Source organism: Serratia oryzae (genome assembly GCF_001976145.1).
Lineage (GTDB): Bacteria > Pseudomonadota > Gammaproteobacteria > Enterobacterales > Enterobacteriaceae > Chania > Chania oryzae.
The window spans coordinates 54987-111043 of record NZ_MOXD01000006.1 but is presented as its reverse complement, the minus strand read 5'-3'; the positions used below and the strand labels follow the sequence as shown (position 1 = coordinate 111043).

At 52.1% G+C, this 56057-nt stretch carries 61 protein-coding genes (2 of these 61 cut by a window edge); 50 read left to right on the top strand and 11 right to left on the bottom strand.

From position 1 onward, the window contains the following. Together cysI and cysH are read left to right on the top strand one after the other, a co-directional pair. Positions 1–830, top strand: the 3' portion of a protein-coding gene (gene cysI / locus BMI79_RS12600; protein WP_076942485.1) for an assimilatory sulfite reductase (NADPH) hemoprotein subunit. 886 nt of this gene lie to the left of the window's left edge; only the last 830 of its 1716 coding nucleotides appear in the window; the start codon falls outside the window, past its left edge; its stop codon occupies positions 828–830. A 179-nt stretch (positions 831–1009) separates the two neighbouring features. After that, entirely contained in the window at positions 1010–1744 is a 735-nt protein-coding gene (gene cysH, locus BMI79_RS12595) for a phosphoadenosine phosphosulfate reductase (RefSeq protein ID WP_076942484.1), read from the top strand. A gap of 37 nt (positions 1745–1781) precedes the next feature. On the opposite strand, the gene BMI79_RS12590 is transcribed toward cysH, so the two are convergent. After that, positions 1782–2492 (bottom strand): XRE family transcriptional regulator, encoded by a 711-nt coding sequence (locus tag BMI79_RS12590; protein ID WP_076942483.1) that lies wholly within the window; start codon positions 2490–2492, stop codon positions 1782–1784. A gap of 141 nt (positions 2493–2633) precedes the next feature. Between BMI79_RS12590 and BMI79_RS12585 the strand changes: the two genes are divergently transcribed. The 28 genes from BMI79_RS12585 (at position 2634) to BMI79_RS24400 (ending at position 24859) form a co-directional block, all read left to right on the top strand. Further along, a complete protein-coding gene (locus BMI79_RS12585) occupies positions 2634–2993 on the top strand; it encodes an antiterminator Q family protein (protein ID WP_076942482.1) in 360 nt (119 codons plus the stop codon). A 359-nt stretch (positions 2994–3352) separates the two neighbouring features. Then, entirely contained in the window at positions 3353–4639 is a 1287-nt protein-coding gene (locus tag BMI79_RS12580; RefSeq protein ID WP_076942481.1) for a DUF1073 domain-containing protein, read from the top strand. A gap of 201 nt (positions 4640–4840) precedes the next feature. Then, entirely contained in the window at positions 4841–5254 is a 414-nt protein-coding gene (locus BMI79_RS12575) for a DUF4054 domain-containing protein (protein WP_076942480.1), read from the top strand. 72 nt (positions 5255–5326) lie between these two features. Beyond that, complete coding sequence (locus tag BMI79_RS12570) at positions 5327–5722, top strand: head-tail adaptor (RefSeq protein WP_076942479.1); 396 nt, start codon at positions 5327–5329, stop codon at positions 5720–5722. Then, positions 5706–6296, top strand: a complete 591-nt coding sequence (locus BMI79_RS12565; protein WP_076942478.1) for a phage neck terminator protein — start codon at positions 5706–5708, stop codon at positions 6294–6296. The genes BMI79_RS12570 and BMI79_RS12565 overlap by 17 nt, the downstream gene beginning before the upstream one ends. Positions 6297–6299: 3 nt before the next feature. Next, positions 6300–7772, top strand: a complete 1473-nt coding sequence (locus tag BMI79_RS12560) for a DUF3383 domain-containing protein (RefSeq protein ID WP_076942477.1) — start codon at positions 6300–6302, stop codon at positions 7770–7772. 15 nt (positions 7773–7787) lie between these two features. Further along, the gene (locus tag BMI79_RS12555; protein WP_076942476.1) at positions 7788–8228 is read left to right on the top strand and encodes a DUF3277 family protein; all 441 of its coding nucleotides are present in this window, start codon (positions 7788–7790) and stop codon (positions 8226–8228) included. A gap of 2 nt (positions 8229–8230) precedes the next feature. Continuing rightward, positions 8231–8629: a phage tail assembly chaperone gene (locus BMI79_RS12550; protein WP_076942475.1), complete on the top strand. Its 399-nt coding sequence runs from the start codon at positions 8231–8233 to the stop codon at positions 8627–8629. 35 nt (positions 8630–8664) lie between these two features. Continuing rightward, positions 8665–8811, top strand: coding sequence for a DUF6889 family protein (locus BMI79_RS24255; RefSeq protein ID WP_076942678.1), 147 nt, complete (start codon positions 8665–8667; stop codon positions 8809–8811). Positions 8812–8860: 49 nt separating this feature from the next. After that, a complete protein-coding gene (locus BMI79_RS12540) occupies positions 8861–10510 on the top strand; it encodes an NlpC/P60 family protein (protein ID WP_076942474.1) in 1650 nt (549 codons plus the stop codon). After that, positions 10510–11145, top strand: a complete 636-nt coding sequence (locus BMI79_RS12535) for a phage baseplate protein (protein WP_083704436.1) — start codon at positions 10510–10512, stop codon at positions 11143–11145. Before BMI79_RS12540 ends, BMI79_RS12535 begins: the two co-directional genes overlap by 1 nt. Next, positions 11142–11441 carry a phage baseplate plug family protein gene (locus BMI79_RS12530; RefSeq protein WP_095996130.1) on the top strand — a complete coding sequence of 100 codons (300 nt, stop codon included), beginning with the start codon at positions 11142–11144 and terminating at the stop codon, positions 11439–11441. The genes BMI79_RS12535 and BMI79_RS12530 overlap by 4 nt, the downstream gene beginning before the upstream one ends. A gap of 33 nt (positions 11442–11474) precedes the next feature. Further along, positions 11475–12431: a phage protein gene (locus BMI79_RS12525; RefSeq protein ID WP_076942471.1), complete on the top strand. Its 957-nt coding sequence runs from the start codon at positions 11475–11477 to the stop codon at positions 12429–12431. Beyond that, the gene (locus BMI79_RS12520; RefSeq protein ID WP_076942470.1) at positions 12421–13176 is read left to right on the top strand and encodes a Gp138 family membrane-puncturing spike protein; all 756 of its coding nucleotides are present in this window, start codon (positions 12421–12423) and stop codon (positions 13174–13176) included. Before BMI79_RS12525 ends, BMI79_RS12520 begins: the two co-directional genes overlap by 11 nt. Further along, entirely contained in the window at positions 13176–13529 is a 354-nt protein-coding gene (locus BMI79_RS12515; protein ID WP_076942469.1) for a contractile injection system sheath initiator, read from the top strand. Before BMI79_RS12520 ends, BMI79_RS12515 begins: the two co-directional genes overlap by 1 nt. Next, the gene (locus tag BMI79_RS12510; RefSeq protein WP_076942468.1) at positions 13526–14710 is read left to right on the top strand and encodes a baseplate J/gp47 family protein; all 1185 of its coding nucleotides are present in this window, start codon (positions 13526–13528) and stop codon (positions 14708–14710) included. Before BMI79_RS12515 ends, BMI79_RS12510 begins: the two co-directional genes overlap by 4 nt. Further along, on the top strand, positions 14707–15375 hold the full coding sequence (locus BMI79_RS12505) for a DUF2612 domain-containing protein (RefSeq protein ID WP_076942467.1): 669 nt from the start codon (positions 14707–14709) through the stop codon (positions 15373–15375). The genes BMI79_RS12510 and BMI79_RS12505 overlap by 4 nt, the downstream gene beginning before the upstream one ends. After that, complete coding sequence (locus BMI79_RS12500) at positions 15368–16045, top strand: tail fiber protein (protein ID WP_076942466.1); 678 nt, start codon at positions 15368–15370, stop codon at positions 16043–16045. Before BMI79_RS12505 ends, BMI79_RS12500 begins: the two co-directional genes overlap by 8 nt. Beyond that, positions 16045–16635 carry a tail fiber assembly protein gene (locus BMI79_RS12495; protein WP_076942465.1) on the top strand — a complete coding sequence of 197 codons (591 nt, stop codon included), beginning with the start codon at positions 16045–16047 and terminating at the stop codon, positions 16633–16635. Before BMI79_RS12500 ends, BMI79_RS12495 begins: the two co-directional genes overlap by 1 nt. Positions 16636–16650: 15 nt before the next feature. After that, positions 16651–17703 (top strand): gp53-like domain-containing protein, encoded by a 1053-nt coding sequence (locus tag BMI79_RS12490; RefSeq protein WP_076942464.1) that lies wholly within the window; start codon positions 16651–16653, stop codon positions 17701–17703. 2 nt (positions 17704–17705) lie between these two features. Further along, positions 17706–18116, top strand: coding sequence for a tail fiber assembly protein (locus tag BMI79_RS12485; protein ID WP_076942463.1), 411 nt, complete (start codon positions 17706–17708; stop codon positions 18114–18116). A 9-nt stretch (positions 18117–18125) separates the two neighbouring features. Then, a complete protein-coding gene (locus BMI79_RS12480; protein WP_076942462.1) occupies positions 18126–19475 on the top strand; it encodes a prophage tail fiber N-terminal domain-containing protein in 1350 nt (449 codons plus the stop codon). Between the two features lie 18 nt (positions 19476–19493). After that, positions 19494–21515, top strand: coding sequence for a pyocin knob domain-containing protein (locus tag BMI79_RS12475; protein ID WP_076942461.1), 2022 nt, complete (start codon positions 19494–19496; stop codon positions 21513–21515). 135 nt (positions 21516–21650) lie between these two features. Beyond that, a complete protein-coding gene (locus BMI79_RS24115) occupies positions 21651–23429 on the top strand; it encodes a pyocin knob domain-containing protein (protein ID WP_208611204.1) in 1779 nt (592 codons plus the stop codon). A 61-nt stretch (positions 23430–23490) separates the two neighbouring features. Continuing rightward, positions 23491–23871: a phage holin family protein gene (locus BMI79_RS12465; protein WP_076942459.1), complete on the top strand. Its 381-nt coding sequence runs from the start codon at positions 23491–23493 to the stop codon at positions 23869–23871. Next, complete coding sequence (locus BMI79_RS12460; protein ID WP_076942458.1) at positions 23861–24166, top strand: phage holin family protein; 306 nt, start codon at positions 23861–23863, stop codon at positions 24164–24166. Before BMI79_RS12465 ends, BMI79_RS12460 begins: the two co-directional genes overlap by 11 nt. After that, positions 24159–24731, top strand: a complete 573-nt coding sequence (locus BMI79_RS12455) for an N-acetylmuramidase family protein (RefSeq protein ID WP_076942457.1) — start codon at positions 24159–24161, stop codon at positions 24729–24731. Before BMI79_RS12460 ends, BMI79_RS12455 begins: the two co-directional genes overlap by 8 nt. After that, the gene (locus BMI79_RS24400) at positions 24728–24859 is read left to right on the top strand and encodes a hypothetical protein (protein ID WP_279626670.1); all 132 of its coding nucleotides are present in this window, start codon (positions 24728–24730) and stop codon (positions 24857–24859) included. The genes BMI79_RS12455 and BMI79_RS24400 overlap by 4 nt, the downstream gene beginning before the upstream one ends. A gap of 47 nt (positions 24860–24906) precedes the next feature. Here the strand turns inward: BMI79_RS24400 and BMI79_RS12450 are convergent, their stop codons facing one another. Beyond that, the gene (locus tag BMI79_RS12450; protein ID WP_244157341.1) at positions 24907–26193 is read right to left on the bottom strand and encodes an aminopeptidase; all 1287 of its coding nucleotides are present in this window, start codon (positions 26191–26193) and stop codon (positions 24907–24909) included. 383 nt (positions 26194–26576) lie between these two features. Here BMI79_RS12450 and cysG point away from each other — a divergent pair, with 383 nt between their 5' ends. From cysG to BMI79_RS12420, 5 genes are all read left to right on the top strand, one after another. Further along, a complete protein-coding gene (gene cysG / locus BMI79_RS12440) occupies positions 26577–28007 on the top strand; it encodes a siroheme synthase CysG (protein WP_076942455.1) in 1431 nt (476 codons plus the stop codon). A gap of 9 nt (positions 28008–28016) precedes the next feature. After that, positions 28017–28925: a sulfate adenylyltransferase subunit CysD gene (gene cysD, locus BMI79_RS12435; protein WP_076942454.1), complete on the top strand. Its 909-nt coding sequence runs from the start codon at positions 28017–28019 to the stop codon at positions 28923–28925. Positions 28926–28936: 11 nt separating this feature from the next. Continuing rightward, the gene (gene cysN, locus BMI79_RS12430) at positions 28937–30376 is read left to right on the top strand and encodes a sulfate adenylyltransferase subunit CysN (RefSeq protein WP_076942453.1); all 1440 of its coding nucleotides are present in this window, start codon (positions 28937–28939) and stop codon (positions 30374–30376) included. Beyond that, the gene (gene cysC / locus BMI79_RS12425) at positions 30306–30992 is read left to right on the top strand and encodes an adenylyl-sulfate kinase (protein WP_083704435.1); all 687 of its coding nucleotides are present in this window, start codon (positions 30306–30308) and stop codon (positions 30990–30992) included. The genes cysN and cysC overlap by 71 nt, the downstream gene beginning before the upstream one ends. A gap of 94 nt (positions 30993–31086) precedes the next feature. Beyond that, positions 31087–31404: a DUF3561 family protein gene (locus BMI79_RS12420; protein ID WP_076942452.1), complete on the top strand. Its 318-nt coding sequence runs from the start codon at positions 31087–31089 to the stop codon at positions 31402–31404. Between the two features lie 53 nt (positions 31405–31457). On the opposite strand, the gene BMI79_RS12415 is transcribed toward BMI79_RS12420, so the two are convergent. From BMI79_RS12415 to BMI79_RS12405, 3 genes are all read right to left on the bottom strand, one after another. Further along, on the bottom strand, positions 31458–32180 hold the full coding sequence (locus tag BMI79_RS12415) for an amino acid ABC transporter ATP-binding protein (protein WP_076942451.1): 723 nt from the start codon (positions 32178–32180) through the stop codon (positions 31458–31460). Beyond that, positions 32164–32883, bottom strand: a complete 720-nt coding sequence (locus BMI79_RS12410; protein ID WP_076942676.1) for an amino acid ABC transporter permease — start codon at positions 32881–32883, stop codon at positions 32164–32166. The genes BMI79_RS12415 and BMI79_RS12410 overlap by 17 nt, the downstream gene beginning before the upstream one ends. 110 nt (positions 32884–32993) lie before the next feature. Beyond that, positions 32994–33764, bottom strand: a complete 771-nt coding sequence (locus BMI79_RS12405; protein WP_076942450.1) for a basic amino acid ABC transporter substrate-binding protein — start codon at positions 33762–33764, stop codon at positions 32994–32996. A gap of 405 nt (positions 33765–34169) precedes the next feature. Between BMI79_RS12405 and ftsB the strand changes: the two genes are divergently transcribed. The 8 genes from ftsB (at position 34170) to rpoS (ending at position 40464) form a co-directional block, all read left to right on the top strand. Further along, positions 34170–34490 (top strand): cell division protein FtsB, encoded by a 321-nt coding sequence (gene ftsB / locus BMI79_RS12400; protein ID WP_076942449.1) that lies wholly within the window; start codon positions 34170–34172, stop codon positions 34488–34490. Positions 34491–34493: 3 nt separating this feature from the next. Next, positions 34494–35201, top strand: a complete 708-nt coding sequence (gene ispD / locus BMI79_RS12395) for a 2-C-methyl-D-erythritol 4-phosphate cytidylyltransferase (protein ID WP_076942448.1) — start codon at positions 34494–34496, stop codon at positions 35199–35201. Positions 35202–35211: 10 nt separating this feature from the next. After that, a complete protein-coding gene (gene ispF / locus BMI79_RS12390; RefSeq protein ID WP_076942447.1) occupies positions 35212–35685 on the top strand; it encodes a 2-C-methyl-D-erythritol 2,4-cyclodiphosphate synthase in 474 nt (157 codons plus the stop codon). Between the two features lie 4 nt (positions 35686–35689). After that, the gene (truD, locus tag BMI79_RS12385) at positions 35690–36736 is read left to right on the top strand and encodes a tRNA pseudouridine(13) synthase TruD (protein WP_076942446.1); all 1047 of its coding nucleotides are present in this window, start codon (positions 35690–35692) and stop codon (positions 36734–36736) included. After that, a complete protein-coding gene (gene surE, locus BMI79_RS12380; protein WP_076942445.1) occupies positions 36717–37478 on the top strand; it encodes a 5'/3'-nucleotidase SurE in 762 nt (253 codons plus the stop codon). The genes truD and surE overlap by 20 nt, the downstream gene beginning before the upstream one ends. Further along, complete coding sequence (locus BMI79_RS12375) at positions 37472–38098, top strand: protein-L-isoaspartate(D-aspartate) O-methyltransferase (RefSeq protein ID WP_076942444.1); 627 nt, start codon at positions 37472–37474, stop codon at positions 38096–38098. The genes surE and BMI79_RS12375 overlap by 7 nt, the downstream gene beginning before the upstream one ends. A gap of 327 nt (positions 38099–38425) precedes the next feature. Then, positions 38426–39412 (top strand): murein hydrolase activator NlpD, encoded by a 987-nt coding sequence (nlpD, locus tag BMI79_RS12370; RefSeq protein WP_083704434.1) that lies wholly within the window; start codon positions 38426–38428, stop codon positions 39410–39412. A gap of 53 nt (positions 39413–39465) precedes the next feature. Then, positions 39466–40464, top strand: coding sequence for an RNA polymerase sigma factor RpoS (gene rpoS, locus BMI79_RS12365; RefSeq protein WP_076942442.1), 999 nt, complete (start codon positions 39466–39468; stop codon positions 40462–40464). A gap of 73 nt (positions 40465–40537) precedes the next feature. Here rpoS and mutS read toward each other — a convergent pair whose 3' ends face one another. From mutS to BMI79_RS12345, 4 genes are all read right to left on the bottom strand, one after another. After that, positions 40538–43093: a DNA mismatch repair protein MutS gene (gene mutS, locus BMI79_RS12360; protein ID WP_076942441.1), complete on the bottom strand. Its 2556-nt coding sequence runs from the start codon at positions 43091–43093 to the stop codon at positions 40538–40540. Positions 43094–43655: 562 nt separating this feature from the next. Continuing rightward, entirely contained in the window at positions 43656–45107 is a 1452-nt protein-coding gene (locus tag BMI79_RS12355) for an alpha/beta hydrolase (RefSeq protein ID WP_076942440.1), read from the bottom strand. Between the two features lie 152 nt (positions 45108–45259). Continuing rightward, positions 45260–45727 carry an outer membrane lipoprotein gene (locus BMI79_RS12350; RefSeq protein ID WP_076942439.1) on the bottom strand — a complete coding sequence of 156 codons (468 nt, stop codon included), beginning with the start codon at positions 45725–45727 and terminating at the stop codon, positions 45260–45262. A gap of 324 nt (positions 45728–46051) precedes the next feature. Next, positions 46052–46495: a periplasmic heavy metal sensor gene (locus BMI79_RS12345; RefSeq protein WP_076942438.1), complete on the bottom strand. Its 444-nt coding sequence runs from the start codon at positions 46493–46495 to the stop codon at positions 46052–46054. Between the two features lie 335 nt (positions 46496–46830). On the opposite strand from BMI79_RS12345, the gene zraS reads away from it, so the two are divergent. Both zraS and BMI79_RS12335 read left to right on the top strand, forming a co-directional pair. Continuing rightward, positions 46831–48270: a two-component system sensor histidine kinase ZraS gene (gene zraS, locus BMI79_RS12340; protein WP_076942437.1), complete on the top strand. Its 1440-nt coding sequence runs from the start codon at positions 46831–46833 to the stop codon at positions 48268–48270. Further along, a complete protein-coding gene (locus BMI79_RS12335) occupies positions 48257–49600 on the top strand; it encodes a sigma 54-interacting transcriptional regulator (protein WP_076942436.1) in 1344 nt (447 codons plus the stop codon). Before zraS ends, BMI79_RS12335 begins: the two co-directional genes overlap by 14 nt. A gap of 79 nt (positions 49601–49679) precedes the next feature. Here the strand turns inward: BMI79_RS12335 and BMI79_RS12330 are convergent, their stop codons facing one another. Next, complete coding sequence (locus BMI79_RS12330; protein ID WP_076942435.1) at positions 49680–50417, bottom strand: carbonic anhydrase; 738 nt, start codon at positions 50415–50417, stop codon at positions 49680–49682. 273 nt (positions 50418–50690) lie between these two features. Here BMI79_RS12330 and mltB point away from each other — a divergent pair, with 273 nt between their 5' ends. Continuing rightward, complete coding sequence (gene mltB, locus BMI79_RS12325) at positions 50691–51770, top strand: lytic murein transglycosylase B (RefSeq protein WP_076942434.1); 1080 nt, start codon at positions 50691–50693, stop codon at positions 51768–51770. A 74-nt stretch (positions 51771–51844) separates the two neighbouring features. Here the strand turns inward: mltB and BMI79_RS12320 are convergent, their stop codons facing one another. Further along, on the bottom strand, positions 51845–53221 hold the full coding sequence (locus tag BMI79_RS12320; protein WP_076942433.1) for an MFS transporter: 1377 nt from the start codon (positions 53219–53221) through the stop codon (positions 51845–51847). Between the two features lie 235 nt (positions 53222–53456). Between BMI79_RS12320 and pncC the strand changes: the two genes are divergently transcribed. The 4 genes from pncC to alaS form a co-directional block, all read left to right on the top strand. After that, positions 53457–53945, top strand: a complete 489-nt coding sequence (pncC, locus tag BMI79_RS12315) for a nicotinamide-nucleotide amidase (protein ID WP_076942432.1) — start codon at positions 53457–53459, stop codon at positions 53943–53945. 112 nt (positions 53946–54057) lie between these two features. Further along, on the top strand, positions 54058–55122 hold the full coding sequence (recA, locus tag BMI79_RS12310) for a recombinase RecA (RefSeq protein ID WP_076942431.1): 1065 nt from the start codon (positions 54058–54060) through the stop codon (positions 55120–55122). Positions 55123–55184: 62 nt separating this feature from the next. After that, the gene (recX, locus tag BMI79_RS12305) at positions 55185–55718 is read left to right on the top strand and encodes a recombination regulator RecX (protein ID WP_076942430.1); all 534 of its coding nucleotides are present in this window, start codon (positions 55185–55187) and stop codon (positions 55716–55718) included. A gap of 133 nt (positions 55719–55851) precedes the next feature. Then, positions 55852–56057: the start of an alanine--tRNA ligase gene (alaS, locus tag BMI79_RS12300; RefSeq protein WP_076942429.1), read on the top strand. The gene runs 2422 nt beyond the window's last position; the window shows 206 of its 2628 coding nt (coding positions 1–206); the start codon lies at positions 55852–55854; its stop codon lies beyond the right edge, outside the window.

The window sequence follows — 56057 nt, the reverse complement described above, 5'->3', positions numbered from 1 at the left end:
GGGGCAACCGTACCGATCGCAAGAATGCCAAAACCAAATACACGCTGGAGCGTGTCGGTGTTGACACCTTCCGCGCCGAAGTGGAAAAACGCGCCGGTATCACCTTTGAACCGGTACGCCCGTATGAATTTACCGGCCGCGGCGATCGTATCGGTTGGGTAAAAGGCATTGATAACCAGTGGCACTTAACGCTGTTTATTGAGAACGGCCGCCTGCTGGATTACCCAGGGCGCCCGCTGAAAACCGGCATGGCCGAGATCGCCAAGATCCACAAAGGGGATTTCCGCCTGACGGCCAACCAGAACCTGATCGTGGCTGGCGTGCCAGAGAGTGAGAAGGCGAAGATCGAAGCGTTGGCGCGCAAGCATGGCTTGATCGACGATGCGGTCAGTGAGCAACGCAAAAACTCAATGGCCTGCGTCTCTTATCCCACCTGCCCGCTGGCGATGGCCGAAGCCGAACGTTTCCTGCCGGAGTTTGTTACCAAAGTCGAAGGCATTATGCAGCAGCATGGCGTTGGCGATGAGCATATTGTGTTGCGTATCACCGGTTGCCCGAACGGCTGTGGCCGTGCGTTGCTGGCAGAGATTGGCCTGGTGGGCAAAGCGATTGGCCGTTACAACCTGCACCTTGGCGGTAACCGTGAGGGGACGCGCATTCCACGTATGTACCGTGAGAACATTAACGAAGCCGACATCCTGCAGGAGATCGACCAGTTGGTCGGCCGTTGGGCGCAAGAACGCAATGCGGGCGAGGGGTTTGGTGATTTCACGATCCGCGCCGGGATTGTCCGGCCGGTGGTGGACTCAGCTCGGGACTTCTGGGATTAAAAAACGCGACATTCGAGTCGGGTGTCTATATTCCTCCTCACCGAAAGTAAGAGGGAACGGTTTGAGCTCGCTGGTTCAATAGGAATCAGGAACTCATCAAGTGCATAGCCTTACTCCCTCTCCTTTGGGGAGAGGGATGGGGTGAGGGGATTAATGAGCAGTATCAGGAGGCAAGCAACATGGCTGAACTCGATCTGGTAGCGCTAAATGCTTTGCCAAAATCAGGGCAGGCGCTGGCACTGGCGGTAGTCAATGGTCAGTTGGAACACCTTTCGGCGCAGGAACGAGTCGCCTGGGCGCTGGAGCATTTGCCGGGTGAATTTGTGCTTTCTTCCAGCTTTGGTATTCAGGCGGCTGTCTGCTTGCATCTGGTCACCCGCATCAAGCCGGATATCCCAGTGATCCTGACCGATACCGGTTACCTGTTCCCAGAGACCTATCAGTTTATCGATCAACTGGCCGACAAACTGCAGCTCAATCTGCACGTGTTCCGTGCCGAGCAGTCACCGGCCTGGCAGGAAGCACGTTACGGTAAACTGTGGGAGCAGGGCGTTGAGGGGATTGAGAAATACAATCAGATCAACAAGGTTGAACCAATGAATCGCGCGCTGGAAACGCTGGGCGCGCAGACCTGGTTCGCCGGTTTACGCCGCGAACAGTCCGGCAGCCGTGCCAACCTGCCGGTGCTGGCGGTGCAACGCGGGGTGTTCAAGATTTTGCCGATCATCGACTGGGATAATCGCCAGATTTACCAGTATCTGACCGAGCACGGGCTGAGTTATCACCCGCTGTGGGAAAAAGGGTATCTATCGGTGGGGGATACGCACACCACCCGTAAATGGGAAGAGGGCATGAAGGAGGAGGAAACCCGCTTCTTCGGCCTGAAGCGCGAGTGTGGCTTGCACGAGGGGTAAGATGGCTGACAATGAGGGGGAGAACCCCTCATTGTGTTTACCAGAGAGTCGAAGACCAGAAAACCCGGCCAATAATATGGATGCGCTGTTCAAACTCCTGACGATTCAGAGACTCATCGGGATATTCAGCACTATTAAAGCTCTTGATGATCACCCCACCGTCAGGCTTGGCCACCAACTGCTTGACGCGGATTAAATCCCCATCCCGGATCGCATAATAATCACCATCATTGATTGGAAACTGATTCGCGGTATCAATCCCGACCACATCGCCGCTGCGCAACAGCGGTGCCATGCTATTGCCAATGACTCTGACAACCCGGGCATCACGGGCATTCACCCCCAAGCGGCGTAGGGTATAGCGCCGAAACGGCAGGCGATAGATTTCCCTTTCTTCTTCGGGCATGGCACCGCTGCCCGCTGACGCCTCAACGTCTAGCACCGGGATATCGATGAACTCTTTGTGATCCTGCTCCATCGACTCCCACTCTTCGACGCGTAAGCGGCTCTCTTTGATTTCATCGAGCTCGGGTAAGGCCGTTGCGGCGTTTGCCTCGCCAAACAACAGCCACTGCGAGGTGACCGAAAGTGCTTCAGCCAGCTTCTCCAGATTGCGTGGCGATCGGGTTTGCCCAGTCTCGATTTTATTGATGGACTGCTGACTGACCCCCACCTTTTCTGCCAGGGCTTTTTGGCTCAAGCCGAGCTGCTCGCGCCGTTTCGCTAGGCGTTCACCTAAAGTTTGCATAATTCGTCTCCTGTTCCCCAGATTATAAATGAAAAAAGTACAATAACAACCTGTGGGGGTTGGCACAACTTGGTTATATTGATTCAACAACTATAAGTATGTAACATACAACAACGATAGTTAGCCTGTATTGGAGAATAAATGAACAATGTAAAGGACAGCCTCGAGACGTGGGGCAACTGGGCTCGTTGTCATCTGGGAACCGAATATTCAACGGTAAATATCACTTTTCAGGAAGCGTTGCCGATGAGCAATTCCAACCGAACTCGCATTGATGACAAAGAGGGTATGCTGATCGATGCAGCCGTTGCGGGGCTGAAACGCTTTGATTTATTGGCTTATAAATTGATTATCGCTCACTATGTTTATCGTGTCAGCCAGAACCGTTTGGCAAAAGAGATCGGTAAAGCTCAGAGCTATGTTGCCAACCTGCTGCGTATCGCCGAGGCCTTCATTGCCGGGCAGATCTTCTCTTATACCGAGACTGCAGTTAGCGCTTGAAGAGGCTTTCCCCATGCTTTCCCGAGATACCGCCGCAAGGCGGTATTTTTTTACCCACAACAAATATAACAACAAAAAAGTGTTGAATTAATCAGATTAGCTGGTATAGTAACAACTATAAGGTCAAAGAGTTGTATCTTGAACTCAGCCACCTGAAGCCCTTCTCCTCTGCGTGAAGGGCTTTTTTGTTTGTACTTCAGAAAAGATCTTCACGATTTTACCGTGACGGTTACTGGTTCTCGTTGATTTTCAACCGGGAAGGGCAACCTCGAATAAACATATTTTATTAAATACTATCAATCACATAGGGCGAGAGAATGGTAACAGATACCTCACTCAATAGTCAGCCTACGAATACCATGGCAACTCAGCTGGGTAACGGTGGTGTAACGTTGCTACCAGGCATTCGTGTGCCAGCATTTTCCGGCAGTGAAAGTCCCTTTCCTGACAAGATCAGCGCTGAGCGGTCATTAATTGACTCAGCTTACCGTTCATCATGGCTGGTCGGTGCGGCAGTGGACACCGTAGCAGAAGATATGACCCGTAACGGGATCACGATAACCTCTACTCTAGAACCGGATGCAAAGCAGCGTCTGCAAGGTGTCTGGGAGTGTTTAGCTCTGTGGAATAGCCTGAATAACGTCATCAAGCAAAGCCGATTGTACGGCGGTGCGCTTGGCGTCATCTTGCTTGATGGCGACGATATGTCAACGCCTCTGCGGGTAGAGACCGTGAAAACGGGCGCATTCCGTGGCATTGCCCCCTTGAATCGCTGGCAAGTTTCGCCATCGCTGAGTGACAGGGAAAGTGCGCTGGGGCCTGATTTAGGGCAACCGCGTTTTTACCAGGTGACGGATACCTCAACGGGCATTCCTCCGTGGAAAATCCATTACAGCCGGGCTATCCGTTTTGATGCTAGCCCGCTGACCCAGGATGAGAACGGCTGGGGAGTTAGTGTAATAGAGCGCATTTATGACCGGATACTGGCGTTTGATAGCGCCTCCACTGCTACCGTACAACTGATGAGTAAGGCGCATCTGCGTACCTATAGCGTGGCCGACCTGCGTAAGATTCTGGCGATGGGGGGGCCAGCGAGAGAAGCATTGTTGGCCCAGATGGTGGCTATTCAACAAGGGCAGTCGATTGATGGCCTGACGCTGATGGATGCCAGCGACAAGTTCGAAACCCATGCCTATCACCTTAATGGTTTACCTGAGGTTCTGGCGCAGTTTGCGCAACAGCTTTCAGGGGCGCTTAACATCCCCTTGGTTCGGTTGTTTGGCCAATCTCCGGCTGGTTTTACGACGGGTGATGTTGATTTGGCAAATTACTACGATGGCATCATGGCTCAGCAGGCCCGGCAACTGCGCCGCCCGGTTTATACCCTGATGTCGATCCTGCATCGCTCCGTATTGGGCAAAGCCTTGCCGGAAGATTTTGCATTCAGCTTCAATCCGTTATGGCAGATGTCAGAACTTGATCGCAGCAAGGTCGCTATGCAGACCGTTGAAGCGATCGGCAACGCCGTGAGCAGCGGCGTGATGACACCTTATGCTGGTGCGGAGCAGTTGCGTGACTCATCACGGGTAACGGGTATTGGTTCTACCATTCGCTCAGAGGATTTAGCCCGCTTGCGCCAGGGCTGAAACAGCCCTTTCCCAAGGATTTATCACCATGAAATATTTTTTTAATGTACGGCGCGATAACACCCGTTATCGCCTAGCCGAGGGGTTCCTATTGTGTTTTGGCAAGCCACTGGTATGCCGAACGGTGGCTCCGGCAACACCACAAACGGGATGGGGCCGAAAGCCGCCGGTGTCGGAAGCCATTAAAGGGGGACATTAATTATGCCACCACAACCGAGAAATCGGACGCTGCCCTCTGAAGCGCAGTTCCGTAGTGATTTTCCACAATTTAGCGATGTGACTCGTTATCCCTCGGCGCAGATTGCCCTCCATCTGGCATTGGCCGATCAACTACTGGATGAAGCACGTTATGACCCGCTCTACCCCTACGTGGTCGAGTTGTTCGTTGCCCACTATCTCACCCTGTTTGCGGCCGATATGCGAACCAGTGCCTTGGGGGGCGGCAGCGGTGATAACAGTGGCGTATTAGCGGCAAAGTCGGTGGATAAAGTCAGTATTCGTTACGACAACGGCGCGACGCTCAATCCTCAGGCGAGCTGGTGGAATCATAGCCGCTATGGCGCCGAGTTTTACGACCTGCTGTTGCTGTTTGGCGCAGGAGGGCAGCAGTTATGAGCGCTAATACGATGAAAAATAGCGTGAACTTTGCCGCGCTTCAACCCAGGAAAAGGTCATCAGGGGGTTGTCATGCCGCTGCTTGATGTGACCGAAATTCTGCTGGATGCCGATTTTGCCGATTCGACGCTGGTGGTCACAAGCAATCTGTTGCTGACAGACGATGATGGTGTCACCAGCGTTGTCCGGCAATCCAGGCCGTTTATCGGGGTGGTCACGGTGAACCATTCGCTGATGACCCAGCGTACGCCGCCGAGCCAGACGATTAGCGGCTCGATACAGATCATCACGTTGGAGAGATTAACCCAGGGGCAAAGTGGACGTGACGCCGATATTGTCACTTATCAAGGACGTGATTACCGAGTGACCTTTGTCGATCCCTACCTTACTTATGGTGCCGGATTCGTACTGGCCCATTGTGAACTGATGCCGTTTGACGGCGGGGTACCGGATGAACAACAACTCTGACAGTAATAGCCTTAGCCACCTTGAAAACGGCAACCTTAACAACGCTGAAGTCACTTACCTAAGACCTATTTCGTCATCGCAACAGGATGACATCGAACTGGAACGCATCCTTTCCCGCTGGGTACGGGGTGTCTCTGGGCTACCGCCGAAGTACGTTTTATTGGAGTGGACTGCCGAACAACCCCACCAGCCGTTGGCCTCGGAAGATTGGTGTTCCTTAGGAATACTGAAATTTCAGGCTAACGATAATCCGGCATTCACTCATCAGACGGACGACAGCGTGCAGCTCTGGCGCAATGAACTGATTGAAATCGTGGTCAGTTTTTACGGCCCTCATGGACAGCTGCTCGCTACCCAGTTCCGAGATGGTGTCGCCATAGCGCAAAACCGGGAAGCACTGAATCAGGCTGGCCTCGCATTCTCTGCGTCGGGAGCCATAGTTTCAGCCCATGAACTTAAAAATAATCAGTGGGTTAGACGTTACGATCAACGCTTGACGCTCCAGCGGAAAGTGGTCAGAGAGTACGCGATCCACTCTATCCTCGAAGCACCAACACACTTTTTTGGAGAGTAACTTATGTCACAGGGATTACCTGTTTCTAATATTATCAACGTGTCTGTGAATATGGCAGTCCGCGCGGCACAGGCTCGTAACTTTGGTTCTTTGCTGATTGTTGGCAATTCGCCAGTCATTGATGTTAACGAACGCTTACGGGCCTACAGTGACATCAGCGGTGTCGTGGCAGATTTCGGCCTCAACTCACCGGAATATCAAGCCGCAAACCTTTACTATCAGCAATCTCCGCGCCCGGTGGATCTGCTGATCGGGCGCTGGGCGAAAACCGATGCTTCCGCACTCTTGCGTGGTGGCGTTCTGACGCCAGCGCAACAGCAACTGAGCCGGTTTACTGTGGTGAAAGATGCCTCAATGAAAATCACCGTTGATGGCACCGTGAAAACCGTGGGCCCACTGGACTTCTCCGCCGACACCAGCTTGAACGGTATTGCTGCCAAAGTGGCTACTGCTATTGGTACGGCCACTGTGGTGTGGGATGGCAGCCGTTTTATCATCAGCTCAAAAACCACAGGTACGACGTCTGCCGTCACTTATGGTTCGGTGAATACCGGTACCGATCTCTCTGTTTTGATGGGGTTGGTACAAAGCGTCGGTGCGTTAATGGTGCCGCGCAGAGCGGCAGAGAAGATTGATGAGTGTGTCGCTGCACTGGCCAGCCAATCTACCGCCTGGTACGGCCTGATGATTGCGGATACTTCACTGAGTGATGCAGATGTCACCAAGGTTGCTGCGCTGATTGAATCTGATGCTGTTGCACGTGTTTTTGGCCACACCACGCAAAATACCAGCATCCTCAATGCAGGCAGCAGCACGGATATTGCCAGCACCCTGAAAGCCGCAAACTATTCACGCACTTTGGTGCAGTATTCGAGCGCCAATCCCTATGCAGTGGCTTCGCTGTTTGGTCGCGCCTTTACGGTCAATTTCAGTGGTAACAACACCACTATCACCCTGAAGTTCAAACAGCAACCGGGCATTACCGCTGAAACGCTGTCGCAAAACGATGCCAATACGCTGCAAGGAAAAAATGCCAACGTCTTTGTCAATTACAACAACGACACGGCGATCATCCAGGAAGGGGTGATGTGTAATGGCGACTTTATCGATGAGCGTCATGGTCTGGACTGGTTGCAAAACTATGTGCAGAACAATCTCTACAACCTGCTGTTCACCTCTACCAGCAAAATTCCACAAACCGATGGCGGTGTGACACGGCTGTTGACCAACGTCGAGCAGTCACTGGCGAAAGGTGTCGATAACGGGCTAATTGCTCCAGGGGTATGGAATGGCGGGCCGCTGGGTATTCTGCAATCGGGTGAGACGCTGACCAAAGGCTATTACACCTATGCCTCACCGATTGCCGAACAATCTCAGGCAGAACGTGAAAAACGCCGTGCACCGATCATTCAGTGTGCCATCAAACTGGCGGGCGCAGTTCATTACGCCGATGTCATCATCAACGTAAATCGTTAATTTAAGGAAAAAACTATGGCTACTTATTCATTTGCAGACGTTAGCGCCACCTTGGCAGGCCCGACTGGGGTGATTGATTTGGGTTATGGCGCCTCTAACGCCGACGAGGGGATCGTGGTCTCCATGAGCGGGCCGCAAAACACCATGACTCTGGGGGCAGATGGGGAAGTGATGCACAGCCTGCACGCCGCCAAGTCCGGCACCGTTACCGTTACGCTGCTGAAAACCTCACCGGTGAACAAAAAGCTCTCTTCTGTCTATGGTGCACAGGGCATGTCTTCAACTCTGTGGGGGAATAACATCATCACCATTCGTAATACCGCCTCTGGGGATACCATTGTGGCGCGTAACTGTGCGTTCCAAAAACGCCCTGACCATGTGAATGCCAAAGAAGGCGGCAATGTGAGCTGGGTGTTTGACTGCGGCAAGATCGACCAGATGCTTGGAGAGTTCTAACTATGGAATTTGAGTTAAAAGGGCAGGAATATCGGGCAGTAAAGCTCGATGTTTTCGACCAGTTTCGTGTTTCTCGTAAATTACTCCCCGCGGTGGCGGGGGTTTTTGAGGAACTGAAAAGTGGTGAAATTACGCTTGTGGCGTTGTTGCCGCAGGTGGCGGAAGCCGTTGCCGCCATGAGCGACGCCGACTGTGATGCGATCCTGCATCCTTGCCTCTCAGTGGTCTCGCGCAAGAACGGCAAAATCTGGACCGCAGTTTTCCAGGATGGCGTGATGATGTTTGACGATATCGACATGCTGGGCATGCTGGAACTGGTCGGTAACGTTCTCCGAGATTCCCTTGGCGATTTTTTTCCCGTACCCCTCGCCAGCGAGATAGCCGACCTGCCAGCGGTTTAACGCTGGATACCCTGCCGGGGGGGGAAGAGTACCTGCTGCGCCCGGTCGACGCAGGTCTTATCCCGTATACTGCACTGCGCGATCGTTCTATTGGCCTGGCTGATGTGGCATTGATGAATGATTTTCTCGACCTGCAGTTTGATAACGCTGAAAGGGTAGAGAAATGGCGCCGACAGAGTTAATTAAGTCATTAGGGGATCGCCAAACCCTCTTAATTTTATGGAGGTAATAATGAGCAAGGAAATAAACATCCCAAAAGATAGGGCTGATTTAATTAAAGCCGGTAATGCACTTTTTGGGAGTATTGAAAAAAAACAAGAAATTAATGGATTAAATGCCGAGCAATCACGTGCTCTAGCGATAGCTGTTAGCGCACGCGAAAGCTCTAATGACAAAAAAATTATCAATCCATATGGGTATTTAGGGCTATTCCAATTTGGTGCGGAGGCTCTTGCTAATGTTGGTTTGATAAAAAAAGCTAACATTAAGCATTTGCTCGAAAAATATCCTAAAGGAAAAGGCTTATACTCCAGAAGAAATGGAGAGCCGTCACCTCACGAAAAATTCCTTAGGGATGATAATAATTGGATATTGCCTGGAGGGTTAAAATCTTATTTGTCGGATGTAGATATTCAATACAAAGCTTTTATTGATAATACAAACTCTAATATTAAGATGGGGATGAGGGTTAACAAAACCTATAAAAAAAATAGTAATGGTAAAAAAGTTGTAGATAAAATATTCTCTCCAGCTTTAAACGAGAGTAGCTCTGCAGCTAAAATAGCTGGGTTTGCTATGTCTGCACATATGAAACCATTGGGGGCGATAAAGTATTATGCTTTGGGTGTTGATGATAGAGATGGTAATAAAACCCTAATAAGTTCTTATGCTAAGTTAGGTGAGGAGGCTGTAACTATGCTAGCTCCTAATCTTGAAGGGTACCAATATAAAAATGTCTTGTCATCTGATGGTAATGATGAAAGTAATGCAACATACTCTCTGTCATCAAAGTTAGAAAATGAGGGTAAAGAACATAGCAGTATTAGCCAACCTTTGCCACTAACACAGGAGATTAAAGATAAATATAAAAATACGCTCTATAAATATGGGGCTAATGGCAATCAGGCTAATGGTAACACCCTTTATGATTGCTCACATTTAACTCATGCAATAGGGAAAGAGCTTGGGCACAATGTTCCCTATCAAAGTACCGCAGAGTTAGCAAAGTCGAAATACTATGACATCATAGATCCTAAAGATGTCAAACCTGGCGATCTGGCTCTGTGGCGCGGTAAGGATAATCATGTTGGGGTTGTTGAAACGCCAATAGGTAGTGATGGAACAGGCACTTACTTCAGTACCCGTGGTAATGATAAGAAGCCGGGTCGGTCGGGTACGGTAAAATTTGGTCCTAAATCTGGTTACTGGAAAAAACCTACTTCATATTTACGTATTAAGCCTGAATATGTAAATCAAGCCCCTATAAAAAATACAGTCGTCGCTCAAAAAAAATCATCTCCCCCTAAAGTGGCTCCTGCACCCGTGGTGGAAAAAAATAGCGCAGACATAGCGAAAGAAAAGAAATTGCCACGCGGCTACGATTTACTGGGCGGCATGGTGTCGGCATTAAGGCAGTTAACTGTTCCTAACTTGCAACACGCCACTCAGGCACTGCTCGGGCGTCAGCCTGAAGATTATCGCTCGGCAAAAGGGGGTTGTTGTTGTGCATCGGGGCCAACTTCACCAGTGATTAACCAGAACACCTCAATTACATTAAATTCCGCGTGTAAGGATCCTCAAGAGCTAGGAAAAATAGTGACCAGCGCTCAGGATAGGGTGAATAGAGATATGGTGCGCAAAATAACACCGAGGACATCATAATGGATCTGCTATCAGTGCTGTTTAATCAGCAAAAACGGCGTATTGGAATCATTGTGCCCAACATTGTGATCAGCGAGAAGCACAACGATAGCACGGTAATCACCGAACATCCGGTGGGGGTTGGGGCGGCGATTAACGATCACGCCTATAATCGCCCTGCCGATCTGGTGATGGAACTGGGGTTTGCCGGTGCAGGTTCATTGGTGGATTTTTTTGATACCTCGCAGTATGAAATTGCAGGATATGAACTTTCCATTGGTACCAGTCCGAGAGAGATCTATCAGCAGTTACTGAAGTTACAAAACACATTTGAACATTTTACTGTTATTACCGGTAAGCGAGAGTATGAAAATATGCTGATCCGCTCATTGGATGTGACAACGGATGCAGCCACTGAAAATGTGTTGATGATCACCATCACTATGCAGCAAATCAATATCACTAATACTCAAACTATTACCGCGACCCCGGTTGAAGATATGGCTCAAGGGCAGAATACCGCCGGTATTTCCAATACTGGGTTAAAAAACCCGCTGACGGTAAATCCGAATAATATGTTGAAATCCTTTGTCGATACCGTCACTGGCTCGATAAGAACGGGAGTGTCTGAACTTAAAGGAGTATTGGGGTTATGATAGAGATTGCACTGACTGCAGATAATCAGCGCTTCAGAATCACATTGAGGGGTATTGAATATCAAATGACCTTACTCTGGCGTGATATGGCTGGCTGGATTCTCGATGTTGCAAGCAGTACTGGAGCCGATATTGTCAATGGTATACCTCTGGTGACCGGTACTAACCTTTTACAACCCTATCGACACCTGGGTTTGAATGGCGCGCTGGTGGTAGCCTCCGACGTTGATATTTATGCGGTTCCTACCAAAGAGAATCTGGGTAGCGGTGGGCATCTTTATTTTATTGCCAACTGACTTAAACGGAGTAACTTTATCTGTAGGTGAAAAATGAGCAAAAACTGGATAAGGAAATGCTCTCTGGTGATAGTTGATGAAAAGGGGAATGGGCTGGATTTATCTCCCTTTAAATTCACTTTTTCAATCAATTGGCAAGACACAAAATATCCTAAAGTCGCGGTGTTTAAAATTTATAACCTCTCATCGGATGTGGCGAATAAAATAACGCGCGGAGAGTTTGCACAAATACAATTATCGGCAGGCTATCAGGATAATGTCAGTTTAATATTCAGTGGGGAGATAAGTTTTTCCATCGATGGTAGGGATAATGCGACGGATACCTTTGTCACTATCCAGGCATCGGAGAACGACAAAGCCTTTTGCTATGCCACAGTAAATACCACGTTGGCAGCGGGGTACAGTAAAACAGATGTTTTTCAAGCCTTGTTGAACTCTGTAAGGGCGTTTGGCGTGACCGTAGGCCTTATTCCTGAACTGGATGATATAAAAATGCCCCGTGGCAAACCGATTTATGGTATGCACCGGGATGAGATGGACCGCTTGGCGTCGCAAACCAAGGCTACCTGGCAGTACGTAAACAATACTATCCAGATACGGCCTGACAATTCTCATAGTACCAACATTATTATTCTTAACAATAAGACCGGATTAGTTGGGATGCCCCAGCAGACGATTGATGGTGGGATTAATCTGCAGTGTTTAATTAACCCCAGTATTGTTATTAATAGCTTGATTAGGCTCGATAATAGCAGTGTCTATAAATCGACTTCATCCACAGAGGTTATGAGTGCGGATTCAGCCAGAGTAGCCAAAAAGCAGAGCAAGGCAATGTCTTCCGTCTTGTCAAAAGATGGCGATTATAAGGTGATTAATATCTCTTACCATGGCGATACTCGCGGCAATGAGTGGTATATGGATCTGGTTTGTGTCGCAAAAGGCAAAGCAGGTGCTATCGCCTTAAATAAGGTGAGAAGTAATGATAACTAATAAAGAACGGGCCAGTTCGACGGAGAATATTCTCGATACTCTACGGGAATCTCTTCACTCAGAACTGCGTGTGGCGATGCCGGGTATTATCGAATCTTTTAATGCCGATGCTGTGACCTGCGAAGTGCGCCCTGCCATTCGTGGCAGGGTTGAAAATCCCGACGGTACAGTCACCCAGACTGAATTACCTCTGCTGGTCGATGTGCCAGTGATCTTCCCGCGTGGCGGTGGCGTCAGCCTGACATTTCCAGTGAAAGCAGGCGATGAATGCCTGGTGGTGTTTGCCGACCGCTGTATTGATTTCTGGTGGCAAAGTGGGGATGTACAGGATGCGGTAGATGGGCGTATGCACCATCTGGCAGATGCCTTTGCCATTCTTGGGCCACAATCGCAGCCCCACAGAATCAGTAACATCAGCACCTCATCGGCACAACTGCGCAGTGACGATGGGGCCGCGATGATCGAACTGATCCCCGGCAGCCATGCGGTTAATGTCATCACGTCAGGAAAACTGACGGCAAATGCCAACGGTGGAACGGAGATCACCTCTCCTACCATCGTGTTTAATGGCAATGTCACCATCAATGGCAATCTGTCGCAGGGCATGGGGAGCAGTGGTGGCAGCGCTACCATTAACGGGCCGGTGACGGTAAAAAACGATGTTACCGCAGCCGGTATCAGCCTGAAAAATCACAAGCATGGCGGTGTGCAGACCGGCAGTGGCAGCACAGGAGGAGCACAATAATGCGTTACCGCAGAGAAGATAGCTCTGGCGATTACATTTTTGGCGCGGGAGATAACACCTTTATGGTTAATACCCCAGAGGCGGTGGCTCAGGCAGTGAAAACCCGTTTTGAGCTGTGGCAAGGGGAGTGGTTTTTGGATACGGCCGCAGGTACGCCCTATAAAGCCAATATTCTGGGAAAACACAGGTCGCTGGTTTATCAGATGGCCGTTCGCGAACGTATTCTTGGCACCCGGGGAGTGAATGAAATCACCGATTTTCAGGTGCAATCTAACCCTCAGACCCGCCGTGTGACCTTTACATCCTCAATCAACACCTTGTACGGCACAACTACCATTAATAGCGAGGCATAATGCTCAATCTCGATACACTAGGGTTATCGGCTAGCGTCGATGCCCACGGGATCAGTGCGCCCGATTATCAGACCATCCTTAGCTCGCTGACGGCTTTTTTCCGCCAGATTTATGGCGAAGATGCCTACCTGGAACCAGACAGCAAAGATGGGCAGTGGATCGCCGTGATAGCGCTGGCAATTCATGACGCCAATAATATGGCGATTGCGGTATTCAACTCTTTCAGCCCAGCAACGGCCCAGGGCCGCGCCTTGGAAAATAATGTCAAAATCAATGGCATTACTAAAAATGCTGCCAGCCAATCCACGGCTGACGTGGTGATCACCGGGCAAGTCGGCACGCAAATCACCAACGGTGTGGTGCGCGACACCACCGGCATCAGTTGGAGCCTGCCCAGTAGCGTAGTGATTGGTGCGTCAGGGCAGGTAACCGTGACCGCGACCTGCCAGGCTATCGGTGCGGTGATTGCATTGCCGGGCGATCTTAGCGTCATTGGTTCTCCAACCCGTGGCTGGCAAGCGGTCACTAACCCACAAGCGGCGTCGCCGGGGCAACCTGTAGAGTCGGATGCAGAATTGCGCATTCGCCAAGCGCGTTCTGTTTCGCTGCCATCGCGCACTGTGCTGGAGGGGATTATCGGTGCCATCGCCACTTTGCCTAATGTGGAGCGCTACCGGGGCTATGAAAATGATACCAGTACCACCGACAGCAACGGTATCCCCAGCCACTCGATTGCGATTGTGGTGGACGGCGGCGATGACCGGCAGATAGCCAAGACGATTGCCACCAAAAAAACGCCAGGCACCGGCACCTATGGCACCACCGTTGTTCCGGTGACCGATCAGTACGGCATTACGCGTTCGGTTTCTTTCTTTCGCAAAACCAGCGTGCCGATCTATGTGCGCGTCACCTTGAAGCCGTTGGTGGGGTATACCACTAACATTGCTGAGCAGATGAAATCTGCTATTGCGGATTACATTAACGGCGTGGCGATCGGCGATCCGGTATTGCTGCACCGCCTGTTTGTCCCTGCCAACCTTAATGGCGAAGGGCGTGTGTATGACTTGAGCGATCTGCAAATCGGTAAATCTTCCAGTGCATTGGCGGCGGCTAATATCAACGTCACTTTTAATCAGGCAGTCACCTGTTCGGCCGCGAACGTCACGGTGGTGACAATATGAATCGTTATCAAGCGCTTATCACGGCCTACCATGCCGGTAAACCGAAATATCTCGACACCATCGGCCTGAGCAGTGCGCCGTTTGCGGCTTTGCAGTCAACCCTGGACGATTTTATCAATAAGTTCGATCTCGATCGTGCGGTAAGCAGCCAGCTCGACGCACTGGGGTTGTGGATCGGTATCGGCCGCGTGGTGAGAAGCACCATTAACGGCATCTATTTTTCCTTTGATACAGAAGGGTTAGGTTACAACCAGGGGAGCTGGCAAGGCGTGTTCGATGATATGGGATTTACCGCGCTGGATGATGAGGCTTACCGCACTATCCTGCGTGCCAAAATCCTGGCGAACAACTGGGACGGGACGATGGCGACCCTCAGTAACATCTACCAGGGGGTTTTCCCCGATGACCAAACTCAGATCTTTGCCGTCGATAATCTTGATATGACCATGAGCGTCTATTTGACCGGTTCGCCATTACCTGCCGTGGTGCAATCGATCATTGCCTTTGGCTATCTGGATGTGAAACCCGGCGGCGTGCGTATTGCAGATTACACCATGGTATCGGAACCGGGGCCGTTATTCGGTTTTGATGCTGACAACAAATACCTGTCCGGCTTTGACAAAGGCATGTGGGGCCTGGACCTAAAGGAAATCACTAATGGCTAAAAATGAGTTTTTACCCTTCGGCATTGGGGCTGGGGCTAACGTCCTCACCCCGGCAGATTGGTCGGCACTGCCTGCGCGCGGCAAGGGTTTTGCCTCAGGTGCGGCAAAGTCGAAAGAATTGAATACCGTCTGGAGGCAATCCAGCGTTATCAGCAGCGTGGTGGCGCAGTGTATTGCCGATAGTAGTGGCAAGGATGTGCTGGATAATGGCGATACTTCGACGTTACTTGCAGCGTTAAAAAACCTGCTAACCCCAACGGGCGTCCCGCTCCCTTGGCCGACAGCGACCCCGCCCACAGGCTGGTTAAAATGTAATGGCGCAACATTCAGTAAAACGCTCTATCCCAACTTGGCATTAGCATATCCCAGCGGCGTATTACCCGATTTACGCGGCGAGTTTATTCGCGGGTGGGATGATGGTAGAGGGGTGGATACGGGGCGAACTCTCATTAGCCCCCAAACAGACAAGATGCGTAAACACAATCACGCGCTGTTGTTTGGCAACGGAACGGGTAACAAGGTACCAGCAGTGCATGAGATGTACAGGGCTTCTTCCTCACAGACATATTTCGCCTATTACGGTGAGAGCGGAGTATATATTACAGAGGAGGGCGGTAATGAAACTGCACCGCGTAATATCGCGTTTAACTATATTGTGAGAGCCGCATAATGAATCAGGCTATTTTAGATAATAATTATACTGCCGTTACATCAGGATTAGTCACTGTATTTAATTACGATGGTACAACAGGAGAGTATCTGAATTATAGTGAGGAGTTTTTATCTGAAGGTGTAGGATTACCCGCTAATGCCTGTACTGATGCACCACCAAAAACGAAGTCAGGATATATCGCTCGCCGCATCGATGATATGTGGGAAGTTATTGAAGATCATCGCGGTAAAAAGTTGTATAACACCGAAAATGGTCAACCTGTAACGATTAACGAGCTGGGAGCGTTGCCACTTAATACCACTGCTTTGGCACCCACTACTCCATTTGATCAATGGGATGGCAAAGAATGGGGTACCGATCAAGCAGCACAGCACGCTGCCGACATTGTTACTGCAACCCATCAACGTGCAGAGTTGAACGCGGCAGCTAATGCGGTAATTACTCCCCTGACTGATGCCGTAGATTTAGGTATGGCAACCGAGGCGGAGGCTGAATTACTCAGCCATTGGCGACGCTATCGCGTTCAATTAAGTCGTATAGACCTGGATGCAGCGCCCGATATTAATTGGCCTGAATTACCTGCGTAAAAAAGGATGTTACCTATGGCTAAGAATGAGTTTCTACCCTTTGGGGTAAATAATGGTGCGAATGTATTAAGCTCAGACGAATGGTTGGCGCTAAGTGCTAGAAGTTCGGGGTTTAATACCGGAGTGGCAAAATCCAAAGAGATTAATACCGCTTTGCGGCAATCCAGCGTCATTACTAATGCAGTAGCACAGTTTATTGCTGATAATAGTGAGCAAGATGTACTGGATAATGGTGATGCGAAGACTTTACAAATAAATTTAGTGAATGCCCTCACTCAATTTATTAACAAAGGTTATCTTCCATTGACTGGCGGAATACTGACGGGGGGGTTAGAGGTTAAATCAAATACCACTGCAACAAAATACACCATCAAAGATGCCAACGGTAAAGTGCAGGGTACGGTTTCAACACCAACAGATGGATATGTTAGAGTGACTTCTAATGTCACAGGAAAGTATTTTGAAATTGATAGAAATGGTAATTTAAACACTGCGACTGGCACAGAGGTTCTGGAGCAAGGGCAGAGGGTCTATAGCCCAAATAACCCTCCTGATAGTCGTTATATAAGTATCAACGGTGGCAGAGTATTAGGAAGTATTGATACTAGTGCAGGACTCTATGAGCAAGGTCAGAGAGTTTATAGCCCCAACAACCCTCCTGATAGTCGTTATTTAAGCATACATGGCGGCAGAGTATTAGGGAATATTGATACTGGTGCTGGGCTCTATGAGCAGGGGCAGCGGGTTTATAGCCCAAACAATCCCCCCACTCAGCGAGCGGTCAGTGGAGATGCATGGTGGTATAAAGATCTCAGCAGCGGGATGATTTTTCAAGGTGGTTTTGCCTCAGGTACTAATAACTCTAATGGTAGTACTGATTGGGTGGGGTTACATATCGCCATGCCAAATAGAATATTGTCCGTATCATTTACCCTACGTAATTTTGCTCAGGGTTATGAAACGACCTGGAATACACAAACGAGCAATTTAATGGCAAGCAATACAAGTTTCGCTTGGTATCATGGTGCAAGGGAACGTGAGGCTTATTGGATGGCTGTGGGGTATTAATTATGTATAAATTTAGTCAAAAAACAGGGGCTTTTTATCCTGTGTCAATGCTTGGCGATTATCTCTCGGCGGGTTCGCTGCCTGATGATTTAGTTGATGTTAGCGAAGAAATTTACCATCAATATATCCAGACGCCACCCGCAGGGAAAATACGCGGTGCAGATTATCAGGGGCTGCCTACTTGGATTGAGATTCCTCAATCACTGGAAACACCAGAGTCGGCAGAAAATAAAAGATCTTACCTGTTATCACAGGCACAAAATACCATCAGTGTATGGCAGACAGAATTACAACTGGGTGTTATCAGCGAACAGGATAAAGAATCTCTCACGGTTTGGGTGCTTTATATTCAGCAACTACGTGCGGTGGATACGTCTACACCCAATATTACCTGGCCCGATATCCCAGCCTAAGGGGGGAATATGATCACACTATCAGGTATCTACCGTAGTCCTGAGGGGATTCCGATCTCCAGTGCCAATCTGGTTATTACTTCCCGCCATAACACCCGCCAGACGTTTTTACAGATTGCCGCCAGTGTCACTACCGGGCCCGGGGGAGAATATAAACTCGAACTCTACCCCGGCGAATATGCGGTCACGGTAGTGTATAAAAACGGGCAGCGGGCGGTATTAGGAATGTTCACGCTGCTTGATAGCAGCCCGCCGGCGACCCTCAATGATTATCTGGTGGAGAGTGCCCCGGAACTGACTGGGCCGATTGTGTTGGCAGAGATACGGGCTGCCGCACAGCAGGCACAAAAGTCAGAAGATAACTCGAAAATCTCTGAGCTGGCCGCCGCGCAATCTGCTCAGGACGCGACACACAGTGCCAGTCTAGCTGCAAATTCTGAATTATCTGCTGGTAAGAGTCGTGATGATGCAGCTAAGAGCGCCAGCGCTGCTGGGGTATCGGCTACTGCGGCGTTGAAATCAGAAATCAGTGCGCGAGATTCCGCTCAGCGTGCGACTGACACGGTGGCCAACAATGCGGCGATGATTACGCAGGTATCACAGCAGGTGGATGCCGTTTCTGCTGCGGCAGTGGTGACTGCAGCAAAGCTGAGTGCTGTTCAGTGCCAACAGCGCGGGATTAACGGTGAACTGTCTGCGCAACTTGCTGCAGAAACCGCTATGCGTGTGGGAGCTGATAGCGCGTTATCGCAGCGTGTTGACGATGCCTTGGCGTTCTTGGCAACGGAAAGCAGTTCGCGGCTTGCTGCTGATGAGGTTTTACATCTCAATATCAGCCAGTTAACTGCTACGACAGATGGCGATAAAAAGGTCGTGTTGTCACAGCTCGATCAACTGACACAACAGGTTGATGCGGTTTCTGCTGCCGTGGTAGTGACCAATAGCAAGTTAAATGCCACTCAGAATCAGCAACGAACCCTAAATAGTACGTTTGATGGCCAGTTAGAATTGCTTGATAACCAAAATGGGGTGTTAGCAAACGCTATTGATGGTGAAGCGAAAAACCGTGCTGTTGCGGATGCCGTATTAACACAATCGATATCAGCCTTGAGGGGGGATGTGAATGCGGCAGATGTAGCACTTAGCAACAGTATTACGGTGATATCTCAAGCATTGGCCAGTGCTAATACGGCGCAAGCCGCGTTAACCACTAATATCGACGATCGCGTGGAACGTGCTGCCACCACGGCCATTGAAGCACGCATTGCCAATGCCAATGTATTGAGCACATTACGTCAATTAGCCTCTTCTCTCTCTACCATCAATGCTCGGTTAACGGCATTTGAATCTAGCAATTAAAATAAAAGGAAATTCACTATGGCTTCTACAGCTTGGTATCGTACAGGCACGATAGCGCTTGTGCAAAATTCAGCCACCGTTACCGGAACAGGGACACAATGGAACAACCCGGTTTACGGTGTGGCTCCTGGCCAAATGCTGCTGGTGCCCGGTGCGGGTACGGTGGTGATGTATGAGATTCAGCGCGTGGTCTCAGATACGCAAATCACCTTGGCAACGCCATATACCGGCAGTGCCGCCACGGGGCAGCAGTATGCGATTGTCACAGCCCTAGTGGGCAGCGTGGCGGATTTCTCGCGGCAACTGTCGGTGTTGGTGAGCCAGTGGCAGAGCCAACTGGATGGTTGGCAGCAGATCCTCAGCGGCACCGGGGATGTCAAACTGACCGCGCCTGATGGTTCGACCGTGACGGTAAAATCGCAGGCGGCGTTGACGGCGGCGATTAATGATACGCTGAATAAATCGACGACGATGACGCAGACGGTAGCAAGTGCGGTTGAATTCAAGAAAAACATCACATCTAACGGCGATCAGCAAATGCGTGCTACCAGCACAACGCCGAATCTGTTGCTGAGATTCCGCGACATTAATGACGTGGAAAAGGGGGCTATCTATGCGCAGACGGATACGGGAGCAATGAATATCCGCTGGAATGGGACTGTAAATACGGCATCATTCCGGGCAGATGGATTTGTCTCGCTGTATAATGGCCTCGTATTAAATAACGCCTACACCACTACAAGTGCTGTACCTGATATTGGTACACTTCCGTTTATATTTCGTGGTGGTGATAGGGCAGATCTTGCTCATCCAAATAATGCGAGCATAGCAACGAGTAATGGTTTCTCAGTTGTTTCTACAGCGACAACAAACCTTGCATCTAATGTGAATCATGGGCAACCAGTATTTTCTGTGGATGCAAGAGCGGGTACCGCAAAGGTATTAAACAATCTGTATATAGGCTCTACCCCGGTAGCCACTAAATCTACATCACTAAGTACGCTTGATTTAGATATTATTAAGGATGAAGGAGATTATTATCAGGCTGCAACATCGAATGCTACATCTGAGAAAAATTATCCGATTGCGGCGGCAGGAACATTACGCGTACTCAATCACGTTGCATCATCAAATGGCCGAAAAGGCGTAACTCAGATTTACTATCCCTGGCATGTTGCTGATTATTATTATCAGAGAGTTTTTAATGCTCCGACTGATGCGTGGGATGTTTGGCAACTATATGAATCACAAAGTAAAAACGACACTCGTTATATAAAAATTGGTGATTATGGTGTAGGCGTTACATCATCTGTTATATCTACTGATGCTAACGCCGCTGCATCAAACCAGTTTTTCACTTGGCCTGTTAACACGCCAGGGGCGCCAACAGTTCAAGGATTTTTTGGCATTGAAGGGGCTGACTCTGGTTCACGTTGGCAAATGGCTTTTATACGTGGCACGGCAACACCTGATCTATCTATCAGAGTTAGGACACCGTCGGGAACGTGGTCTCCTGCGTGGTCAAAAATCTGGCATAGTACAAACACCACAGTAGATGCCAACGGTTTTGTCAAGAAAGCTTCCCCAATTATTCGTCTATCCAATGCTCCAGAAAAAATGGCTGCCGATTACCTGTCTGGCTTTACGCTTGCCGGAGTTGGTGCCGTCAATGGTGAAGCCGCAGGAGTCTCCGCTCAACGGCTAGCAACAGGGATATACCAGATTACGGGCTCCTTGGGGCTGGCAACCGAAGGCTGGCAGATTGAAATTCCGCAGGATACCAACGGTAATCGTCTGGTGTTTGCCAGCACGGAAGTAGATGAGGATGGCACCATCAGGGTGTACACCCACAAGCGCCGGTTCGATCCAGAGAGCGCAATGGTGGTAGCCGGGGAGCCGATGGATATTCCCGAAGGGCGTTGGATCGATCTGCGCTTAAGCATGCCAGCTCAGCCAGAACCAGAGATCGTCGAACCAGAAGAGGTACAACCTGAATCTGAGGTTGATGCTGAATCTACAACCGATAATAAAGCCGAATAAACAACCGCTAATCTGCTCTGCAACCGCAGGGCTGCATATTTGAAGAATACGTAAGGCATGCATAGCCATAGCCGCATTGAACACTCTTTTCTAACGTTCTTATCTTCAGCAATATAATCACAAAGGAAATTAACAATGGCTTCTACAGCTTGGTATCGCTCAGGCACGATAGCGCTTGTGCAAAATTCAACCACCGTTACCGGAACAGGGACACAATGGAACAACCCGGTTTACGGTGTGGTTCCTGGCCAAATGCTGCTGGTGCCCGGTGCGGGTACGGTGGTGATGTATGAGATTCAGCGCGTGGTTTCAGATACGCAAATCACTCTGGCAACGCCATATACCGGCAGTGCCGCCACGGGGCAGCAGTATGCGATTGTCACAGCCCTAGTGGGCAGCGTGGCGGATTTCTCGCGGCAACTGTCGGTGTTGGTGAGCCAGTGGCAGAGCCAACTGGATGGTTGGCAGCAGATCCTCAGCGGCACCGGGGATGTCAAACTGACCGCGCCTGATGGTTCGACCGTGACGGTGAAATCGCAGGCGGCGTTGACGGCGGCGATTAATGATACGCTGAATAAATCGACGACGATGACGCAGACGGTAGCAAGTGCGGTTGAATTCAAGAAAAACATCACATCTAACGGCGATCAGCAAATGCGTGCTACCAGCACAACGCCGAATCTGTTGCTGAGATTCCGCGACATTAATGACGTGGAAAAGGGAGCGGTATTTTCAGATACCTCAACCGGAAATATGACTATACGCTGGAATGGCACAGCATATTCTATTAACGCTAAAGCCGATGGCTCTGTCACATTTCCTGGCCCGCTTTATTCCAATAATAGTCAAGTTGCGACACGCGCCGCCTCGCTTGGCACGCTGGATTTAAATACCCTTATTGATGAAGGTGATTTCTATCAAGCTATAAACTCTAATGCTACTGCTGTTAGAAACTATCCAGTAAGTTTGGGGGGGACTCTGAAGGTTTACAATCATAGAGCAACTAATGCCCCTGGTGGGCCTGCGGCGATAACTCAGGAGTACCGACCACAATCAGATAGCAGCATATTCTATAGCCGGAACTTTATGGCGTCATCACAGGTTTGGACTGATTGGAACTTATATGAACCACGAAGTAGAAATGATGCACGTTACTTACAAATCGGTGCGTATGGTTTAGGTACTGATAGCAGACCATCATTAACTGGTTATACATTAGCGTCAGATTACCGAGTAAACGGCGCATTTTATGCCAATGTATCATCAATGACTGACACATTTGATGCTGCAAATAACCATGTTTTTAACGTTTTTGGATATTCAAACAGGACATATGGTTTTCAAGTCGCCTTCCCATTCGGCACTGATAAAATGGCTTTCCGGCGCATACAAAATAATGGCGTTGGCGCATGGAAAGAGCTCTGGCATAACGGAAACACAACAGTAGACGCCAACGGTTTCATCAAGAAAGCCAGTCCAATCGTCAAACTATTCGGTAATGGTCAATGTGAACTCAACGGTGAAAGCCAGGGCGTAACCACCGAGCGCATCAGCGAGGGCGTTTACCGCGTTTTCGGTACGCTTGGTTTTAACTCTGATGCTGAATGGGGCGGTATTGACGGTGGTATTGAGATCCCTACCGATCGCAACAAACTGCCGCTTGTTTGGGTGGATTATGAAGTTGAAGAATCCGGCGATCTACTGATCAAAACCTTCCATCGGGCAAATTCATCTGCCCCTACTTTCGCTCAAAACATTGTTACTGGTTACAAGGACGGCGACCCGATCGATATCCCTGCGGGCCGCTGGCTGGATCTGCGCGTGCAAGTCTATGGCGCAGAGCCGAAATCGGCAGATCTTCAGCCTACAACCGATCTTAACGACGAATCAAGCGAAGATAGCCGTACCGAGTAATGGTGTTATCTGCTGTATCAGGCCCCGTAATGCGGGGCTTTTTTATTTCTGAGGAGAGTCTATGTCAGAACCCATTTCAAGTGCGGCAATGGCGACCGCTATTGTCACCGGCGCGACCATCGCCGGGCTGCTGTCTGGCCCAGAGGCCGCCGATGTGGTGATTGGTGCGTTTATCGGTTCGGTGATCTTCGTCATTAGCGCGAAAGATTACCCTTTTGCCACCCGAACCGTGCTGTTTATCGTGTCGTTCGTCATTGGTGTGGTATCGAGCGAATTTTTTGCCAATGCAATATCCACTACTTTGCCGGGCGAATTGGCGGTGACCAAGCTGATTGGCGCCATTGTCAGTTCAGCCGTCAGTGTCCGTTTATTAATGGCATTAACCAAGCGTGCGGCAGACCCAGGTCTGCTCAAAAAAGGGGGGCATAACAATGAGCCTTAATACCCTATTGGTCGTTATTAATGGAATAGCCTGCGGTTTGATCGCACTACGGCTGCTCGCCTTTCGCCGTGGCAAGAATGGGCATAATTATGGCGCGGCCATTTTTGCTTTTTGCATCATTGCGGCCAGCGGCACGGTGGCGATCCGCCTTATTCTAGGCGTATACGATGAGGTGGACCCCGCCGAAGCCCTACTCAACGTTGCGCTATGTATTGGTGTGTTTTCGGTTAAGGGTAACATTAAGCTATTAGTTCGCTTTTCTGGTATTAAAACAGGTGAGGTTGACCATGAATAGCCTGACATCTCAGGATTATCAACGGGCAGCAACACTGCTAGGTGTTCCTTGTGCCGCCGTGCAGGCGGTGGCTGAGGTGGAAAGTGTGGGGAGGGGGATGTTGCCTGATGGCCGGCCAAAAATTCTGTTCGAACGCCATGTATTTCGCCGCTTACTGCTGGAAAAGGGTATGAAAACTGATGGTCTGCCTACCGATCTGGTTAATGGCGCGGTTGGTGGCTATAGCGGCGGTGCAGCAGAGCATGAGCGTTTGGCACGGGCTGCGAGTATCGAGCGTGAATGTGCGCTCCAGTCATGCAGTTGGGGAGCGTTCCAGATCATGGGCTATCACTGGAAATTATTGAAATACCCTAATTTACAAGCTTTTATTAACGCTATGTATAGCGGCGAAGCGGCACAGTTGGAGGCTTTCGTGCGTTTCATCAATGCCAATCCGGTGCTGACCAAAGCCTTGCGTGCGCTTGATTGGGCTAGCTTCGCCAAGGGTTATAATGGACCTGGCTATGCGAGCAATAACTATGACAAAAAAATGGCTGCGGCTTTTAGCCGGGCGGGAGGTCGATGATGAAAACCTACGGGGCACTGATGGTGTCCCTGCTGTTAATCATTCTTATAGGCCAGTTGGTGCTGCATTATCAGGCCAAGGTGACGGCTGATTTTCTTTATCCCAGTAGCCTTATACCTCATCGGTAAATGGTGGCTTACTCAAAACCCTCTAAATAGCGTTTAGCGGTGCCATGCTATTTTTTCTTTTTAGTTTTTCCTTGTTCCGAAGCAGGCCGCGCTTGCGCCAGCTCTTTAATCAATGGCAACAGGATCTGTAGGCTGTCGCGGCTGCGTTGTTCGATGCGCCCCGGTAGATTACTCTCAAGATACTGTAGATTGTCGTATTGCGGGCGATGCCAGGTCACTCCCTGCGGAAACTGCGGGCTGACAGCCGTTTGCTGATAACCATCTTTATCGCCCAGCGACCAGTTGGTCGCTTCCACCGCTAAAACCGGGATTTTTGCATCGTCAAAAACCGTGTGATCGGAGCAGCAGCCGGTTCCCTTGGGGTACTTTTTACTGCCTGGGTTAATGGCGGCGGTAATCCCGTAGCGCTGTGCGATTTCTAACGCACGATCGCGGGTGACTTTGGCAACCTCCGGCGCGGTGTTGCGCCCTGAATGGAAATAGAGTTGATCGCCAGCGATCAGGTTATCGAGATTGATCACTAACAGCGTGTTGTCGCGTTCTTCCTGCGTCATGCGCCTCAGGTAGTTTTTTGCTCCCAGCGATTTGAGTTCCTCACCGCTGGTGGCCAGAAAGCGCAACCTGTAAGCCGTGGAAATATCCTTCATCTGTTGTGCCACTTCCAGCATTACCCCAACACCGGAAGCATTATCATCCACGCCCTGCAGCGTCGGCCCGCCCAAGTTGTTGTGTACTTCATGGTCGCCTAGCGGGGTGTAGGTATCGAAATGCGCCATGATGATGATCTGCTTATCCTGCTTGCCCTTCTGGGCGGCAATCACCGAAGTAACGGTAACCTTGTTCCAATCTTCGCTTGTATCATTTTTGGTATAAAGATATTGGGCATCAAAGCTGCGGGTGTTGCTCAGGTAGCCCATACTGGCAAACTGTTGTTGCAGGTAATCTGCAGCGAGTAGTTCTGCCTGGCTGCCAGCCATCCGCCCGGGGAAATGCGTGGCGATATGCCGTATCTGCTTGGCGGCAAACCGGCCCAATGATGCGCCTTCCGCCGGTTTGGCGTTTTTTGTTTCTTTCGCTTTTTGGGGCGATTGGGTTGTGGGGGCAGCCTTGGCCGCATGGCTGACGGTGGAGAGCAGCATTTGTTCGGCAGCAAATTGGCCAGGGGCTGGCTCTGCAATGGCCGGGGCATTTGCCTTGTTAGCGATCAGACTATGTTCGGCAGCAAATTGGCCTAATTTGGCTTCCTTGACCGGTTTTGTGTTGGCCGAAATGCTTGTAACGCAGCCGAGAATTGCTACCAATAAAGCGGCTCTCAGGCAAAAGCGGGAAAACATACCGAAAAATCCTTTTTGGGTGCCAACGAGGCCGATTATTTTTTGCGGTATCCAGTATGGGATGCTATTGGCAATTACACAATTTCTGCGTTTCTTAATTTAGGGGTAAACGTGCGGGCGTTTGCTCCTTTGCTATTCCTCCCGGTTTGCGCTGCAGTCTTATACCCTTCATACTTCAAGTTGCTTGGGTGTTGGCTGCCTTCGTTCACCCCAGTCACTTACCTGAGTAAGCTCCTGGGGCTTCGCTCAGTTGCCGCCTACAAGTAACTCGAATTATTTTGGGTATATTCCATTATCGAACAAGCAATTCCTTTTCGTCATTTCAGAGGCTAAATCTCACCCCGTATAGTCATACTATCTTTCAGTTATATGAAAAGGCCGTTGTGGACTATCTACCAATATTTGCCGACCTTAAACAACGTCCGGTGCTGGTCGTTGGCGGCGGCGAAGTGGCTGCGCGCAAAGTCGATCTTCTCATACGTACCGGCGCTGAAATACGGATAGTTGCGCAGGCTCTTTCGCCGGAAATTGAACGTCTTTATCAGCAAGGACAGGTTCACTGGTTAGCCTTGTCTTTTGCTCCGCAGCAACTGGATGAGGTGTTTCTGGTGATTGCGGCTACCGATAACAGCCAACTGAACGCGGAGGTGTATGCCGAAGCGGATAAACGCCGCGTACTGGCAAACGTAGTGGACGATCAGCCGCGCTGTTCCTTTATTTTCCCATCAATTATCGATCGTTCACCGCTGGTGGTGGCTGTTTCTTCCAGTGGTCAGGCTCCGGTGCTGGCGCGCATGCTGCGTGAAAAGCTGGAGGCCCTGTTGCCTGCCAGCCTTGGGCAGGTGGCAGAAGTGGCTGGGCGTTGGCGCAGCCAGGTGAAACAGCAACTCTCATCTATCGGGGCAAGACGGCGTTTCTGGGAGAAAACCTTTGCTGGTCGTTTCGCGACCTTGGTAGCTAATGGCCAAACGGCGCAGGCTGAGCGGCAGTTGGCGCAAGATCTCACCGCTTTTGCGCAGGGCAACGAAGGCCAGCAGGGAGAGATCGCCCTGGTTGGGGCAGGCCCAGGCGATGTCGGCCTGTTGACGCTGCGCGGGTTGCAGGTGATGCAACAGGCAGACGTGGTGCTGTATGACCATCTGGTGAGTGATGAAACGCTGGACTTGGTGCGCCGCGACGCTGAGCGGATCTGCGTGGGCAAACGCGCCGGTGCGCACTCGGTGATTCAGGAAGAAACCAACCGCCTGCTGGTGGAATTGGCGCAGCAGGGCAAACGCGTGGTGCGGCTGAAGGGCGGCGATCCCTTTATCTTTGGCCGCGGTGGTGAAGAGCTACAGGTGGCTGCCGCCGCCGGGATCCCGTTCCAGGTGGTGCCGGGAGTGACCGCAGCCGCGGGGGCAACGGCGTATGCCGGTATCCCGCTGACGCATCGCGATCACGCGCAGAGCGTGACCTTTATTACCGGCCATTGCCGCCCGGACGGGGAGGGATTGGACTGGGCCGATCTGGCGCGCGCGCGCCAGACCTTGGCAATCTACATGGGTACCATGAAGGCGGCGGATATCAGCCGTAACCTGATCGCCCATGGCCGCGAGGCCAACACGCCGGTGGCGGTGATCAGCCGCGGCACGCGGCCGGATCAGCAGGTGCGGATTGGGGCGCTGCAACAATTGGAACAATTGGTCCAACAGGCACCATTGCCGGCGCTGCTGGTGATCGGTGAGGTGGTGGAACTGCACCATCAAATCGCCTGGTTTGGGCATCAACCGCAGGCGGATGGGGCTACGCCCCCGGCCGTCGTGAATTTGGCTTAAGGATCTGCTATGGACGAAAAACGACTCACTCATTTGCGGCAATTGGAGGCGGAGAGTATCCATATCATCCGTGAAGTCGCCGCTGAATTTGCTAACCCGGTGATGATGTACTCCATCGGGAAAGACTCCTCCGTGATGCTGCACCTGGCACGCAAGGCGTTTTATCCGGGGACCTTACCCTTCCCGCTGTTGCATGTGGACACCGGCTGGAAATTCCGTGAAATGTATGAGTTCCGCGATCGTACCGCTAAAGAGTACGGTTTCGAACTGCTGGTGCATAAGAACCCGGAAGGGATGGCAATGGGGATCAACCCATTCGTACACGGCAGCGCCAAGCATACCGATATCATGAAAACCGAAGGCCTGAAGCAGGCCCTGAATAAATACGGTTTTGATGCCGCCTTCGGCGGGGCGCGCCGTGACGAGGAGAAATCCCGCGCCAAAGAGCGCATCTATTCGTTCCGCGATCGCTTCCATCGCTGGGATCCGAAAAATCAGCGCCCGGAGCTGTGGCATAACTATAACGGCCAGATCAATAAAGGGGAGAGTATCCGTGTTTTCCCGCTGTCGAACTGGACCGAGCTGGATATCTGGCAATACATCTTCCTGGAAAAGATCGACATTGTGCCGCTGTACCTGGCGAAGCCGCGCCCGGTGGTGGAGCGTGATGGCATGTTGCTGATGGTGGATGACGATCGCATCGATCTGCAACCGGGTGAGATGATCAGCCAGCGTATGGTGCGTTTCCGCACCCTTGGCTGCTGGCCGCTGACAGGTGCGGTAGATTCTTCGGCGCAAACGCTGCCGGAGATTATCGAAGAGATGCTGATTTCCACCACCAGTGAGCGTCAGGGCCGCATGATCGATCGCGATCAGTCTGGCTCGATGGAACTTAAAAAGCGCCAAGGGTACTTCTAAGGAGCCGCCGGATGAACAACGTTATTGCACAACAAATTGCGCAGCAGGGCGGGGTGGAGTCTTATCTGCACGCGCAGCAGCACAAAAGCCTGTTACGTTTCCTGACCTGCGGTAGCGTGGACGATGGTAAAAGCACCCTGATTGGCCGTTTGTTGCACGATACCCGCCAAATCTATGAAGATCAGCTCTCTACGCTGCACACGGACAGCAAACGTATCGGCACGCAGGGCGAAAAGCTCGATCTGGCGTTGCTGGTCGACGGTTTGCAGGCCGAACGCGAGCAGGGCATCACCATCGACGTGGCTTACCGCTATTTTTCTACGGAAAAACGCAAGTTTATCATCGCCGATACGCCGGGGCATGAGCAGTATACCCGCAATATGGCAACCGGGGCGTCTACCTGCGATCTGGCGATCCTGCTGCTCGATGCACGCAAAGGGATGCTGGATCAGACCCGCCGCCACAGTTTTATCGCCACTCTGTTGGGGATTCGCCATCTGGTGGTGGCGGTAAACAAGATGGATCTGGTGGATTACAGCGAAGCGGTGTTTGAGCAATATAAGCAGGATTACCTGACCTTTGCCGAGCAACTGCCCAGCGATCTGAACATCAAGTTTGTGCCGCTGTCGGCGCTGGATGGCGACAACGTGGCAACCCAGAGCGAGCAGATGCCGTGGTACAGCGGCCCAACGCTGCTGGAAGTGCTGGAAACCGTGGATGTGATCAGCCAAAGGGAAAGCCAGCCGTTGCGCTTCCCGGTGCAATACGTCAACCGCCCGAATCTCGACTTCCGTGGTTATGCGGGCACCTTGTCTGCCGGTGTGGTGCACGTCGGCCAGCGCGTCAAAGTGCTGCCGTCCGGCGTGGAGTCAAACGTCGCGCGGATCGTCACCTTTGATGGCGACTTGCAGGAAGCCGTACCAGGCGAGGCGATTACGCTGGTGCTGAAAGACGAAGTGGATATCAGCCGTGGTGACCTGCTGGTGGATGCCGGTGAAACGCTGCAGGCGACGCAGAGCGCGCTGGTGGATGTGGTGTGGATGGCCGAGCAATCGCTGTTGCCGGGCCAGAGCTATGACATCAAGGTGGCGGGCAAGAAGACCCGCGCTCGGGTAGAAAGCATACGCCATCAGGTGGAGATTAACTCGCTGGCGCAGCATCGGGCAGACGTTTTACCGCTGAACGGCATCGGGCTGGTGGAACTGACCTTTGATGAACCGCTGGTGCTGGATAGCTATCAGCAGAACCACGATACCGGAGGCCTGATCTTTATCGATCGGCTGACTAACGTGACGGTTGGTACCGGGTTGATCCGCGAAGCGCTGCACCACCGCCAGCAGGTGGTAACCGGGGATTACAGCGCCTTTGAGCTGGAGCTGAATGCGCTGGTGCGTAAGCACTTCCCACATTGGGAGGCGCGTGATCTACTTGGAGGAAAATCGCGTGGTTGAGATCCGGCTAACCGGGCCAGATGATGAAAACGTGGTGTGGCATCCGCATGCGGTAACGCGTGCGGAACGTGAAACGCGTAACGGCCATCAAGGCGCGGTGCTATGGTTTACCGGCCTTTCCGGCTCGGGGAAATCCACGGTTGCCGGTGCGTTGGAGCTTGCGCTGCAGCAGTTGGGGATCAGCACCTATCTGCTGGACGGTGATAACGTGCGTCACGGCCTGTGTCGCGATCTGGGTTTTAGCGACGACGATCGGCGCGAGAACATCCGCCGCGTTGGTGAAGTTGCGAAACTGATGGTGGATGCCGGGCTAGTGGTCCTGACCGCCTTTATTTCGCCACACCGTGCTGAACGGCAGATGGTGCGGGAAATGCTCGATCCTGGCCGCTTTGTGGAAGTGTTTGTCGACACGCCATTGGCCGTCTGCGAAGCGCGCGATCCAAAAGGGCTGTACAAAAAAGCCCGTGCCGGCGAACTGCGAAACTTCACCGGCATCGACTCAGTTTATGAAGCGCCTCTCCAGCCAGAGGTTCACCTGCATGGCGAACAATTAGTAACAAATTTGACTGCGCAATTGTTAGACGTATTGCGTGGTCAGGCTATTATCAAACCCTGAATCCGAAAAAAGCGTGTGGCAGTTTTGTCATGCGCTTTTTACGCTAAGCCCGTCGCAGAGCGCGCCAATCGAATATGGATAGCCAGGGGGCGCTATGCAAGATATCACGCCGGTATTGACTAACTCACAGCAAGAGCAAGAAGAGCCTTCCTACTCATTCCTGGGGGGCATCAGCGGTTTTGTCTTTTACTGGTTGGCATTTGCGGTGCCCTTTCTGGTCTATGGTTCCAACACGCTGTTCTTCCTGCTTTATACCTGGCCGTTCTTCCTGGCGCTGATGCCCGTGTCGGTATTGGTGGGGATCACCGTCAGCATGCTGTTGCGCGGCAAGCTGTTGTTCACCTTACTGACGACCGGGGTGTTGGTGATCAGCCTGTTCTGGCTGATATTCAGTTTTCTGAGCGGTTGGTGATACTGAGCAGGGCGCAGATCTGCGCCCGAGAGATGTCCAAGCCGTGCCGAAGGTTACAAAACTTTGCTGAGGAATGCCTGCGTACGCGGGTTGTTAGGGTGGCTGAAGATCTGCTGCGGCGTGCCTTCTTCCTGAATAATGCCCTGATCGATAAACAACACCCGATCGGCCACCTCACGCGCAAAGCCCATTTCATGCGTTACCACCACCATGGTCATGCCTTCATGTGCCAGTGATTTCATCACCGCCAACACTTCGCCAACCAATTCTGGGTCTAACGCCGACGTCGGCTCATCGAACAACATGATTTTAGGCTCCATGGCCAGCGCGCGGGCGATCGCCACCCGTTGCTGCTGGCCGCCGGACAGGCTGCTGGGGTAGGCGTCGATCTTATCGATCAGCCCAACCTTATTCAGCAACACTTCTGCCCGCGTGATAGCCTCGGCGCGCGATAATCTTTTTACCTCCAGCGGTGCCATGATGATGTTTTCCAGCACCGTCATATTCGGGAACAGGTTAAAACGCTGGAATACCATGCCCACGCTTTCACGCATCTTGTTCAGATCGGTGTTCTGGTTGTGAATGGCAAAGCCGTTAACGTCGATCTCACCGCCAGAGAGGGTTTCCAGCGCATTGATGCAGCGCAGGAAGGTGCTTTTGCCAGAGCCGGAAGGGCCGATAATGCACACCACTTCATTAGGCGCGATCTCGCAGGAGATACCGCGCAGCACGTGGCTTTCGCCGAATTGTTTTTGCAGGTTATGTACGCGAATCACTTTTACCGAACCTTTTTTCCATGTGTTGCACCATCAGCGAAAGCAGGAAGGTGATGACCCAATAGACCAGTGAAATGGTCAGGTAGGGCTCCCAGTAGGTGGCATAGGCACCGGAAACGGTGCGCGCAGCGTAGGCCAGATCGGCCAGACCGATAGCGGAAGCCAGTGACGAATCTTTGACGATAGCGATCGCATTGTTACCCAACGGTGGCAACATACGGCGGAACGCCTGCGGCAGGATCACTTTGCGCATGGTTTTGCCGTAACTCATGCCCAGCGAGCGTGAGGCTTCCATCTGGCCGCGATCGATTGACTGGATACCGGCGCGGAAGATTTCTGAGACGTAAGCACCGGCGTTCAGGGTAATTGCCACCACGCACGACAGAAATGCGCCGTAATCGGAACGCAGCGCGCGTGCAAAATCGGTGCTCATCAGGCCGCTGGTGACCAGCAGCCCATCACGCGGGTTGATGAACAGCGGCACCAGCGCAAAATGCACCACCATGATTTGTACAAACAGTGGCGTGCCGCGAAACGCGCTGATGTAGATACGCACCGGCCATTGAACGCCATAGTGCAGAATGGGTTTCCAGATACCGTGCGGTGCCTGCGCCAGGCGGCCTAATCCCAGGATCAATCCCCAGGTGGTACCGAGTAGCACGCAGATAATGGTGCATTTGATGGTCATCCATGCGCCTTCCATAAACAGCGGCGCGTATTCCTGAATGATCTCCCAACGGAAATTCAAGGGATATTCCTTCTGATTGCTCAGGCGACGGTCCGTCGCCTGGTGGCGATAGGGCTAAGAACCGATTATTGCGCGGGCAGCGTTGGCACGTTGCTGTCGAACCAGGTCTGGTAGATTTTGGCGTAGGTTCCGTCGGCGATGATTTTTTTCAGCCCGGCGTTGATCTTGTTACGCAGTTCATCATTACCTTTCGCTACGGCGATGCCGAAATACTGGCGTTCAAACTTGGCGTCAGAAACCAGTTTGAACTCTTTCTCCGGGTGGGTTTTGATGTAGAACTTGGCCACGCCAACGTCACCCACGGCGGCGCCGATACCGTCTTCATACAACTCTTGCAGCATCAGAGGGGTATTGTCGAAGCGTTTGATCGCCGTGCTGTTTTTACCCAAAGTGTCGGAAACCACGATATCCCCGGTGCTGGAGTTGACGACGCCAACCTTCAGCGCTTTCAGCGCCGCGATGGAATCTACATTGGAGTCTTTCGGGACGACGATCGCCTGCTCAGCCGGGAAGTACGGCGCTGAGAAGTCAACCATTTGCTTGCGTTTATCGGTAATGGTGATGCCGGAAATGATAATGTCGCGATCGCCGGAGTTCAGGGTGGCAAAAATGCCTTCCCACGGTGTGTTAACCAGCTTCACCTGGAAACCTTCCGCTTTGGCCACGGCCTTGATCACATCAATATCAAAGCCTTCCAGCTCTTTATTGCTGTTTTCGAATTCAAATGGGCGGTAAGTGCCGCCGGAACCGACGACGTAGGTTGGCTCCGCCGCGAAGGAAGCTGTAGAAAAAGTGGCTGCCAGACAGGCAACGATCATCATGAAGCGTTTTAACATGGTCTCTCCCCAGAAATTAAAGGTTATATATTGGATTTATTTATGCACTTTCTTTGCATAAAAATAAGCTTATATGAATAAAAACACAACCATTACGACATGCTGAAAATACTAACAGTGTTAAATATGAATAATTATTTTTATCATGGTGTAAATGTCGGGGAAAACTTTGGCTAGCCAGTGCTTATTGCTGCATAGCTTAGCCACGATAATGAGAAGTCAAATACCGCCAATAGCGATTTTTCTGCGGTAAAAGTGGCTTTTTTTGCCGCTTTCGGGTGAAAATGAAACCATAGGCTCAGGAAGTTCTTATCCTTACTCTGAGTCTGCTGGTTTAATGCCGCTCCTGGTGTGGAGTCGAACAGAAAGTTGTGGGATGATTGGGCGGTTTTTCAGGGGGCGGAGATGGGAAAACTTACGCTGCTGTTACTGGCATTGCTCGGCTGGCTGCAGTACTCGCTGTGGCTGGGTAAAAATGGTATTCACGATTATGTGCGGGTCAATGAAGACGTAGCGGCTCAACAGAGCAATAATGCTAAACTAAAGGCGCGTAACGATCAGTTGTTTGCCGAGATCGACGATTTGAACGGCGGTCAGGAAGCGATTGAGGAGCGTGCACGTAATGAACTGGGGATGATTAAACCCGGTGAGACTTTTTATCGTCTGGTGCCTGACCAATCCAGACGCAGCGCGGCCCCCTCCACGCCAAATAACCTACAAAAATAACGCATGAATCATTTCGCAAATTCCTTGCCGCCGGTGATTGCCGTCCTGCCCGCTGCCGGGATCGGCAGCCGCATGCAGGCCGATTGCCCGAAACAGTATCTCACTATCGGCCAGCAAACCATTCTTGAGCACGCGATCCACGCTTTGCTGCGGCATCCGCGTATTTCACAGGTGATCGTGGCGATCGGCCCCGACGATCGTCAGTTCCACCGGTTGCCAATCGCTCAGGATCCCCGAGTGCGCGTTACCCTGGGTGGCCAGCAGCGTGCCGACTCGGTGATGGCTGGGCTGCAACTGGCGGGTGATGCCGAATGGGTATTAGTGCACGATGCGGCGCGTCCTTGCCTGCATGCCGACGACTTGGAACGCCTGCTGGCGATTACTGCGCACAGTATGGTGGGGGGCATTCTTGCCGCGCCGGTGCGTGATACCATGAAGCGCGCCGAAGTGGGGCAGAACGCTATTTCACACACCGTTGAGCGCCAGGACTTGTGGCATGCGCTGACGCCGCAGCTCTTTCCGTTGGCGTTGCTTAAGTTCTGCCTGCAACGCGCGCTGGATGAAGGCGCAACGGTGACCGATGAGGCTTCGGCGCTGGAGCATTGCGGCTATCATCCGTTATTGATCGCCGGGCGTTCAGACAATATTAAAGTGACGCGGCCGGAAGATTTGGCGCTGGCGGCGTTTTATTTGACTCAGTTGAACCATTAAGGAGCGCATTATGCGTATCGGTCACGGTTTTGATGTTCATAAATTGGGTGGCGAAGGGCCGCTGGTGATCGGTGGTGTTCGCATTCCTTACGAAAAAGGTTTGTTGGCACATTCTGACGGTGATGTCGCGCTGCATGCTGTCACCGATGCTCTGCTAGGGGCAGCGGCGCTGGGGGATATCGGCAAGCTGTTCCCGGATACCGATCCGGCATTCAAAGGCGCCGACAGCCGTGAGCTGCTGCGTGAAGCCTGGAAACGCATTCGAGCCAAAGGCTATCGCCTGGGGAACCTGGACGTGACTATCATCGCTCAGGCACCCAAGATGGCCCCGCATATCCCGCAGATGCGTATCTTCCTGGCGGAAGACCTGCAGTGCCATATGGACGACGTTAATGTAAAAGCCACGACCACCGAGCAACTGGGCTTTACCGGGCGCGGTGAGGGCATTGCCTGCGAAGCCGTCGCCTTGTTGATCAAGGAGTAGCCGGATGGATATGGCAAATCTGACCTGGCTGTACGGCCAGCCTCAGGCCCATGGGGTGCTGAAAGCCAACCCAGAAGATTTTGTCGTGGTGGAAGACCTGGGGTTTACGCCGGATGGTGAAGGTGAACACCTGTTGGTGAACATTCGCAAAAACGGCTGCAACACCCAATTTGTGGCCGATTATCTGGCGAAGTTTGCCGGTATCCACGCCCGTTCAGTTAGCTATGCCGGTTTGAAAGACCGTCACGCGGTGACCGAGCAATGGTTCTGCCTGCATCTGCCGGGCAAAGAATCCCCTGATTTTACTCACTTTGCGCTTGAAGGCTGCGAAGTGTTGCAAGCCGTGCGCCATCTGCGCAAGCTGCGTATCGGCACTTTGAAAGGCAACGACTTTACCCTGGTGTTGCGCCATATCAGCGATCGCCAAGACGTGGAGCAGCGTTTGCAGGCCATTGCCGCGGGGGGCGTGCCGAACTACTTCGGCAGCCAGCGCTTTGGGCGCGGCGGTAATAACCTGATCATGGCTCGTCGCTGGGCCAAGGACGAGATTCGAGTCAAAGAGCGCAGTAAGCGCAGTTTCTACCTCTCCGCCAGTCGTAGCGCTCTGTTCAACCTGATTACCAGCCAGCGTTTGGCCAACCAGCAACAGCGTACCGTGCTGGAAGGTGATGCGTTGCAGCTTGCCGGGCGCGGCAGTTGGTTTGTAGCCAAATCCGAAGAGCTGGTTGGCCTGCAGCAGCGCTTGGATGCCGGTGAGTTGCTGATTACTGCCCCCCTGCCGGGGGATGGTGAGCCCGGCACCGTTGGGGAAGCACTGAAATTTGAACAGCAGTGCTTGGCGGAACAGCACGAATTGCTTACGCTTTTAAAGCGCGAGCGTGTTGAACCCGCTCGGCGGGCCCTGCTGTTGCAGCCGCAGAAACTGCTGTGGAACTGGTGGGATGATGTCACCGTTGAATTACGCTTTTGGTTGCCCGCCGGCAGTTTTGCTACCAGCGTCGTTCGCGAAATCATGCAGCAGGATAACAGTGATGCGGATATTACTGAGTAATGACGACGGTGTTTCAGCACCGGGCATTCAGGCGCTGGCCAAGCGGCTGCGTGAATTTGCCGAGGTGCAGGTGGTGGCACCCGATCGTAACCGCAGCGGTTCCTCCAATGCGCTGACGCTGGAGTCGCCATTACGCACGCTGACCATGCCAAATGGCGATATAGCGGTGCAACATGGGACACCGACGGACTGCGTCTACCTGGGGGTTAATGCGTTGATGCGCCCGGCACCCGATGTGGTGGTATCTGGCATCAATGCCGGGCCGAATCTGGGGGATGATGTTATTTATTCCGGCACGGTTGCTGCCGCTATGGAAGGCCGCCATCTGGGCCTGCCGGCGCTTGCGGTGTCGCTGAATGGCCACCAGCATTATGATACGGCGGTGGTGATCGCCTGTTCCCTATTGCGCGCTTTACAGCGTGAACCGCTGCGTACCGGCAAAATCCTCAATATCAACGTGCCCGATTTACCGCTTTCGGAGATCAAAGGGATACGTGTGACCCGCTGTGGTAGCCGACATCCAGCAGATAAAGTCTTTTGCCAGCAGGATCCGCGTGGGCAGAATCTGTATTGGATTGGGCCGCCGGGGGATAAATTCGACGCCGGCCCAGACACTGATTTTGCTGCGGTGGAGCAAGGGTATGTTGCCGTCACGCCTTTGCAGGTGGATTTGACCGCCTATGGTGCACAGAATGTGTTAACAACATGGTTAACCAAAGTAGAGGTTAGCGGGGAATGGTGAACAAACGCATACAGACATTGTTGACGCAGTTGCGCCAGCAAGGGATTAGGGACGAACGATTGCTCAAGGCAATCGAAGATGTGCCGCGTGAGCGTTTTGTTGATGAGGCGCTGGAACACAAGGCTTATGAAAATACCGCATTGCCTATTGGTTCGGGCCAGACGATTTCCCAGCCTTATATGGTGGCGCGTATGACGGAACTGTTGAACCTGACACAAACCTCCAGAGTGCTGGAGATTGGTACAGGGTCCGGCTACCAGACTGCGATCCTGGCCCATCTGGTGCAGCATGTTTGTTCTGTTGAGCGCATCAAAGGGCTGCAGTGGCAGGCAAAACGCCGCCTGAAACAGCTCGATCTTCACAACGTTTCAACGCGCCATGGCGATGGTTGGCAGGGCTGGGCATCACGCGGGCCGTTTGATGCGATCATTGTGACCGCGGCGCCGCCAGAAATTCCACAGGCGCTGATGCAGCAACTGGACGACGGCGGCATTCTGGTATTGCCGGTGGGGGAGCAGGCGCAAACGCTGAAACGTATTCAGCGTTATGGCAATGAGTTTTCGATCGATGCCGTAGAGGCCGTGAGGTTTGTTCCACTGGTGAAAGGTGAACTGGCCTAGCGCGAAGAGTTTGTCGCCCAGTAAGAAATCTGTTGCACTTTCATAATGTCCGGTTAAGGTTTTAGCGTTTCGATAATATTAATTTTCAATACAATTGTTTTTCTGTGTTGTTGTCTTATGCGGTGGCAGTGCCAATGCGCTGAGCATTGGCGGTGCTGCTTTTTTGCCTCCCCGGCGAAAGATCACCTGGTGTTCAGGGATCGGTCGAGGGAACCTTTCGTTGTGAACGCTGAGAAAACGCTCAAGCTCAGCTACGATGTAAAGGATATTTTTTGGATATATCACTGATATTGCTGTCATGGGGGAAGCATGAGCACGGGAAGCCCAATGATTACTTTGCGCCGAGTTGCGGTGTGTACGATGTTAAGTTTGTGGTTGGCAGGTTGTTCGAATAATAATTCCACCTCGGCACCTATCAGCAGCGTAGGTGATGATGGCGCTGCTGTATCAGGTAATGCGGGTAGCACCTCGTCTTCTAAGGGGCGCATTGTTTACAACCGTAGTTACAATGCCATACCTAAAGGAAGCTATAGCGGTAGCTCTTATACCGTTAAGCGCGGCGACACGTTGTTCTATATTGCCTGGATCACTGGGAACGATTTCCGTGACCTGGCGCAGCGTAATAATATTCCTCAACCATACAATCTGGAAGTGGGCCAAACCATCCAACTTGGCAATGGTTCTGCCAATGGCAGCGGCGGAATGCTTGCAGCGACCGACGCGACGAAAGGCGGTATACCGAAGCCACCATCCAGCTCTCAGATACAAACTGCAACGGTTGATTCTCAATCAACTAACGCGTATTCTGGTAACTCGGGTAAACAGAATGTAGGTAAGATGTTACCTGCGTCAGGAGCGGTCGTGGCAGGTTCCGCCAGCGCTCCTGTTACCGCGCCAACTGCGACACCTTCGGTGAGCAGTACCGTCAATAATAGCGCTCCAGTGAGTAGCTGGAGATGGCCAACTGACGGTAAGGTTATTGATAGCTTCTCTTCATCGGAAGGTGGGAATAAAGGTATCGATATCGCTGGCACCCGTGGGCAGCCTATATTTGCTACCGCCGATGGCCGTGTAGTCTATGCAGGCAACGCTTTACGGGGTTACGGTAATCTAATCATCATCAAACACAATGATGATTACCTGAGTGCCTACGCCCATAACGACACAATGCTGGTCCGGGAACAACAAGAGGTCAAGGCGGGGCAAAAAATAGCAACGATGGGAAGCACCGGAACCAGTTCAGTACGTTTGCATTTTGAAATTCGTTACAAGGGGAAATCCGTAAACCCGCTGCGTTATCTTCCGCAGCGATAGATTGGGCAGAATGCGTTGTATTCTGCTCGCGGTATCACGGGTAGGAGCCGCTTATGAGCCAAAATACGCTGAAAGTTAACGAGTTACATGATGATGCAGATTTCGATGAGAATGCCACGGAGGTTGAGTCATTCGACGAAAAAGCACTGGTAGAGGAAGAGGCCAGTGAGAATGATTTGGCAGAAGACGAGCTCTTGTCTCAAGGTGTTACCCAACGCGTATTGGATGCGACGCAGCTCTACCTGGGCGAAATCGGTTATTCCCCTCTGCTGACTGCAGAGGAAGAGGTTTATTTTGCGCGGCGTGCATTGCGCGGAGACGTATCGTCTCGCCGCCGCATGATAGAGAGCAACCTGCGGCTGGTGGTGAAAATTGCCCGCCGTTACAGCAATCGCGGCCTGGCGCTGCTGGATCTGATCGAAGAGGGTAACCTTGGTCTGATCCGTGCGGTCGAAAAGTTTGATCCAGAACGCGGTTTCCGCTTCTCTACTTATGCGACCTGGTGGATCCGCCAGACGATCGAACGGGCGATTATGAATCAAACCCGTACTATCCGTTTGCCGATCCATATTGTTAAAGAACTGAATGTTTATTTGCGTACCGCGCGTGAGCTTTCTCACAAACTGGATCACGAACCAAGCGCTGAAGAGATTGCGGAGCAACTCGACAAACCGGTTGATGATGTCAGCCGGATGCTGCGCCTGAACGAACGTATCACTTCTGTTGATACGCCGTTGGGCGGTGATTCTGAGAAAGCGTTGCTGGATATTCTGGCTGATGAGAAAGACAACGGGCCGGAAGACACCACGCAAGACGATGATATGAAACAGAGCATCGTTAAATGGCTGTTCGAGTTGAACGCCAAGCAGCGTGAAGTGTTGGCTCGCCGTTTTGGTCTGCTGGGCTATGAAGCGGCAACGCTGGAAGACGTGGGCCGTGAGATTGGTTTGACACGTGAACGTGTTCGCCAAATTCAGGTTGAAGGCTTGCGTCGTCTGCGTGAAATTCTGCAAACACAAGGCCTGAGCATTGAGGCTCTGTTCCGCGAATAAGCGAATTTGATTGTTGAATGAAAACGGTGAGCAGCGCGCTCACCGTTTTTTTATGCCTGTAATATCAGCGGGTTCAAACCAGGCTTTTTAGCCGGTAGATCCATTCCAACGCCTGGCGTGGTGACAGGGAGTCTGGATCCAGTGTCTCTAAGGCTTCTACGGCGGGTGAAACCTCTTCATTGAGTAACGTCATCTGGGTTGCATCCACCGTACCGGCAGCGGTTTGGCTCGAGAGGCTTTCCAACTCACGTAACTTTTGGCGAGCTCGTTTGATCACATCACGCGGTACCCCGGCCAGTGCGGCAACCGCCAGCCCGTAACTCTTACTGGCTGCGCCATCCTGCACGCTGTGCATGAAGGCGATAGTATCGCCGTGTTCCAGCGCATCCAGATGCACGTTGACCACGCCCGCCATTTTCTCTGGCAGGGTGGTGAGCTCGAAGTAATGTGTGGCGAACAATGTCATGGCCTTGATGCGGTTAGCCAGATTTTCGGCACAGGCCCAGGCAAGAGACAGTCCATCATAGGTCGAGGTGCCTCGACCAATCTCATCCATCAACACCAAGCTGTTTTCTGTAGCGTTATGCAGAATATTGGCAGTTTCGGTCATTTCCACCATAAAGGTAGAACGGCCGGAAGCCAGATCGTCTGCGGCACCCACGCGGGTAAAGATGCGATCTATCGGGCCAATGGTGGCTTTAGCTGCGGGAACGAAGCTACCAATATGCGCCATCAACACAATCAGCGCCGTTTGGCGCATATAGGTACTTTTACCCCCCATATTGGGGCCAGTAATGATCAGCATACGCCGCTGTGGCGACAGTGAAACCGGGTTGGCGATGAAAGGTTCACTCAGCACCTGCTCCACGACCGGGTGACGGCCTTCGGTGATGTGAATACCCGCTTGTTCACTCATGGTTGGGCAGGCGTAGTTCAGCGTTTCTGCCCGTTCAGCCAGGTTGGCCAAGACATCCAGCTCCGCCAAGGCTCCGGCACTTTGCTGTAGTTCTTCAAGATGTGGCAACAGCAGATCGAACAATTCATCATACAACCCTTTTTCGATCGCCAGCGCTTTCCCTTTCGAGGTTAGCACCTTATCTTCGTACTCTTTCAGTTCAGGAATGATATAGCGTTCGGCATTTTTCAGCGTTTGGCGACGTACATAATGGATCGGCACCAGGTGGCTTTGCCCACGGCTGACCTGAATGTAGTAACCATGCACGCCGTTGAAGCCCACTTTCAGCGTATCCAAACCGAGTTTTTCACGCTCACGGATCTCAAGGCGATCCAGATAGTCACTCGCGCCGTCGGCCAGCGCTCGCCATTCATCCAGTTCTTCGTTATAACCGGGGGCGATGACGCCGCCATCGCGTACCAGCACCGGCGGTGTTTCAACGATGGCGCGTTCCAGCAATGCCTGTAATTCATCAAATTGCCCGACCTGCGACAGCAGTTTCTGCACGTGCGGCGTTACGGTGTTTTCCAGCAATGTGCGGATCTCCGGCAATTGTTGGAAAGCGTGGCGCATACGTGCCAGATCGCGCGGGCGAGCGGTACGCAGAGCCAAGCGTGCCAAAATACGCTCCAGATCGCCGACCTGGCGTAGCGGCTGCTGCAGATCGTTACTCAGCTCCTGCAATGAAGCGATAGCCTGCTGGCGGTGATTCAGCACGTTGACGTCGCGGGTCGGCATGTGCAACCAACGCTTCAGCATCCGGCTACCCATCGGTGTGACGGTACGATCAAGGATCGCTGCCAGCGTGTTCTCGCTGCCACCGGACAGGCTTTGCGTGATCTCCAGATTGCGACGGGTGGCCGCATCCATGATGATACCGTCCTGCTGGCGTTCCATGGTGATCCCGCGGATATGCGGCAGCGAAGTACGCTGGGTGTCTTTGACATATTGCAGCAGGCAACCTGCAGCCCGCAGGGCCTGATGTGCCTGTTCAACGCCAAAACCGGTGAGATCGCGGGTACCGAATTGCAAGTTCAGCTGCTGGCGGGCGGTTTCCAGCTCAAACTCCCACAGCGGGCGGCGGCGCAGGCCGTGGCGCTGTTCGATCAGCGCCATCTGTTCGAAGCTTTCCGGATAGAGAAGCTCTGCCGGGTTGGTACGCTGCAGTTCGGCTGCCATGGTTTCGAGATCTTCTGGCTCGGCAACGCGGAAGCGGCCAGAGCTGATATCCAGCGTAGCGTAACCAAAACCGCGAGCATCTTGCCAGATGGCAGCCAGCAGGTTGTCCTGCCTTTCCTGCAGCAAGGCTTCATCGGTGATGGTGCCTGGGGTGACAATGCGGACAACTTTACGTTCCACCGGGCCTTTACTGGTGGCTGGGTCGCCAATCTGTTCGCAAATCGCTGCTGATTCACCCAGTTGTATCAGTTTGGCGAGATAGTTTTCCACCGCATGGTGAGGAACGCCTGCCATTGGAATAGGCTCGCCTGCTGATGCGCCACGTTTGGTGAGTGAGATATCCAGCAACTGGGATGCGCGCTTGGCATCATCATAAAACAGTTCATAGAAGTCACCCATCCGGTAGAACAGCAGGATCTCCGGATGCTGTGCCTTCAGGCGAAGATACTGCTGCATCATTGGCGTGTGTGAATCGAAATTTTCGGTGCTCGTCATAAAGTTACCGTTTCCAATCCATTGAATTTAAAGTTTATTGTGATTTTCGTTGTCATCATTGGGTATCACGTTGTCTCATGAAAAAACACTGCATCTCACGTGTGGAGCTGAAAATAGGAGTCAGCATAATTAAATCAATCAGTTGGTCATAAAGCGGAGCATATATGACGGGCAAACAGGCTGGCAAACCTTTGTGATCCCAAAGGCATCAAGATGATGACGCCAACGGATAAAAAAACGAACTGCTATCGGTATGGGCCAAAGCCTGTATGGGGATTGATGCCTCTTTCCAGCGCTATACTAGCCCAGCGATCAATAAACTGTCACAGGTAAAAACTGGAAACGTCTCGCAAACTTCGTTTGTAACGGTTTGAGTAAGGTTGCAAGAATTAATTCAAATCAGGAATGAGCTTACGCCCTGCGATTGTGTTGAAAGAAAATAAGTTAGGGCCGTCAGAAACGGGGCAAGGGCTGCTAATACTCGCAAATAAAGGCTGAGGGAATCACTGAGTAAACAATCATGGCTGGTGGTGGTTACGCACCAGCCATAAGAAGGCCTGCTTTATTTCGGCTGTATCCCGATATTGTCATCAATGCGTTTGAGCATGTACGGGAAGAACGGGTTTGAAGATAAACGCATCAGCGAATCCAACCCCACCACCAGCACTGCCCGTTCACCGCGTGCGGCGAAGGTTCCCAGGCTGATACCGTACTGATTACGCGGATCAGGGTAACGCCCGTACAGTGAATCGCTCAGCGGGAAGGGTAACGCAACGTGCGACAGTGAGAAGATATCCGGCAAGTAGGTGATACCCAGCTTTTCGGTGGTTTCTGCGGTTTGCCCGGCCGCAGTGGTACGCGCCTCGGTATCGGTGGTTTCCGGTGTCACGTTAGTGACGATGGTCGCTTTGTAGTTACGCGGCGGTGCGGGTAACAACCTAGGCAGCGCGGTATAGGAAGACGTTCTGAGCAATGGCCCAAACGCAACCGCCTGATTTAAATCGAACAGCACGACTTCACTGCCGTTAGCAGGCAGATGATTATACAGTGCCGTAATCACCGCCCGGGTGCTGACCGTTGAATCCATCACTGACTGGAAGGTCAGAATCGGCGGTAGCTCCGCCATCTTATTGTTACGCGAATCACTCGCGATCTGCTTTTGCAATTCCTGCGTCAACTGGAAAGACTGGCGTGCCGCATTAACCGGGAATGAGTTGTATTTGAACGGGTTGAACTCGGGTACGATGCCCAACCAGGCCGCCTTGGCAAACGCCGGGAAGATGGCAGGCCAGCCGGCAATGCCGGCAAAACGAGCAAAGCTGGTTACGCCAATCATTGGGGAAATCAGCACCACGCGCTGAGGTTTTGCCAATGTGGCATCATCCAGCGTATCCAGCGTGTACTTCATCGCCAATGCGCCACCGTTGGAGAAACCGACGATGTGCAAAGGCACGTCATCGCCAGCGAGGCTTTTTGCTTCACGCACCGCCAGGCGTGTTGCGGCCAGCCAATCCTGCCATTCAACATTGGTCAACGCACCCGGAACGGTTCCGTGTGCGGGCAAGCGAATACCGACGGCAACATAGCCTTGTTGGCGATAATTATCTGCAATGTGCCTCAGGCTGTAAGGGGTATCGGTCAGCCCATGTAATAACACTACGGCACCTTTCGGGTTGCCTTCTGGCATCATCACGTATGAACGATTCCAATCGGTGGGGAATTTTTCGGGATAGATAGGGCTTCCGGCATAGTAGCGGTTCAACGGCGTTTGGGTGCTGCTGTCTAGCTTATCGGTAACGTTCAGCCGAACTTCTTCGAAAATCGCATTTTCTGCTTTCAAATAGTCAGCCCAACTGGCTTTATCGATCGCATCGGCACGCATTTCATGGGGGACAAAAGTATGCCAAAGCTGGAGTGCCGGACCTTGTTGAGTGTAATAAATACGCCCAATCAGTGCGCCGATGGTTAAAAGCAACACCATCAGTACGAGACGTTTAACCCATTTGATAAACATATACCTTAACTCCGTTTTTTATTGTAATAACCGAGCCGGAAAACTCGCTATCATCCCGAAAAGTGCATTAATTTTTTTAGCGTACGCTATCTCTTTGATAAGCCATTCCGCAATGAACGGCCTAAACAAAGGGATAATGTTTTAAACAACGCTTAGCGCGGTGATACGGTGACGGTGCGGCCGTTGGTGGCAATGGCGACGCGTTGTCCCGGATGGAACTGCGTGCTTCCCTGGGCCTGAACTACAATGATATTCGTACCGTCGTCACGACGTACTTCAAGCTCTACACCGTTGCTGCGATTCATTGCGCTCTGTACGTTCTGGCCAACTACGGCTCCCCCAACGGCTCCCGCGCCCGTTGCCAGATTCCGTCCACGGCCACCGCCAACGGTATTGCCCAATAAACCGCCTACCACGGCCCCCCCAACCGCACCTGCGACATTATTACCATCACCTCCCTGAATAGTTACTGGCCTCACTGACACCAAAGTTCCGTAGGTGACAGTCTGAACCTGCCTGGCCTGCGCGGCAGTAAAAGTATCACCGGAGGAGGTGTTATTAGCGGCACAGCCACTAAGGGCTGCGACCATAACAGTAATAGCAATGATTGTTTTAGTCATATAAACCCCAAAATGTCTAATGAATGTAAATCAGCGACGAAACTAACTGTCTCGTAGTTTGAAGTATGGCAGGAACTTGATTTTATTCAGGTAGCGATGAGAAAAATTATGGTGGGAAGTACTGTAGTTATCTCAGATAAACGGTGCATTTTATTATTTTACATTTAAATCATAGCGTTGAGATTATGGTAGCTTACGTCTAGAAAAAGAGCGGGGGATATTGGCAAGGAGAGAACCGCAGCGGGCGTTCTCTCCTTAGCGTTCTAACGGCAAGAAAAGTAATAAGTAGCCATCAAATCAGGCGGTTTGCCAACAGGCCGACGCTTAACGGCATCCGCGGCCACCATGCATGCCTGCACCTCCCATTCCCATGCGGTGTCTCATGGCCGGTACGCCCGCTTTTGCCAACTGTGTGTCCAGCTCAACGCGCTGTTGGTAGAGATTGTCACGTAACGCGGTAATCTCTTTGCTCACTGCCAGAACCTTTTGTTCATCAAGTGGTTTGCTGGTTAACAACGCTTGGTACTCGTATTGCTTTGACATCATCTGCTGCCGCAAATCGGCCGTTTTAAGTTGGAATGCCGCGAAAGCCTTCTGACTGGTTGCCTGCTGTTCTGGTGTCAGGCTGCTCATATAGCCTTGCTGGTAGCCCATACCCCGCTGTGAGTTAGGCCCATTCATACCGTTTTGCGCCATGGCAAGATGACTGAAACCCGCCAGTGCGGCAAGGGAGAAGATGGCTGCAATGGTAGCTTTGTTCAGCGTCATGATTAATTTCCTTATGTCTGATACCAATAGATGAAATATCGCCAGGTGTTCCAACCTGTTAGTGCAACAGGCGTGCCATGATCGGATTGGCACGGTAATTGAATGAATCAACGATCGTTATTGATGGCCGTTTAATCCGCCAAGGCGCGTCAGGAAGGGAGTACAGGCTTTGAATAGGGCTAATGCAGCGGCAGGAATAAAAAATGATTCAGGCAGAGTGGGGCTATGGGCTTGCCGAGACCCTGACAAAAAGTGGGTTATTTTTACTCGCAGGACTGATAGTGTGAGTAATAATTACCCGCACGCTAGCGCAAGCCCGAGTGAAGAGGATGCTAATGACGACGGAACTTAAAGAAAAACCGGGCTTATCTTCGGTGTTACTCGCCTGGCTCGTTATTGGCCCGGTGCTGCTGTTGATCGGTATCATCATCACGCTGGCGATAAAGGATTTGCAGAGCGGGCGAGAGGTTGAGATCCAGAGCCTGCGTGACAAAAGTGCGGTGCTGATCCGTTCGTTTGAATCCGGTGCCCGTACCGGTATGGGCATGCGCTGGCGTCAGGATCAGCGCCAGATCCTGCTGGAGGAGATGGCTTACCAACCGGGGGTGCTGTATCTCGCGATAACCGATCGTTCAGGCAAGATCCTGGCTCATAGCGATCCGATGCGGGTTGGCAGCCAGTTGTATACCGCACAACAGATAGAGGCGTTGCAAGCAACGGGCGCAGAGCAGTGGCATATGACCTCATTTGTTGATCAACAACATAACCGCCATAATGCCTTTGAAGCCTATCGTTTTTTTAAGCCATTGAAACGTGGGAATGGCCACGGCGGCCATATGATGAATATGCATCGCGCGGCAGAGACGCCAGCGCTCGATAACCAGGACGAAGAACACACCCTCATCTTTGTGGCTTTCGACACCTTGGCGCTGGACGCCGCTCAGGCGAAAGATATTCGTAACACGTCAATCTTACTGTTCATTCTGCTGTTGCTCGCTTTGACCAGCCTGCTGGCATTGTTCTGGGCGCGGCGCTACCGCCGCTCCCGCCGTCAACTGCAAGATGAAATCCGCCGGAAAGAAAAACTGGCGGCTATTGGGGATCTGGCTGCGGGCCTGGCGCATGAAATCCGCAATCCGCTCTCGTCGATCAAAGGGTTTGCCAAATATTTTGAAGGGCGTTCGCCACAGGGCAGCGAGGAGCAGGCGTTGGCTAAGGTAATGACGAAGGAGGTAGATCGCCTGGATCGCGTGATTAGCGAATTGCTGGCCTTGGTGCGCCCGGTGGATTTGCGGCTGCAGCAGGTGGATATCAACGAGGTGATCGAACACTCCCTGCATCTAATTCGCCAGGATGCGGAGAGTAGAAACGTCACGATCCACTATTGTCGCGATAACGCCTTGCCGCTGGTCGAAATCGATCCGGATCGCCTCACTCAGGCATTGTTGAATCTCTATCTGAATGCCATTCAGGCGATTGGTACCGACGGCTCGCTCGCTGTCCGCGTTGAGCCGGTGGGGGGAGAGCGGTTAGTTATCACCGTCACAGATTCCGGCAAAGGTATCAGTCCAGACGATCTGGCAAAGATTTTTAACCCTTATTTCACCACCAAAGCCACGGGGACTGGCCTGGGGCTGACCATCGTGCAGAAAGTGATTGAGGAACATCAAGGTAGCATCACCGTAGCCAGCCATGTGCCGTCGGGCACCCGTTTTACGCTGGCGATTCCAGTGCGACAGAAAAAACCGGAGGTTCCTGAACATGGTGACGCCTAGCGCGCATATTTTGGTGGTCGATGACGATCTGAGTCATTGCACCATTCTGCAGGCCCTGATGAAAGGGTGGGGGTATCGGGTTACGCTGGCACACAACGGTTTGGCGGCGGTTGAGCAGGCCAGGAGCGTGCCGTTTGACCTGATTCTGACCGATGTCCGCATGGCAGAAATGGATGGCATTGAAGCGCTCAAGGCGATCAAAACCTACAATCCGGCGATTCCGATCCTGATTATGACCGCTTACTCGAACGTTGAGTCGGCGGTTGAGGCGATAAAATCGGGTGCTTATGATTACCTGACCAAACCGCTGGATTTCGACATATTGCAACTTACCCTCGAACGGGCGCTGGAGCATACCTCTCTGAAGTCTGAGAATAAAACCCTCAAGCAAAAGCTGCTGGCAGATAACCGTAACATGATTGGTCGTAGTGCGCCGATGCGCCGCCTGATGGAGATGATCGCCATGATTGCGCCTTCGGAAGCGACGGTGTTGATCTGTGGTGAGTCGGGTACTGGCAAAGAGTTGATTGCTCGGGCGGTACATGCCAACAGCCAGCGTAAGGAGCGGCCATTGGTGAGCATTAACTGCGCGGCGTTGAGTGAGTCATTGCTGGAGTCCGAGCTGTTCGGCCACGAAAAAGGGGCGTTTACCGGCGCCGACAAGCGTCGCGAAGGGCGTTTTATGGAGGCGAATCAAGGTACGCTGTTTCTGGATGAGATTGGTGAAGTTTCACCGCTGATGCAGGCGAAATTACTGCGGGCGATTCAGGAGCGGGAAATTCAGCGCGTGGGTAGCAACCAAACCTTGTCTGTGGATGTGCGGCTGATCGCTGCCACTAATCGGGACCTGCTGGCCGAAGTGGAGGCGGGCAGGTTTCGCCAGGATCTCTACTATCGCTTAAACGTGGTAACGGTGGACAGCCCAGCGCTGCGTGAACGCCGCGAGGATATCCCGTTATTGGCGATGCACTTTCTGGAAAAGTTTGCCCAGCGTAACCGCAAATCGGTCAAAGGTTTTACGCCGCAGGCGATGGATATGTTGCTGAAATATCACTGGCCTGGCAACGTGCGTGAACTGGAAAATACCGTTGAACGCGGGGTTATTCTGCTGACTGGCGACTTTATCAGTGAAAAAGAGCTGCCGTTGAGCATGAATTCGCTCACTGATGAACAGCATGAAAGTGGTATGGAAAACGCCATTCAACCGCTGGAACTGGTGGAGAAAAATGCGATCCTCGCAGCGTTAGAAAAAACCGCTGGCAACAAAACCGAGGCCGCGAAGCAGTTGGGTATCACTCGCAAAACGTTGTTGGCCAAGCTGCAGAAATAATATTTCGGGGGAAATGTGATTCAAGTCAGGCGCAGCGATCGAGTTCAGCCGCTGCGCCCATGCTATCTAACCATAGAGATCAGGAAAGAAACTCTACTTCACCCCCAACCAGGTGATACATACTGCCGACGATTTTTATCTTCCCTTCTTCTTCCAGTTTTTTCAGTACTGGGCTGTTTTTACGGATATCGTCGATCGTCATGGCCACGTTGGTCTTGGCTACCGCATCCACAAAGGCATCGTTTTTACCGGAACGCTCTCCTGAATACACGGTTTTGTCGATAGCAGGTTTGATCTTGTTGAGTAGCCCGGTCAGGTTGCCCAGTTCGGCGTTATCAATGGCTCCCTTGACCGCCCCGCAGGCCGTATGCCCCATAACCAATACCACTTTGGCTCCGGCAACGGCGCAGGCGAACTCCATGCTGCCCAGAATATCGTCGTTCTGGATGTTACCTGCAACGCGGGCATTAAAGGTTTCACCAATGCCGACATCCAGCAGAATCTCCGCCGGAGCGCGCGAGTCAATGCAGCTTAAAATAACCGCCGCTGGGAATTGCCCGTGTTGGCTGGCCTGTTTCTGAGCTACATAGTCGTGTTGCTGCATCTTCCCTTCGCGGAATCTCATGTTGCCTTGTTTAAAGCTTGCGATGATGTCATCCGGCGTCATTTTATCGCGTTGTTCTTTGGTCATCGCCGCAGCAAAAGCAACGGTAGGCATGGTAAAACCGGCAATACCCGTCATTGCAAGCACGGAAAGGGCGGCGGTACGCTTTAACAGAGCCCGACGCGCGGGTTCCTGAGCGGGAAGCTTACTCATAACGTTATTCCTCTTTGTTATTCGCTAGTACAACAATGCGGCTATGGATTTACACCAATACAGCCAGGTCAAGGCGGCAGCTTGGCATTTTATGGCTAGGCCGATATCACCTGTAGAGACGTAAGTATTATAAGTGTATATGCCCCCTCACTTTTCGTTGGGGTATTTTGCCGTTATCGGGCAGGTGCATATGTGCCATATTCCTGTTTGTTCACGCCGGACAATGTCTTAACATAGTAGCCACTCTTAATTGCCTGGCTATATGGATATCCGATGCGCCACTTGGTCAACCTTTTACCGTTGCTCCCTTTGCTTGCGGCTTGCAGCAGCGAACCTGCCTCTACAGCACAAGCTGCCCCTGAGGCCAACTTGCTTCAGAGTGGTTTTCAACTTGAGCCAGAACATGCTATCCATCCGCTGAGCGGAGATTTTGCCAATAATCCAGCAACGGCCCGTTTTATCGATAAAATGGTGCAGGAGCACGGCTTTGAGCGCCAGCAATTGCATGATGTGCTGGCGCAGGCGCAACGGTTGGATTGGGTCGTGCGCCTGATGGATAAACAAGCGCCGTCGGGCCAACCCTCCTCAACCCCGAATGGGGCGTGGATCCGTTATCGCAGCAAGTTCCTGACCCCCGACAATGTGCAAAACGGTGTGGCGTTCTGGAATAAGTATGATGAAGCGCTGCAGCGTGCTTGGCAGGTTTATGGGGTGCCGCCAGAGATCATTGTTGGCATTATCGGGGTAGAAACCCGCTGGGGCCGGGTGATGGGCAAAACGCGCATCATTGATGCTTTAGCGACGCTGTCGTTTGAGTATCCGCGCCGTGCAGAATTCTTTAGCGGTGAATTGGAAACGTTCCTGCTGATGGCTCGCGCGGAAGGTGATGATCCATTGTCACTGCGCGGTTCTTACGCCGGAGCCATGGGATATGGCCAGTTTATGCCTTCATCATTTAAAAACTACGCGGTTGATTTTAATGGTGATGGCCACGTCAACCTGTGGGATCCGGTTGATGCCATCGGCAGCGTTGCCAACTATTTTAAAGCCCATGGCTGGACCCGGGGAGGCACCGTCGCGATCCCGGCCAATGGCCAGGCACCCGGCCTGGAAACGGGGTTTAAAACCAACTATGCCATCAGTTCGCTGGCTGCGGCAGGTTTAACGCCGCAAGGCTCATTGGCAGGTTATCAGCAAGCCAGCCTGCTGCGCCTGGATATGGGCAACCGCTATCAGTACTGGTACGGGTTACCCAATTTCTACACGATCACCCGCTACAACCACAGCGTGCACTACGCTATGGCGGTTTGGCAGTTGGGTGAGGCGGTTGGTAGGGCGCGACGCGGGCAGTGATTACCAGAAACAGGCACCGAGGAAATGCTGGTTGGATGAGAGATTGGGTCTGTAATGGCTCAATCTCTCAGCGTTTACAGCATGGTATAGGCCTTTTTCAACCCGGTATCTTCTTCAGGATCCGCGCCTTGCGTAGGGTGCGAGGTTTCCATTTCTAGTGATTCTGCAACCTGATCGGGGGCCGCTTCCGGTGCGGGCATGGTGTCGTGAATAATCTGCTCATCAAACGTTGGATTCAACGCTGGCGAAAGGGGGGAACTGGTCAGGCTGTCCGGCATGGCAATATGGGGCACTGGCGCATCCGGTACAAACTGCGATTTATCTTCTTTCACCGTTCTGCTGCAGGCAACAATCAATACCCCACAGAGTGCAAAAAACGCATACAAAATATTACCTCCCAGTGGCTGGATCAGTGCGCCGACGGCCAGCGGGCCGATACTGGCACCCACGCCAAATGCCATCAGTAAACAGGCTGCCAGCGAGACGCGGCGTTCCGGTGCAATCAGATCGTTAGCCAGTGCCACCGCCAGCGGATACAACGTGAATTGCAGCATGCTGACGATAAAACCCACCGCTAGCAGGAATGGGAAATCAATATGCGGCAACAGCGCCAAAGGCAGCGAGGCGATAATCAACAGGATCGCATTAATTTGCATCAGCAGAGTGCGGTTGTAACGATCGGACAGCCAGCTCAGTGGGAACTGTGCCACCAGCCCGGCAAAGATGGCGATCGCCATAAACAGGCCGGTTTGTTGCGTCGTCAGGGCCTGCTGGCTGGCGTAAACCGGTGCCAAACCATAGAAAGAACCTACGACCATGCCGATCACCAGCGTGCTGGCCAGCACTTTGGGAATGGCCCTGACAAAATAGCGCAGTTCCATGGGTGCTGGTGACATATGGCGGGCATTGGTGCGGGTCGTCAGGGCGATCGGTACCAGGCACAGGGCAAAACACAGGGCGATGAGCAACAGTGTGGTGATGCCGAGATCGCTTTGCAGCATCAGGACGACCTGCCCCAGCGACATACCGAGATATGAAGCCGCCATGTAAAAACCGAATACTCTGCCGCGCTGATTGGATTCAGACTGATCGTTCAGCCAGCTTTCCAGCACCATGTACTGACACATCATGCACAGGCCGATAATCAGCCGCAGCACCACCCAGAGCGGGATGTATTCCGTTAAGCCGTGGCCAAGTACCGCTGCGGTGATAATCCCGGCACAGGAAACATAGGCGCGGATATGGCCGACGCGGGCGATCAGAAAGTGCCCCACTTTGCCGCCGATCACCAGGCCAATATAGTTGGCGGCGATAATAGCCCCAATCAAGGTTCCGCTGACGTTGATCGAGGTGAGACGCAGAGAGATGTAAGTGGTGAGTAGCCCTGAACCTAGCAGCATCAGCAGGGTTGTGGTGTACAACGGAAAGAATACGCCTAACGTTTTTCTCACTCAGCCTTCCTGTTTTCAGGGTTTAAATTCATGTCTGAACAAGCCAGCGTGTTGTATCCCCATAGCAAAAGCCGTGCAGCAATCTGGGCATTGCCTGCGATACTAGCAGTTCGAACGGCCGCTTAAAACGGCATCAACCTGCGAAACCCCGCGCATTTCCACCATGACGCCGTCAGCGATGCTTGATAAATGCTACTATCGGGCGCATATAGCTTGATTCACAAAAGGAGTGATCATGAGTGAAAGTACACTGCGTCAGCTCAGCATTGCCGTTGGGCAAAAACTGCAGGCCCGTGGCCAGTGGATCACCTGCGCAGAGTCTTGTACCGGCGGCGGAATTGCCAAAGCCATTACCGACATTGCGGGGAGTTCAGCCTATTTTGATCGCGGTTTTGTCACCTATAGCAATGTGGCAAAGCATGAACTGTTGGACGTGGCGGAAACGACCTTGATGGCGCACGGTGCGGTGAGTGAGGCTGTGGTGTGTGAAATGGCACAGGGCGCGCTGCAGGCCGCCAGGGCCGATCTGGCGCTGTCGGTCAGTGGTATCGCAGGCCCTGATGGCGGCAGTGCCGAAAAGCCTGTCGGCACCGTCTGGTTTGGTTTTGCCGAGCGTTCTGGCCGCGTGCTGGCGCGTAAAATGCACTTTACCGGCGATCGTGATGCGGTGCGGCTGCAGGCAACGATTTTTGCGTTGCAAACGGCGCTGGATGAATTTTTATAAAATTAGTCTTGATACTGTATGACCATACAGTATAATTAGCAGCATTTCCTGCACAACATACATTCAGTGGCAGTGTGGGGTAACACCGGCATTGCAAAACGAAGGAGCAAACATGGCTATTGATGAGAACAAGCAAAAGGCGTTAGCTGCGGCACTGGGCCAGATTGAGAAGCAATTCGGCAAAGGCTCCATCATGCGTCTGGGTGAAGACCGTTCCATGGACGTAGAAACGATCTCCACGGGCTCGCTGTCACTGGATATCGCCCTGGGTGCGGGCGGTCTGCCTATGGGGCGTATTGTCGAGATTTATGGCCCTGAATCCTCGGGTAAAACTACCCTGACCCTGCAGGTTATCGCTTCTGCTCAGCGCGAAGGTAAAACCTGTGCGTTTATTGACGCCGAACACGCGCTGGATCCTATCTATGCCAAGAAGCTCGGCGTTGATATCGACAACCTGCTGTGCTCTCAACCGGATACCGGTGAGCAGGCATTGGAGATCTGTGACGCGCTGACCCGTTCCGGTGCGGTTGATGTGATCATCGTTGACTCCGTTGCGGCCTTGACGCCAAAAGCAGAAATTGAAGGTGAAATCGGTGACTCACACATGGGCCTCGCGGCGCGTATGATGAGCCAGGCAATGCGTAAGCTGGCCGGTAACCTGAAAAACGCCAACACGTTGCTGATCTTCATCAACCAGATCCGTATGAAAATCGGTGTGATGTTCGGTAACCCGGAAACCACGACCGGTGGTAACGCGCTGAAGTTCTACGCATCTGTCCGCCTGGACATCCGCCGTATTGGTGCGATCAAAGAAGGTGATGAAGTCATTGGCAGCGAAACCCGTGTGAAAGTGGTGAAAAACAAGATTGCAGCACCCTTTAAGCAGGCTGAGTTCCAGATTCTGTATGGTGAAGGCATCAACAGCCGTGGCGAATTGGTTGACTTGGGCGTGAAGCACAAGATGATCGAAAAAGCCGGTGCATGGTACAGCTACAACGGTGAGAAGATCGGCCAGGGCAAATCAAACGCGTGCAACTTCCTGAAAGAGAACCCGGCGGTTGCCGCCGAGTTGGATAAAAAGCTGCGCGATCTGTTGCTGCACAGCAATGGCGAACTGGTTGCCACCGCCGCCGAAGACTTAGATGATAACGAAGCAGAAACCAGCGAAGAGTTTTAATCTTTGTTGGTAAGCATGCGCACCCTTGGCGGTGCGCCTGTTGAGCACTAAGGTTGTACGGTATGAATGATGCGGTTTCCCCGCCTTTGCGTAATGAACAGAATGCGCTAATAAGCCGTGCGATGCGCTTATTGTCTCAACGCGATCATAGTGAAGCTGAACTGCGCCGCAAACTTGCGGCGCAGCCGTTTGTGGCGAATGCCCGATTCGGTTCGCAATCCTCTCACAATCCCCCCGAAGAACCCGTTAACCCCGCAGTTATTGAACAAGTGATCGCCTATTGTTACCAACATCACTGGCTGGATGACCAACGTTTTGCCAATAGCTTTATCGCCGGGCGGAGCCGTAAAGGTTATGGTGCCCAGCGCATCCGCTCTGAACTGATGCAGAAAGGCGTAGAAAAAGAGATTGTGCAGGCGGCATTGGCTGCGTGCGACATCGATTGGTGTGAGCAGGCGAAGCAGATTGCACAGCGTAAATTTGGCGATCCATTGCCGGTAGAATGGAAAGATAAAGCCAAAGTGCAGCGTTATTTGCTCTATCGGGGCTTCTTCCAGGAAGAAATTCAGTCTATTTACCGTGATTTTGCGCAATGAGCGCACACGGTGTTTTACTTCCCTCTGAAGAAAATTTATCTTATTCACACTTTTTGTTCGTGAGCGAGATGATATCGCCAGGATGTCGTGCTTCTTGCTCACGTGTCGTTATTCTAGCCTTTCCAGGAAAATTATGAGCAAGAGCACCGCTGAGATCCGTCAAGCGTTTCTCGATTTCTTTCATAGTAAAGGTCATCAGGTCGTAGCAAGCAGCTCTCTGGTGCCTAACAATGACCCGACATTGCTGTTTACCAATGCCGGTATGAACCAATTTAAGGACGTTTTCCTGGGGCTGGATAAGCGAGCCTATTCCCGTGCTACCACTTCGCAGCGTTGCGT

What these genes read in the sequence shown, in the direction of transcription:
- cysH (WP_076942484.1), top strand. Translation starts at nt 1,010, where the DNA reads ATGGCTGAACTCGATCTGGTAGCGCTAAATGCTTTGCCAAAATCAGGG.
- BMI79_RS12590 (WP_076942483.1), bottom strand. Translation starts at nt 2,492, where the DNA reads ATGCAAACTTTAGGTGAACGCCTAGCGAAACGGCGCGAGCAGCTCGGC.
- BMI79_RS12585 (WP_076942482.1), top strand. Translation starts at nt 2,634, where the DNA reads ATGAACAATGTAAAGGACAGCCTCGAGACGTGGGGCAACTGGGCTCGT.
- BMI79_RS12580 (WP_076942481.1), top strand. Translation starts at nt 3,353, where the DNA reads ATGGCAACTCAGCTGGGTAACGGTGGTGTAACGTTGCTACCAGGCATT.
- BMI79_RS12575 (WP_076942480.1), top strand. Translation starts at nt 4,841, where the DNA reads ATGCCACCACAACCGAGAAATCGGACGCTGCCCTCTGAAGCGCAGTTC.
- BMI79_RS12570 (WP_076942479.1), top strand. Translation starts at nt 5,327, where the DNA reads ATGCCGCTGCTTGATGTGACCGAAATTCTGCTGGATGCCGATTTTGCC.
- BMI79_RS12565 (WP_076942478.1), top strand. Translation starts at nt 5,706, where the DNA reads ATGAACAACAACTCTGACAGTAATAGCCTTAGCCACCTTGAAAACGGC.
- BMI79_RS12560 (WP_076942477.1), top strand. Translation starts at nt 6,300, where the DNA reads ATGTCACAGGGATTACCTGTTTCTAATATTATCAACGTGTCTGTGAAT.
- BMI79_RS12555 (WP_076942476.1), top strand. Translation starts at nt 7,788, where the DNA reads ATGGCTACTTATTCATTTGCAGACGTTAGCGCCACCTTGGCAGGCCCG.
- BMI79_RS12550 (WP_076942475.1), top strand. Translation starts at nt 8,231, where the DNA reads ATGGAATTTGAGTTAAAAGGGCAGGAATATCGGGCAGTAAAGCTCGAT.
- BMI79_RS12540 (WP_076942474.1), top strand. Translation starts at nt 8,861, where the DNA reads ATGAGCAAGGAAATAAACATCCCAAAAGATAGGGCTGATTTAATTAAA.
- BMI79_RS12535 (WP_083704436.1), top strand. Translation starts at nt 10,510, where the DNA reads ATGGATCTGCTATCAGTGCTGTTTAATCAGCAAAAACGGCGTATTGGA.
- BMI79_RS12530 (WP_095996130.1), top strand. Translation starts at nt 11,142, where the DNA reads ATGATAGAGATTGCACTGACTGCAGATAATCAGCGCTTCAGAATCACA.
- BMI79_RS12525 (WP_076942471.1), top strand. Translation starts at nt 11,475, where the DNA reads ATGAGCAAAAACTGGATAAGGAAATGCTCTCTGGTGATAGTTGATGAA.
- BMI79_RS12520 (WP_076942470.1), top strand. Translation starts at nt 12,421, where the DNA reads ATGATAACTAATAAAGAACGGGCCAGTTCGACGGAGAATATTCTCGAT.
- BMI79_RS12515 (WP_076942469.1), top strand. Translation starts at nt 13,176, where the DNA reads ATGCGTTACCGCAGAGAAGATAGCTCTGGCGATTACATTTTTGGCGCG.
- BMI79_RS12505 (WP_076942467.1), top strand. Translation starts at nt 14,707, where the DNA reads ATGAATCGTTATCAAGCGCTTATCACGGCCTACCATGCCGGTAAACCG.
- BMI79_RS12500 (WP_076942466.1), top strand. Translation starts at nt 15,368, where the DNA reads ATGGCTAAAAATGAGTTTTTACCCTTCGGCATTGGGGCTGGGGCTAAC.
- BMI79_RS12495 (WP_076942465.1), top strand. Translation starts at nt 16,045, where the DNA reads ATGAATCAGGCTATTTTAGATAATAATTATACTGCCGTTACATCAGGA.
- BMI79_RS12490 (WP_076942464.1), top strand. Translation starts at nt 16,651, where the DNA reads ATGGCTAAGAATGAGTTTCTACCCTTTGGGGTAAATAATGGTGCGAAT.
- BMI79_RS12485 (WP_076942463.1), top strand. Translation starts at nt 17,706, where the DNA reads ATGTATAAATTTAGTCAAAAAACAGGGGCTTTTTATCCTGTGTCAATG.
- BMI79_RS12480 (WP_076942462.1), top strand. Translation starts at nt 18,126, where the DNA reads ATGATCACACTATCAGGTATCTACCGTAGTCCTGAGGGGATTCCGATC.
- BMI79_RS12475 (WP_076942461.1), top strand. Translation starts at nt 19,494, where the DNA reads ATGGCTTCTACAGCTTGGTATCGTACAGGCACGATAGCGCTTGTGCAA.
- BMI79_RS24115 (WP_208611204.1), top strand. Translation starts at nt 21,651, where the DNA reads ATGGCTTCTACAGCTTGGTATCGCTCAGGCACGATAGCGCTTGTGCAA.
- BMI79_RS12465 (WP_076942459.1), top strand. Translation starts at nt 23,491, where the DNA reads ATGTCAGAACCCATTTCAAGTGCGGCAATGGCGACCGCTATTGTCACC.
- BMI79_RS12460 (WP_076942458.1), top strand. Translation starts at nt 23,861, where the DNA reads ATGAGCCTTAATACCCTATTGGTCGTTATTAATGGAATAGCCTGCGGT.
- BMI79_RS12455 (WP_076942457.1), top strand. Translation starts at nt 24,159, where the DNA reads ATGAATAGCCTGACATCTCAGGATTATCAACGGGCAGCAACACTGCTA.
- BMI79_RS24400 (WP_279626670.1), top strand. Translation starts at nt 24,728, where the DNA reads ATGATGAAAACCTACGGGGCACTGATGGTGTCCCTGCTGTTAATCATT.
- BMI79_RS12450 (WP_244157341.1), bottom strand. Translation starts at nt 26,193, where the DNA reads ATGTTTTCCCGCTTTTGCCTGAGAGCCGCTTTATTGGTAGCAATTCTC.
- cysD (WP_076942454.1), top strand. Translation starts at nt 28,017, where the DNA reads ATGGACGAAAAACGACTCACTCATTTGCGGCAATTGGAGGCGGAGAGT.
- cysN (WP_076942453.1), top strand. Translation starts at nt 28,937, where the DNA reads ATGAACAACGTTATTGCACAACAAATTGCGCAGCAGGGCGGGGTGGAG.
- cysC (WP_083704435.1), top strand. Translation starts at nt 30,306, where the DNA reads ATGCGCTGGTGCGTAAGCACTTCCCACATTGGGAGGCGCGTGATCTAC.
- BMI79_RS12420 (WP_076942452.1), top strand. Translation starts at nt 31,087, where the DNA reads ATGCAAGATATCACGCCGGTATTGACTAACTCACAGCAAGAGCAAGAA.
- BMI79_RS12410 (WP_076942676.1), bottom strand. Translation starts at nt 32,883, where the DNA reads ATGGAAGGCGCATGGATGACCATCAAATGCACCATTATCTGCGTGCTA.
- BMI79_RS12405 (WP_076942450.1), bottom strand. Translation starts at nt 33,764, where the DNA reads ATGTTAAAACGCTTCATGATGATCGTTGCCTGTCTGGCAGCCACTTTT.
- ftsB (WP_076942449.1), top strand. Translation starts at nt 34,170, where the DNA reads ATGGGAAAACTTACGCTGCTGTTACTGGCATTGCTCGGCTGGCTGCAG.
- ispD (WP_076942448.1), top strand. Translation starts at nt 34,494, where the DNA reads ATGAATCATTTCGCAAATTCCTTGCCGCCGGTGATTGCCGTCCTGCCC.
- ispF (WP_076942447.1), top strand. Translation starts at nt 35,212, where the DNA reads ATGCGTATCGGTCACGGTTTTGATGTTCATAAATTGGGTGGCGAAGGG.
- truD (WP_076942446.1), top strand. Translation starts at nt 35,690, where the DNA reads ATGGATATGGCAAATCTGACCTGGCTGTACGGCCAGCCTCAGGCCCAT.
- surE (WP_076942445.1), top strand. Translation starts at nt 36,717, where the DNA reads ATGCGGATATTACTGAGTAATGACGACGGTGTTTCAGCACCGGGCATT.
- BMI79_RS12375 (WP_076942444.1), top strand. Translation starts at nt 37,472, where the DNA reads ATGGTGAACAAACGCATACAGACATTGTTGACGCAGTTGCGCCAGCAA.
- nlpD (WP_083704434.1), top strand. Translation starts at nt 38,426, where the DNA reads ATGATTACTTTGCGCCGAGTTGCGGTGTGTACGATGTTAAGTTTGTGG.
- rpoS (WP_076942442.1), top strand. Translation starts at nt 39,466, where the DNA reads ATGAGCCAAAATACGCTGAAAGTTAACGAGTTACATGATGATGCAGAT.
- mutS (WP_076942441.1), bottom strand. Translation starts at nt 43,093, where the DNA reads ATGACGAGCACCGAAAATTTCGATTCACACACGCCAATGATGCAGCAG.
- BMI79_RS12355 (WP_076942440.1), bottom strand. Translation starts at nt 45,107, where the DNA reads ATGTTTATCAAATGGGTTAAACGTCTCGTACTGATGGTGTTGCTTTTA.
- BMI79_RS12350 (WP_076942439.1), bottom strand. Translation starts at nt 45,727, where the DNA reads ATGACTAAAACAATCATTGCTATTACTGTTATGGTCGCAGCCCTTAGT.
- BMI79_RS12345 (WP_076942438.1), bottom strand. Translation starts at nt 46,495, where the DNA reads ATGACGCTGAACAAAGCTACCATTGCAGCCATCTTCTCCCTTGCCGCA.
- zraS (WP_076942437.1), top strand. Translation starts at nt 46,831, where the DNA reads ATGACGACGGAACTTAAAGAAAAACCGGGCTTATCTTCGGTGTTACTC.
- BMI79_RS12335 (WP_076942436.1), top strand. Translation starts at nt 48,257, where the DNA reads ATGGTGACGCCTAGCGCGCATATTTTGGTGGTCGATGACGATCTGAGT.
- BMI79_RS12330 (WP_076942435.1), bottom strand. Translation starts at nt 50,417, where the DNA reads ATGAGTAAGCTTCCCGCTCAGGAACCCGCGCGTCGGGCTCTGTTAAAG.
- mltB (WP_076942434.1), top strand. Translation starts at nt 50,691, where the DNA reads ATGCGCCACTTGGTCAACCTTTTACCGTTGCTCCCTTTGCTTGCGGCT.
- pncC (WP_076942432.1), top strand. Translation starts at nt 53,457, where the DNA reads ATGAGTGAAAGTACACTGCGTCAGCTCAGCATTGCCGTTGGGCAAAAA.
- recA (WP_076942431.1), top strand. Translation starts at nt 54,058, where the DNA reads ATGGCTATTGATGAGAACAAGCAAAAGGCGTTAGCTGCGGCACTGGGC.
- recX (WP_076942430.1), top strand. Translation starts at nt 55,185, where the DNA reads ATGAATGATGCGGTTTCCCCGCCTTTGCGTAATGAACAGAATGCGCTA.